This is a genomic window from Aeromonas sp. TW 6 (genome assembly GCF_013168745.1).
In the GTDB taxonomy this organism is placed as follows: domain Bacteria; phylum Pseudomonadota; class Gammaproteobacteria; order Enterobacterales; family Aeromonadaceae; genus Aeromonas; species Aeromonas caviae.
The window spans coordinates 1-54842 of record NZ_JABERS010000015.1 but is presented as its reverse complement, the minus strand read 5'-3'; the positions used below and the strand labels follow the sequence as shown (position 1 = coordinate 54842).

56 protein-coding genes, 2 tRNA genes, 1 other RNA gene, 1 pseudogene and 1 riboswitch are annotated in these 54842 nt (G+C 61.1%); of the genes and pseudogenes, 28 read left to right on the top strand and 32 right to left on the bottom strand.

From position 1 onward, the window contains the following. Positions 1-68: 68 nt before the first annotated feature. From nuoN to mepA, 21 genes are all read right to left on the bottom strand, one after another. Positions 69-1532, bottom strand: a complete 1464-nt coding sequence (gene nuoN, locus HKD46_RS09620; protein WP_103242999.1) for an NADH-quinone oxidoreductase subunit NuoN — start codon at positions 1530-1532, stop codon at positions 69-71. 43 nt (positions 1533-1575) lie between these two features. After that, on the bottom strand, positions 1576-3093 hold the full coding sequence (gene nuoM / locus HKD46_RS09615) for an NADH-quinone oxidoreductase subunit M (protein WP_103244619.1): 1518 nt from the start codon (positions 3091-3093) through the stop codon (positions 1576-1578). 69 nt (positions 3094-3162) lie between these two features. Further along, positions 3163-5010 (bottom strand): NADH-quinone oxidoreductase subunit L, encoded by a 1848-nt coding sequence (nuoL, locus tag HKD46_RS09610; protein ID WP_103243000.1) that lies wholly within the window; start codon positions 5008-5010, stop codon positions 3163-3165. Continuing rightward, entirely contained in the window at positions 5007-5315 is a 309-nt protein-coding gene (gene nuoK, locus HKD46_RS09605) for an NADH-quinone oxidoreductase subunit NuoK (protein ID WP_010675036.1), read from the bottom strand. Before nuoK ends, nuoL begins: the two co-directional genes overlap by 4 nt. A gap of 79 nt (positions 5316-5394) precedes the next feature. Then, a complete protein-coding gene (nuoJ, locus tag HKD46_RS09600) occupies positions 5395-5934 on the bottom strand; it encodes an NADH-quinone oxidoreductase subunit J (RefSeq protein WP_010675035.1) in 540 nt (179 codons plus the stop codon). Between the two features lie 9 nt (positions 5935-5943). Beyond that, positions 5944-6486, bottom strand: coding sequence for an NADH-quinone oxidoreductase subunit NuoI (nuoI, locus tag HKD46_RS09595; protein ID WP_010675034.1), 543 nt, complete (start codon positions 6484-6486; stop codon positions 5944-5946). A 90-nt stretch (positions 6487-6576) separates the two neighbouring features. Continuing rightward, positions 6577-7542 carry an NADH-quinone oxidoreductase subunit NuoH gene (gene nuoH / locus HKD46_RS09590; RefSeq protein ID WP_010675033.1) on the bottom strand — a complete coding sequence of 322 codons (966 nt, stop codon included), beginning with the start codon at positions 7540-7542 and terminating at the stop codon, positions 6577-6579. Beyond that, complete coding sequence (nuoG, locus tag HKD46_RS09585) at positions 7539-10268, bottom strand: NADH-quinone oxidoreductase subunit NuoG (protein ID WP_171865348.1); 2730 nt, start codon at positions 10266-10268, stop codon at positions 7539-7541. Before nuoG ends, nuoH begins: the two co-directional genes overlap by 4 nt. Positions 10269-10325: 57 nt before the next feature. Further along, positions 10326-11711 carry an NADH-quinone oxidoreductase subunit NuoF gene (nuoF, locus tag HKD46_RS09580; RefSeq protein WP_113977587.1) on the bottom strand — a complete coding sequence of 462 codons (1386 nt, stop codon included), beginning with the start codon at positions 11709-11711 and terminating at the stop codon, positions 10326-10328. Further along, positions 11708-12247, bottom strand: a complete 540-nt coding sequence (gene nuoE, locus HKD46_RS09575; RefSeq protein WP_010675030.1) for an NADH-quinone oxidoreductase subunit NuoE — start codon at positions 12245-12247, stop codon at positions 11708-11710. The genes nuoF and nuoE overlap by 4 nt, the downstream gene beginning before the upstream one ends. A 72-nt stretch (positions 12248-12319) precedes the next feature. Continuing rightward, positions 12320-14125 (bottom strand): NADH-quinone oxidoreductase subunit C/D, encoded by a 1806-nt coding sequence (nuoC, locus tag HKD46_RS09570; RefSeq protein WP_128296953.1) that lies wholly within the window; start codon positions 14123-14125, stop codon positions 12320-12322. Positions 14126-14127: 2 nt separating this feature from the next. After that, complete coding sequence (locus tag HKD46_RS09565) at positions 14128-14802, bottom strand: NADH-quinone oxidoreductase subunit B family protein (protein WP_010675028.1); 675 nt, start codon at positions 14800-14802, stop codon at positions 14128-14130. A gap of 29 nt (positions 14803-14831) precedes the next feature. Then, on the bottom strand, positions 14832-15236 hold the full coding sequence (locus HKD46_RS09560; RefSeq protein ID WP_039038710.1) for an NADH-quinone oxidoreductase subunit A: 405 nt from the start codon (positions 15234-15236) through the stop codon (positions 14832-14834). Positions 15237-15492: 256 nt separating this feature from the next. After that, positions 15493-16368 (bottom strand): flagellar motor protein MotB, encoded by an 876-nt coding sequence (locus HKD46_RS09555; protein WP_113978780.1) that lies wholly within the window; start codon positions 16366-16368, stop codon positions 15493-15495. After that, entirely contained in the window at positions 16346-17104 is a 759-nt protein-coding gene (locus HKD46_RS09550; RefSeq protein ID WP_029314677.1) for a flagellar motor protein, read from the bottom strand. Before HKD46_RS09550 ends, HKD46_RS09555 begins: the two co-directional genes overlap by 23 nt. A 663-nt stretch (positions 17105-17767) precedes the next feature. After that, positions 17768-17896: non-coding RNA, RtT sRNA (locus tag HKD46_RS09545), on the bottom strand. A 56-nt stretch (positions 17897-17952) separates the two neighbouring features. Then, positions 17953-18040, bottom strand: a tRNA-Ser gene (locus HKD46_RS09540). A gap of 265 nt (positions 18041-18305) precedes the next feature. Continuing rightward, positions 18306-18923, bottom strand: coding sequence for a TPM domain-containing protein (locus HKD46_RS09535; protein WP_010675024.1), 618 nt, complete (start codon positions 18921-18923; stop codon positions 18306-18308). 22 nt (positions 18924-18945) lie between these two features. Further along, entirely contained in the window at positions 18946-19680 is a 735-nt protein-coding gene (locus tag HKD46_RS09530; RefSeq protein WP_124243908.1) for a YgcG family protein, read from the bottom strand. Then, positions 19677-20282 (bottom strand): LemA family protein, encoded by a 606-nt coding sequence (locus HKD46_RS09525; protein WP_010675022.1) that lies wholly within the window; start codon positions 20280-20282, stop codon positions 19677-19679. Before HKD46_RS09525 ends, HKD46_RS09530 begins: the two co-directional genes overlap by 4 nt. Before the next feature lie 42 nt (positions 20283-20324). Then, entirely contained in the window at positions 20325-21068 is a 744-nt protein-coding gene (gene mepA / locus HKD46_RS09520) for a penicillin-insensitive murein endopeptidase (protein ID WP_161470305.1), read from the bottom strand. Between the two features lie 174 nt (positions 21069-21242). On the opposite strand from mepA, the gene HKD46_RS09515 reads away from it, so the two are divergent. Next, positions 21243-21785, top strand: a complete 543-nt coding sequence (locus HKD46_RS09515) for a hypothetical protein (RefSeq protein WP_161470304.1) — start codon at positions 21243-21245, stop codon at positions 21783-21785. 212 nt (positions 21786-21997) lie between these two features. Beyond that, positions 21998-22276 (top strand): RNA-binding protein, encoded by a 279-nt coding sequence (locus tag HKD46_RS09510; protein WP_029314670.1) that lies wholly within the window; start codon positions 21998-22000, stop codon positions 22274-22276. Between the two features lie 69 nt (positions 22277-22345). On the opposite strand, the gene HKD46_RS09505 is transcribed toward HKD46_RS09510, so the two are convergent. Beyond that, positions 22346-23245 (bottom strand): aldo/keto reductase family oxidoreductase, encoded by a 900-nt coding sequence (locus HKD46_RS09505; protein WP_041215030.1) that lies wholly within the window; start codon positions 23243-23245, stop codon positions 22346-22348. A gap of 166 nt (positions 23246-23411) precedes the next feature. On the opposite strand from HKD46_RS09505, the gene HKD46_RS09500 reads away from it, so the two are divergent. From HKD46_RS09500 to ltaE, 3 genes are all read left to right on the top strand, one after another. Beyond that, positions 23412-23819: a transcriptional regulator gene (locus HKD46_RS09500; protein ID WP_039038703.1), complete on the top strand. Its 408-nt coding sequence runs from the start codon at positions 23412-23414 to the stop codon at positions 23817-23819. 75 nt (positions 23820-23894) lie between these two features. Continuing rightward, positions 23895-24602: a short-chain dehydrogenase gene (locus HKD46_RS09495; protein ID WP_171865347.1), complete on the top strand. Its 708-nt coding sequence runs from the start codon at positions 23895-23897 to the stop codon at positions 24600-24602. A gap of 86 nt (positions 24603-24688) precedes the next feature. After that, positions 24689-25705 (top strand): low-specificity L-threonine aldolase, encoded by a 1017-nt coding sequence (gene ltaE, locus HKD46_RS09490; RefSeq protein ID WP_128314237.1) that lies wholly within the window; start codon positions 24689-24691, stop codon positions 25703-25705. A gap of 63 nt (positions 25706-25768) precedes the next feature. On the opposite strand, the gene HKD46_RS09485 is transcribed toward ltaE, so the two are convergent. From HKD46_RS09485 to HKD46_RS09470, 4 genes are all read right to left on the bottom strand, one after another. Beyond that, the gene (locus tag HKD46_RS09485) at positions 25769-26200 is read right to left on the bottom strand and encodes a PAS domain-containing protein (RefSeq protein ID WP_171865346.1); all 432 of its coding nucleotides are present in this window, start codon (positions 26198-26200) and stop codon (positions 25769-25771) included. A 32-nt stretch (positions 26201-26232) separates the two neighbouring features. Continuing rightward, a complete protein-coding gene (locus tag HKD46_RS09480) occupies positions 26233-27255 on the bottom strand; it encodes a response regulator (protein ID WP_039038699.1) in 1023 nt (340 codons plus the stop codon). 46 nt (positions 27256-27301) lie between these two features. After that, positions 27302-28246 (bottom strand): LysR family transcriptional regulator, encoded by a 945-nt coding sequence (locus tag HKD46_RS09475; RefSeq protein WP_171865345.1) that lies wholly within the window; start codon positions 28244-28246, stop codon positions 27302-27304. A gap of 83 nt (positions 28247-28329) precedes the next feature. Beyond that, entirely contained in the window at positions 28330-28878 is a 549-nt protein-coding gene (locus tag HKD46_RS09470) for a DUF2982 domain-containing protein (RefSeq protein WP_223918117.1), read from the bottom strand. 322 nt (positions 28879-29200) lie between these two features. Here HKD46_RS09470 and HKD46_RS09465 point away from each other — a divergent pair, with 322 nt between their 5' ends. From HKD46_RS09465 to HKD46_RS09445, 5 genes and pseudogenes are all read left to right on the top strand, one after another. Beyond that, positions 29201-31141: a bifunctional diguanylate cyclase/phosphodiesterase gene (locus HKD46_RS09465; protein ID WP_029314665.1), complete on the top strand. Its 1941-nt coding sequence runs from the start codon at positions 29201-29203 to the stop codon at positions 31139-31141. Between the two features lie 154 nt (positions 31142-31295). After that, positions 31296-32845, top strand: a pseudogene (locus HKD46_RS09460) (AbgT family transporter). 67 nt (positions 32846-32912) lie between these two features. After that, positions 32913-33638 carry an oxygen-insensitive NADPH nitroreductase gene (gene nfsA, locus HKD46_RS09455; RefSeq protein WP_134997463.1) on the top strand — a complete coding sequence of 242 codons (726 nt, stop codon included), beginning with the start codon at positions 32913-32915 and terminating at the stop codon, positions 33636-33638. A 153-nt stretch (positions 33639-33791) separates the two neighbouring features. Further along, the gene (locus tag HKD46_RS09450) at positions 33792-34556 is read left to right on the top strand and encodes a hypothetical protein (RefSeq protein WP_010675007.1); all 765 of its coding nucleotides are present in this window, start codon (positions 33792-33794) and stop codon (positions 34554-34556) included. Further along, on the top strand, positions 34550-35104 hold the full coding sequence (locus HKD46_RS09445) for a VOC family protein (protein ID WP_171865344.1): 555 nt from the start codon (positions 34550-34552) through the stop codon (positions 35102-35104). The genes HKD46_RS09450 and HKD46_RS09445 overlap by 7 nt, the downstream gene beginning before the upstream one ends. On the opposite strand, the gene HKD46_RS09440 is transcribed toward HKD46_RS09445, so the two are convergent. Continuing rightward, the gene (locus HKD46_RS09440) at positions 35089-36342 is read right to left on the bottom strand and encodes an MFS transporter (protein ID WP_171865343.1); all 1254 of its coding nucleotides are present in this window, start codon (positions 36340-36342) and stop codon (positions 35089-35091) included. The genes HKD46_RS09445 and HKD46_RS09440 overlap by 16 nt on opposite strands. A gap of 93 nt (positions 36343-36435) precedes the next feature. On the opposite strand from HKD46_RS09440, the gene HKD46_RS09435 reads away from it, so the two are divergent. Then, entirely contained in the window at positions 36436-37338 is a 903-nt protein-coding gene (locus HKD46_RS09435; RefSeq protein WP_171865342.1) for a LysR family transcriptional regulator, read from the top strand. A 66-nt stretch (positions 37339-37404) separates the two neighbouring features. Here the strand turns inward: HKD46_RS09435 and ribA are convergent, their stop codons facing one another. Beyond that, positions 37405-37998, bottom strand: a complete 594-nt coding sequence (gene ribA / locus HKD46_RS09430) for a GTP cyclohydrolase II (RefSeq protein WP_010675003.1) — start codon at positions 37996-37998, stop codon at positions 37405-37407. A 263-nt stretch (positions 37999-38261) separates the two neighbouring features. Here ribA and cmk point away from each other — a divergent pair, with 263 nt between their 5' ends. The 6 genes from cmk to pyrF all read left to right on the top strand — a co-directional run bounded on the left by cmk (position 38262) and on the right by pyrF (position 43532). After that, entirely contained in the window at positions 38262-38954 is a 693-nt protein-coding gene (cmk, locus tag HKD46_RS09425; protein ID WP_171865341.1) for a (d)CMP kinase, read from the top strand. A gap of 93 nt (positions 38955-39047) precedes the next feature. Then, on the top strand, positions 39048-40718 hold the full coding sequence (gene rpsA, locus HKD46_RS09420; RefSeq protein ID WP_010675001.1) for a 30S ribosomal protein S1: 1671 nt from the start codon (positions 39048-39050) through the stop codon (positions 40716-40718). 92 nt (positions 40719-40810) lie between these two features. After that, entirely contained in the window at positions 40811-41095 is a 285-nt protein-coding gene (gene ihfB, locus HKD46_RS09415; RefSeq protein ID WP_005299934.1) for an integration host factor subunit beta, read from the top strand. Between the two features lie 156 nt (positions 41096-41251). Then, complete coding sequence (locus HKD46_RS09410; RefSeq protein ID WP_171865340.1) at positions 41252-41536, top strand: LapA family protein; 285 nt, start codon at positions 41252-41254, stop codon at positions 41534-41536. A gap of 9 nt (positions 41537-41545) precedes the next feature. Beyond that, the gene (gene lapB / locus HKD46_RS09405; RefSeq protein WP_010674999.1) at positions 41546-42712 is read left to right on the top strand and encodes a lipopolysaccharide assembly protein LapB; all 1167 of its coding nucleotides are present in this window, start codon (positions 41546-41548) and stop codon (positions 42710-42712) included. A 121-nt stretch (positions 42713-42833) separates the two neighbouring features. Next, positions 42834-43532: an orotidine-5'-phosphate decarboxylase gene (gene pyrF, locus HKD46_RS09400; RefSeq protein ID WP_069785130.1), complete on the top strand. Its 699-nt coding sequence runs from the start codon at positions 42834-42836 to the stop codon at positions 43530-43532. Between the two features lie 86 nt (positions 43533-43618). Here pyrF and rrtA read toward each other — a convergent pair whose 3' ends face one another. Continuing rightward, complete coding sequence (gene rrtA / locus HKD46_RS09395; protein ID WP_223915160.1) at positions 43619-44197, bottom strand: rhombosortase; 579 nt, start codon at positions 44195-44197, stop codon at positions 43619-43621. Here rrtA and HKD46_RS09390 point away from each other — a divergent pair. From HKD46_RS09390 to HKD46_RS09370, 5 genes are all read left to right on the top strand, one after another. Next, positions 44163-44816: a tRNA-uridine aminocarboxypropyltransferase gene (locus tag HKD46_RS09390; protein WP_171865339.1), complete on the top strand. Its 654-nt coding sequence runs from the start codon at positions 44163-44165 to the stop codon at positions 44814-44816. The two genes, rrtA and HKD46_RS09390, sit on opposite strands and share 35 nt — an antisense overlap. A 22-nt stretch (positions 44817-44838) precedes the next feature. Further along, positions 44839-45546 carry a 7-cyano-7-deazaguanine synthase QueC gene (gene queC / locus HKD46_RS09385; RefSeq protein ID WP_128273342.1) on the top strand — a complete coding sequence of 236 codons (708 nt, stop codon included), beginning with the start codon at positions 44839-44841 and terminating at the stop codon, positions 45544-45546. A 61-nt stretch (positions 45547-45607) separates the two neighbouring features. Beyond that, positions 45608-46279 carry a 7-carboxy-7-deazaguanine synthase QueE gene (gene queE / locus HKD46_RS09380; protein WP_010674994.1) on the top strand — a complete coding sequence of 224 codons (672 nt, stop codon included), beginning with the start codon at positions 45608-45610 and terminating at the stop codon, positions 46277-46279. Between the two features lies 1 nt (position 46280). After that, entirely contained in the window at positions 46281-46511 is a 231-nt protein-coding gene (locus HKD46_RS09375) for a DUF3820 family protein (RefSeq protein WP_039038687.1), read from the top strand. Then, the gene (locus HKD46_RS09370) at positions 46508-47071 is read left to right on the top strand and encodes a cob(I)yrinic acid a,c-diamide adenosyltransferase (RefSeq protein WP_041211547.1); all 564 of its coding nucleotides are present in this window, start codon (positions 46508-46510) and stop codon (positions 47069-47071) included. The genes HKD46_RS09375 and HKD46_RS09370 overlap by 4 nt, the downstream gene beginning before the upstream one ends. Before the next feature lie 77 nt (positions 47072-47148). Here the strand turns inward: HKD46_RS09370 and HKD46_RS09365 are convergent, their stop codons facing one another. Next, positions 47149-47547 (bottom strand): H-NS family nucleoid-associated regulatory protein, encoded by a 399-nt coding sequence (locus HKD46_RS09365; RefSeq protein WP_041215041.1) that lies wholly within the window; start codon positions 47545-47547, stop codon positions 47149-47151. A 317-nt stretch (positions 47548-47864) separates the two neighbouring features. Next, positions 47865-48036: riboswitch (Lysine riboswitch) on the top strand. An 87-nt stretch (positions 48037-48123) separates the two neighbouring features. Between HKD46_RS09365 and HKD46_RS09360 the strand changes: the two genes are divergently transcribed. Together HKD46_RS09360 and HKD46_RS09355 are read left to right on the top strand one after the other, a co-directional pair. Further along, positions 48124-49704, top strand: a complete 1581-nt coding sequence (locus tag HKD46_RS09360) for a Na+/H+ antiporter NhaC family protein (protein WP_041211545.1) — start codon at positions 48124-48126, stop codon at positions 49702-49704. 85 nt (positions 49705-49789) lie between these two features. Further along, positions 49790-50371, top strand: a complete 582-nt coding sequence (locus HKD46_RS09355) for a thymidine kinase (RefSeq protein WP_010674989.1) — start codon at positions 49790-49792, stop codon at positions 50369-50371. 70 nt (positions 50372-50441) lie between these two features. Here HKD46_RS09355 and HKD46_RS09350 read toward each other — a convergent pair whose 3' ends face one another. Continuing rightward, positions 50442-51779, bottom strand: a complete 1338-nt coding sequence (locus HKD46_RS09350; RefSeq protein WP_161470491.1) for a flavohemoglobin expression-modulating QEGLA motif protein — start codon at positions 51777-51779, stop codon at positions 50442-50444. Positions 51780-51934: 155 nt separating this feature from the next. Here HKD46_RS09350 and HKD46_RS09345 point away from each other — a divergent pair, with 155 nt between their 5' ends. Both HKD46_RS09345 and HKD46_RS09340 read left to right on the top strand, forming a co-directional pair. Then, positions 51935-52390 carry a YbjN domain-containing protein gene (locus HKD46_RS09345; RefSeq protein WP_160839247.1) on the top strand — a complete coding sequence of 152 codons (456 nt, stop codon included), beginning with the start codon at positions 51935-51937 and terminating at the stop codon, positions 52388-52390. A gap of 247 nt (positions 52391-52637) precedes the next feature. Next, a tRNA-Ser gene (locus HKD46_RS09340) sits at positions 52638-52725 on the top strand. Between the two features lie 307 nt (positions 52726-53032). On the opposite strand, the gene HKD46_RS21335 is transcribed toward HKD46_RS09340, so the two are convergent. Continuing rightward, positions 53033-53155 carry a hypothetical protein gene (locus HKD46_RS21335; RefSeq protein ID WP_260395686.1) on the bottom strand — a complete coding sequence of 41 codons (123 nt, stop codon included), beginning with the start codon at positions 53153-53155 and terminating at the stop codon, positions 53033-53035. 470 nt (positions 53156-53625) lie between these two features. Between HKD46_RS21335 and HKD46_RS09330 the strand changes: the two genes are divergently transcribed. Continuing rightward, the gene (locus HKD46_RS09330; RefSeq protein WP_221413913.1) at positions 53626-54369 is read left to right on the top strand and encodes a MurR/RpiR family transcriptional regulator; all 744 of its coding nucleotides are present in this window, start codon (positions 53626-53628) and stop codon (positions 54367-54369) included. Positions 54370-54487: 118 nt separating this feature from the next. Beyond that, the gene (locus HKD46_RS09325) at positions 54488-54769 is read left to right on the top strand and encodes a PTS transporter subunit EIIB (RefSeq protein WP_221413912.1); all 282 of its coding nucleotides are present in this window, start codon (positions 54488-54490) and stop codon (positions 54767-54769) included. Positions 54770-54842 lie beyond the last annotated feature (73 nt).

The window sequence follows — 54842 nt, the reverse complement described above, 5'->3', positions numbered from 1 at the left end:
CGGGCCTTGGCGGACATAAAAAACCGGCCACGGAGGCCGGTTTCGCTGTGTGAACTGTGAACTTGAGGCTAGCGCAGCACCACGTGCTGGAAGCCCTGTACCAGACTGATGACGGGCTGGGGGTAGATGCCGAGCAATACCACCAGAATGGCGGAGAGCAGCACCACCAGGCCCCCGGAGGAGAAGGCCCAGTCGGCCCTGGCATCGCGCAGTTGCATGCCGGGTTCACGCAGGTAGAGGGTGACCATGACCCGCAGGTAGTAGTAGAGCCCCAGGGCACTGCCGAGCACGATGGCGCCACTGAGCCACCACAGCTTGGCATCGACGGTGACGCCGATGAGGTAGAACTTGCCGATGAAGCCCAGTGTCATGGGGATACCCGCGAGGGAGAGCATCATCACCGTCATCACCGCCGTCAGATAGGGGCGCTTCCAGAACAGACCGCGATAGCTGTGCAGGGAGTCCGCATCCTTGCCGCGATAGGGGCTGGACATCATGCTGATGACGCCGAAGGCCCCCAGGCTGGTGAACAGGTACATCAGCAGGTAGACACCCGCCGCTTCCACCGGCATCTCGCCGAGGCGGCTTGCCACCACCACCCCCAGCAGATAGCCGAAGTGGGAGATGGAGGAGTAACCCATCATCCGCTTGATGTTGGTCTGGATCAGCGCCAGGAGGTTGCCGACCACGATGGAGACGACCGCCATGGCCGCCAGCAGCCAGTGGATCATGGGATCCGAGGTGGCGGGTACTGCCAGGTAGAAGCGCAGCAGCACGCAGAACACGGCTATCTTGCTGACGGTGGCGAGGAAGGTGGCCACCGGTGCCGGCGCCCCTTCATAGACGTCCGGGGTCCAGAGGTGGAAGGGGGCGAGGGACAGCTTGAACGCAAAGCCGACCAGCATCAGGCCAAAGCCCCCCATCAGCAGCGGATGGTGAGCCGGGCTCTGGGCCAGGGTCACACCGAGATCGCTGAAGCTCAGGCTTCCGGCCTGGGCGTAGAGCAGTGCCATGCCGAACAGCAGGAAGGCGGTGGCACTGGCGGAGAGCACCATGTACTTGATGCTGGCTTCCAGCGAGCGCCGCTCGCGATAGGCATACCCCACCAGACCGAACATGGGCAGGGTCAGCATCTCGATCCCGATGAAGAGCGAGGCGAGGTGACGGGAGGCCGCCAGCACCAGACCACCGGCGGTGGCGATGAGCAGCAGCAGGTAGAACTCTTCCCGGTTGTCCGGATAGCCCTTGAGCCAGGTGCGACCGAAGGTGCAGGTGGCCAGGGCCCCGATGAGCACCAGCCCCATGTAGAAGACCGCGTAAGCGTCCACTTGCAGCAGGGGAGTGACCCCCTGATCCCCTTGGGCCATCACGATGGGCAGGGAGAAGAGCGCGAGGTTGAGGCCGATGATGGTGACCACGAAGGCGGTGTCGTCACAGCGCTTCCAGGCGATGGCCAGCATCAGGGCCACCATGGCCCCCGTGGTCAGCAACAGGGGCAGCAGGGCCAGCAGTTGAGAAACAGTAAACGTCATGACAGTGCTCCCGACATGGACAAGGAAGGCGAAAGAGAAAGCATCATTGCAGCGCCCCCGTGCCCGGCAGCGCGTACCAGTGCAGCACGCTCAGCAGGCTGCTGCTGGCGGTGTCGAGCACCGGCTGGGGATAGAGACCGAGCAGCACCAAGAGGCCGGCGATGGTCAGCATCATGGTCAGTTCCCGGGTATCCAGCCCCTTGAGCATGCTCTCCTCCCGGGGCGTCCCGAAGCAGGCCCGCTGCAGCATGATGAGGGAGTAGACCGAGGCCAGCACCAGCCCGAAGGTGGCGATGACGGTGATGACGGGGGCCACCTGGAAGCTGCCGATGAGGATCAGGAACTCGCCGACGAAGTTGCCGGTCCCCGGCATCCCGAGGGATGCGACGGAGAAGAACAGCATCACGCCGGGCAGGTAGCGCAACCGTCCCCAGAGACCGCCCATCTGGCGCAGATCCCGGGTGTGCAGACGCTCGTAGAGCTGGCCGCACAGAATGAAGAGGCCGGCGGCCGAGAGCCCGTGGGCAATCATCTGTACCACTGCCCCTTGCAGGGCGAGCTCGCTGCCCGAGTAGATGGCGATCATCACGAAGCCCATGTGGGAGATGCTGGTGTAGGCAACCAGCCGCTTGATGTCGGTCTGGGCAAAGGCCAGCAGGGCGCCATAGACGATGCCGATGAGGCCGAGCACCATGGCGTAGGGGGCAAACTCGGCGGACGCCTCGGGGAAGAGCGGCAGAGTGAAGCGCAGCAGGCCGTAGGCCGCGGTTTTGAGCAAGATGCCCGCGAGATCCACGGAGCCTGCGGTGGGCGCCTGGCTGTGGGCATCAGGGAGCCAGCCATGGAGCGGCACCAGGGGCATCTTGACCGCGAAGGCGATGAAGAAGCCCAGCATCAGCAGCCACTGTACCGTGCTGCTCATGGGGGTGTTGAGCAGTTCCTGATAGTTGAAGGTGAAGACACCGGTGGCGGCGTGGTGGGTCAGTACCAGGCCCAGGATGGCCACCAGCATGATGAGGCCGCTCGCCTGGGTGTAGATGAAGAACTTGGTGGCGGCGTTGATGCGCGACTTGCCATCGGTGACCGAGTGGCCCCAGAGCGCGATCAGGAAGTACATCGGCACCAGCATCATCTCCCAGAAGAAGAAGAAGAGGAACAGATCCACCGCCATGAAGACGCCGAGCACGCCACCCAGGATCCACAGCAGGTTGAGGTGGAAGAAGCCGATGCGCTGGACGATCTCCTTCCAGGAACAGAGGATGGCCAGCACGCCGATGAAGCTGGTGAGGATCACCATCAGGAGAGACAGCCCGTCCACGGCAAGGTGCAGGGAGATGCCGAAGCGGGGGATCCAGGGTTGTTGCCACTCGGCTGCCCAGACGGGGAGGCCGGGGCTGGCGAGGGTGAAGTCACCACCGAGCCAGATGGCGCTGGAGAGCACCAGACAGGCGCTCATGGAGGCGAGGGCCACCCAGCGGACAAACTGTCCGCCGAGCCGCTCCATCTGCCAGCAGAGCAAGCCGCCGATGAAGGGAATTAGCAAGATCCAGAGTAAGGTCACGATATCAGCTCTCATCTAGGTTCTAGTCGGGCAGGCGCTGAGCCTGCCACACAATATTGGGCTCATGGATCAGCCGAGCAGCAGCAGGGCCAGGATCAGGGCGGCGCCCATCCCCATGGAGGCTGCGTACCAGCGCAACTTGCCGGAGACGGTCCAGGCCAGCAGCTGATGCCCCCCCTGGGCCAGTACGGCGGGCAGGTTCATCATCCTGTCCAGCGGATCCTTGCCGAGCAGGCGAGTCGCCAGCAGGTAGGGCTTGACCCAAATCAGGTCATAAAGCCAGTCAAAGCCCCAGGCATTGAACCAGAGGGTGGACAGAGCCCGCCCCGGTGCACTCTCGGCGATCCCCTTCGCCAGGCGACGTTCGCCGAGGAAGAGGAAGGCGGCCAGCGCAATGCCTGCCACGGCGATGACGCCTGAGAGGATCTCGAGGCCATGGCGTCCCTCTTCGATGTGATCCCCCGGGCCGGCCGGCAGCACTCCTGCCAGCGGCGGCACGATGAGGGCGCCGACTCCGGTGGAGAGCACCAGCAGCACCAGCAGTGGCAGATGGTGGGCAAGGCCCTGTCCGGCGTGAGTCTGGGTCTGCTCCTTGCCGTGGAAGGCGATGAAGATGAGGCGGAAGGTGTAGAGGGAGGTGAGGAAGGCACCACCCAGACCGGCCCACAGCAGGGCGCTCTGGCCGCTGGCCTGCACCTGCCAGAGGATGGCGTCCTTACTGTAGAAACCGGCGGTCACCAGTGGCAGCGCGGCCAGGGCCGAGCCCCCCACCAGGAAGCAGGCGTAGACCAGCGGCAGCGATTTGCGCAGGCCTCCCATCTTGAAGATGTTCTGCTCGTGGTGGGTCGCGATTATGACGGCCCCGGCGGAGAGGAACAGCAGCGCCTTGAAGAAGGCGTGGGTCATCAGGTGGAAGATGGCCCCTTCCCAGGCACCAACGCCGAGGGCCAGGAACATGTAGCCAATCTGGCTCATGGTGGAGTAGGCCAGGATCCGCTTGATGTCGGTCTGTACCAGGGCGGCGAAGCCCGCCAGTACCAGGGTAATGGCACCAACCAGCGCCACCAGATGGAGGATCTCCGGTGCCAGCAGGAAGAGGCCGTGGGTGCGGGCGATGAGATAGACACCAGCAGTCACCATGGTGGCCGCGTGGATCAGCGCCGAGACCGGGGTCGGGCCCGCCATGGCGTCTGCCAGCCAGGTCTGCAGCGGCAGCTGGGCGGATTTGCCGACCGCGCCGCCGAGCAGCATCAGGCAGGCGAACGACAGGGCAGGGGAGCCTTCTGCGAACATCGCGGGGGCGCGCACCAGCAGCTCGTGAATGTTGAGGGTGCCGAGCTCGCGATAGAGCACGAAGAGCCCGATGGCGAGGAAGACGTCGCCGACCCGGGTCACCACGAACGCCTTGAGGGCGGCGGCGCCGTTGTTGCGATCCTTGTAGTAGAAGCCGATCAGCAGGTAGCTGCACAGCCCCACCCCTTCCCAACCCAGATAGACGAACAGCAGGTCATCGGCCAGCACCAGGAACAGCATGCTGGCGATGAAGAGGTTGGTGTAGGTGAAGAAGCGCGAATACCCCTCTTCCCCGCGCATGTACCAGGAGGCGAACAGGTGGATGAAGAAGCCCACCCCGGTCACGACCCCCAGCATGGTCAGCGACAGCCCATCCAGGGAGAGACGGAAGGCGGGCTGGAACTCGCCCACCGTCATCCACTGCCACAGGGTCTGGGTATAGACGCCGCCTTCCGGCATGGTATTGAGAAAATCGATGCCGACCCACAGGGTAGTGAGGGCCGAGAGACCGATGCTGCCGACACCGATGAGCGCCGAGGTGCGCTCGCCGAGGCGGCCGAGGGAGAAGGCCAGCAGCAGCCATCCCAGCAGCGGGAACAGGAAAGTCAGATATAGGAGGCTCATCCGCGCATCTCGCTCACAGTGTCCACGTTCAGGGTGTGGTAACGACGATAGAGCAGCAGTAACAGGGCGAGGCCGATACTGGCCTCCGCTGCCGCCAGAGAAATCACCAGTATGTACATGATCTGGCCGTCGGCCTGGGCCCAGCGGCTACCCGCCACCACGAATGCCAGGGCGGACGCGTTCATCATGATTTCGATACTCATGAGGATAAACAACAGGTTGCGGCGTATCAGCAGGCCGCACAGGCCGATGGCAAACAAAATGGCCGCCAGCAGGAGGCCGTGCTCCATGGGAATTCCACTCATCGCCATGCTCCTTGTGCTTGCTGGATGGAAAGGGGGCGGGCTGCCGGCAGCGAGCCATGCATCACCACGGGGATGTCGCTCATTGCTGACCTCCTTCCTGTGTGGTGCGAGGCACGGAGAGCACTTCCCCGCTCTTGTCCTCGCGGCCCAGGTGATAGGCGGTGACCAGACCCGCCAGCAGCAGGATGGAGGCGAGCTCCACCGCCAGCACATAGGGGCCGAACAGGGCGATACCGACTTCCTTGGCGCTGACCTCGGTCAGACCCAGTTCACCGCCGGTCACGCCGAGAATGCCGTGGGCCAGAAAGCCCAGCAAAATGAGGGAGAGCAGGGCCGGGCCACCCCAGGTCATGGGGGTGAGCCACTTCTTCTCCTGATCCTGGGCGCTCCCCAGGTTCAGCATCATCACCACGAACACGAACAGCACCATGATGGCGCCGGCGTAGACGATCACCTGCAGGGCCCCCGCAAAGGCGGCGCCCAGGCAGAAGAAGATCATGGCCACGGCGATGAGGGAGATGATGAGATTGAGCAGCGCATGCATGGGGTTGCTGGTGCTGATCACCCGCAGCGTGCTGTAAACGGCGACCAGGGCCGCGGCATAGAATGCCAGTTCCATGATTGACTCCTAGGGCAGCAGGCTCTTGACATCGATGGGCTTGGCTTCGTTCTCGGCATCCCCTTTGGGTTTGCCGTCGATGGCCATCCCGCTCATGCGGTAGAAGTTGTAGTCCGGGTATTTGCCGGGGCCGCTTATCAGCAGATCTTCCTTCTCGTACACCAGATCCTGGCGACGATACTCCCCCATCTCGAAATCCGGCGTCAGCTGGATGGCGGTGGTGGGGCAGGCCTCCTCGCACAGGCCGCAGAAGATGCAGCGGGAGAAGTTGATGCGAAAGAACTCCGGGTACCAGCGGCCATCTTCCCGCTCCGACTTCTGCAAGGAGATGCAACCGACCGGGCAGGCGACAGCACACAGGTTGCACGCCACGCAGCGCTCGTCCCCATCGGGATCCCGGGTCAGTACGATGCGACCGCGAAAACGGGGGGCGGCGTAGACCGGCTGCTCCGGGTAGCTCAGGGTTTCACGGGGGCGCCAGGCATGGGAGAAGACCATCCCAAGACTGCGCAACTGGGTGCCAACACCCTTGATAATGCTCGTAATTTTCATAGGTGCCTCACTGCACATTTATCAGCACTGGCGTCTGGGCGCTTCCTTGCCGCAGACCGCCGAATCATCGCCATGTCCATCTCGTTTTGCTCACGCATTCATCAGCACCACGGCAGCGGTGACCAGCATGTTGAGCAGGGTCAGGGGCAGGCACACTTTCCAGCCAAAGGACATCACCTGGTCGAAGCGCGGGCGGGGCAGGGAGGCCCGCAGCAGGATGAAGAACACCATGAAACAGGCGGTCTTCAGGGCGAACCAGATGAAGGGCGGCAGCCAGGGGCCGTGCCAGCCACCGAAGAAGAGGGTCACGATGAGGGAGGAGATCAGCACGATGCCGATGTACTCCCCCACGAAGAAGAGACCCCACTTCATGCCCGCGTACTCGATGTGATAGCCGTCGGCGAGCTCCTGCTCGGCCTCCGGCTGGTCAAACGGGTGGCGGTGGGTGACGGCGACCCCGGCAAACAGGAAGGTGACGAAGCCCAGGATCTGGGGGATCACGTTCCACATGCCGGCCTGGGCCTCGACGATGTCACGCAGGTTGAAGCTGCCGGTCTGGATGACGATGCCCATGAGCGAGAGGCCAAGGAACACCTCGTAGGAGAGGGTCTGGGCCGAGGCGCGCAGGCTGCCGAGCAGGGAGTACTTGTTGTTGCTCGACCAGCCTGCGAAGAGCACGGCATAGACCGCCAGCCCGGCGATCGCCAGGATATAGAGCAGCCCCACGTTGAGATCCGCCACGCCCCAGGTGGGGGTGATGGGCACCACCGCAAACGCCAGGATGAAGGCGGTGAAGGCGATGATGGGGGCCAGCACGAAGATCCGGCGATCCGCAAAGGGCGGGATCCAGTCCTCCTTGAAGAACATCTTGACCATGTCGGCCGCCAGTTGCAGCAGGCCGAAGGGACCAACCCGGTTGGGGCCGTAACGGTCCTGCCACAGTGCCAGCAGGCGGCGCTCGATGAAGCTCATGAAGGCGCCAGCCCCCACGATCCCCACGAGCACGACCAGGGCCTTGCCGACCTCGATCAGCAGATCCATCAGAGAGTCGCTCATGCGATGACCTCCTGCAGGTTATCGATCAGGGCGTGGTGCAGGGCGGTCGGCAGACCGTTCACCCCGAGTGGCAGCCCTGCCAGGCCCGGAGCCAGCGCATCGCTCAGGCGCAGACGCAGGCGCCAGTGGTTGCCACCCCAGGAGAAGGCCACCAGTGCGTCAGGGGACAGTGCCAGGCGGGCGGCATCCGCCGGGTTCAGTACCAGGGTGGGTTCCCCCATGCGAGCCTGGATGACCGGGCTTCTGGCGGAGAGCTCCTCGCCACCGAACAGCTGGTCATAGCTCACCACCTGCAAGGATGCGGCGGGCTGGAAGGGGGCCGGGATGGTGCCAAACCAGCCCAGGTTGCCTTCGCCCGGCTCCAGCAGGCGGCGACCGGGATCCCCGGCACGCAGGTTGCCGCCCACCTCGTCCTGGAACTTGTTCCAGGCGGAGGGGGAGTTCCAGCCCGGCGCCCAGGCAAACGGTACCTGGGAGAGGGGCTGGCGGGAACCAGCGTAGCCTTCCATGGAGAAGGCGAACGGCGAATCGGGATCCTGGGCGACTCTGGGCTCGCTCACGTTCTGGTTTGCCAGCATGGAGGTGCGACCACTGTAGCGGTGCGGCTCCCGGGCGAGCTTCATGCCGCGAATGCGCAGGCCGGCGTTGGGTGCAGCTTCACCCATGGTGGTGAGCAGCGGGGCGCTGGCGGCGCAATCGCGACTCACATCGTCGAAGGTGTTCCAGCGAACCGAACGCGGTTGCTGGCTCCCTTGCAGGGCATCCAGCCAGCGCCAGCTCTCGCGCACCTGGATATCGGCGTTGTAGAAGGCGGGAGCATAGACCTGGAAGAAGCGCTGGGCGCGGCCTTCCATGTTGACCAGGGTGCCATCGCCTTCGGCAAAACTGGCGGCAGGCAGCACCAGACCCGCCTTCTTCGCGGTGGCCGTCTCCTGATGGTCGATGACCAGCAGGTGTTGCAGGCGATCCAGGGCGGTGTCCACCCGGCTGCGGGGGGCTCGGCGGTAGAGGTCGTTCTCAAGAACGACCAGGGCAAGTCTCTCTTCCCCTTCCATGCGCTCGAGGGCTGCCTCCAGCGGGGCGGCATGCCGGGCCAGCATGGCCAGCCCCAGGCTGTTGGCTTCCTGAGCCACGAGGGCAAGCTCCGCGGCCTGGCCACGGCCCTTGAGGGCACGGGCGATGTTGCTGGCCGCTTCGATCAGCGCCTCGTTGCGGGCTCCATTGCCTGCGATAATGAGGGGCTTTTTGGCGTTGCCAAGCAGGTCGGCCCATTGGGCGGCGAGGGCCTGCTGTTCGGGGGAGAGATCCGTTGGCGCCGGTGCACTGGCGTCCAGCAGGTGGGCGATGGCAAACCCGAGGCGCGCCTGATCCGCGTGGGGGGCGTGCAGGGTGCTGCTCGCCACGTCATCCAGGCGGGTGGCATCCAGACTGGTGATGAGCAAGGGGTAGCGCTGGTTCTGGGCCAGGGTCTGTACGGCAGCGACCTGCCAGAGATCCACCTTCAGCTTGCGGGCAATTTCGCGCCCCTTGCCTTTCACTGCCTGGCGCAGGGCCAGGGCGATGCGGGCGGCGGTCTGGGTGACATCTTCCCCGAGCACCAGCACGGCGTCGGCCTCTTCCATGTCGCGCAGGCTGGGAGTGCGCACGCCGCCGTGCTCCAGAATGTCCAGCATCTTCTGTAGGCATTTCCATTCGCTCTGCTCGACCCCGGAGTAGAAGTTGGCGGCCCCCACCAGTTCGCGCAGGGCGAAATTGCTCTCCAAGGAGGCGCGGGGTGAGCCGATGCCGATGACGCCGCTGGCGGTGCGCAGCGCATCCGCAGCCCGGTTCAGGGCACCATCCACCGTGATGGCCAGCTTGTCACTGCCATCCTGCAGCAGGGGCTGGCGCGGGCGGTCGGTCAGATTGACGTGACCGTAGCCGAAGCGGCCGCGATCGCAGAGGAAATAGTGGTTCAGGGCACCGTGGAAACGGTTCTCGATGCGGCGCAGCTCGCCGTAGCGCTCACCCGGGCTGATGTTGCAGCCGACCGAGCACCCCTGGCAGATGCTGGGGGCGAACTGCATGTCCCACTTGCGGTTGTAACGCTCGGAGTGGGTCTTGTCGGTGAAGACGCCGGTGGGACAGACCTCCACCAGGTTGCCGGAGAATTCGCTCTCCAGAGTGCCATCCTCGACCCGGCCGAAGTAGACGTTGTCATGGGCGCCATAGACCCCGAGATCCTCGCCACCGGCGTAATCCTTGTAATAGCGCACGCAGCGGTAGCAGGCGATGCAGCGGTTCATCTCGTGGTTGATGAAGGGGCCCAGATCCTGATTCTGGTGGGTGCGCTTGGTGAAACGGTAGCGGCGGCTGTTGTGGCCCGTCATCACCGTCATGTCCTGCAGGTGGCAGGCGCCACCCTCTTCACACACCGGGCAGTCGTGGGGATGGTTGGTCATCTGCCACTCCACCACCGTCTTGCGAAACTCCTTCGCCTCTTCATCCTCGATGGAGATATAGGTGCCATCGGTGGAAGGGGTCATGCAGGACATGACCAGGCGGCCGCGCTTGTCGTCGGCATTCTGATACTGTTTGACCGCGCACTGGCGGCAGGCACCGACGCTACCGAGCGCCGGGTGCCAGCAAAAATAGGGGACGTCCAGACCCAGCGACAGACAGGCTTGCAGCAGGTTGTCTGCCCCGTCTACCTCGTACTCTTTACCGTCTACATGAATGGTTGCCATACAACTTCCCTGAAACCTGTTTTATGAAATCGGCTATTGCCCGATGCGTCCTGGCGCTTACCAGCGCTCGCCCAGCAGGTTGGGCTGGATACCCTTGAACAGCTTGTGATTGTCATGGGGGGCCTTGACCCCGGCCTCGAACTCGGACCGGAAATACTTCATCGCACTGCCAAGGGGCTCGACGGCGCCGGGGGCATGGGCACAGAAGGTCTTGCCCGGGCCCAGGAAACTGACGAGCTGTTCCAGGGTCGCGAGATCCTCGGGTTGGCCCTCGCCCCGCTCCAGCGCCCGCAGGATCTTGACGCTCCAGGGCAGGCCGTCGCGGCAGGGGGTGCACCAGCCGCAGGATTCGCGGGCAAAGAACTCCTCCATGTTGCGCAGCAGGGAGACCATGTTGATGCTGTCATCCACCGCCATGGCAAGGCCCGTACCCATGCGGGTGCCCACCTTGCCGATGCCGCCTGCATACATCTGGGCATCCAGGTGCTCGGGCAGCAGGAAGCCGGTGCCGGCGCCGCCCGGTTGCCAGGTTTTCAGGCGATAGCCGGGCTTCATGCCGCCTGCGTACTCCTCGAACAGCTCGCGGGCGGTGATGCCAAAGGGCAGCTCCCACAGGCCGGGATTGTTGACCTTGCCGGAAAAGCCCATCAGCTTGGTGCCGTGATCTTCCGAACCCGGCAGTGCCAGCCCCTGATACCAGGCCACACCGTTGCCGATGATGGCGGGGACGTTGCACAGGGTTTCGACGTTGTTGACGCAGGTGGGCTTGCCCCAGACGCCGGAGACGGCGGGGAAGGGGGGTTTGGCCCGCGGGTTGGCGCGCCGTCCTTCCAGGGAGTTGATGAGGGCCGTCTCTTCGCCGCAGATGTAGCGACCTGCGCCGGTGTGGACGAACAGCTCGAAGTCAAAGCCCGAGCCCAGGATGTTCTTGCCAAGGAACCCCGCGGCCTTGGCCTCTTCCACGGCGCGGCGCAGGTGGATGGCGGCATCCACGTACTCGCCGCGCAGGAAGATGTAGCCGCGATAGGCCTTGAGAGCCCGGGCACTGATGATCATCCCCTCGATCAGCAGGTGAGGCAGCTGCTCCATCAGCATGCGGTCTTTGTAGGTATTGGGTTCCATCTCGTCGGCGTTGCAGAGCAGGTAACGGATGTTCATGCTCTCGTCTTTGGGCATCAGGCCCCACTTCACGCCGGTGGAGAAACCGGCGCCGCCGCGTCCCTTGAGGCCGGCATCCTTGACGGTGCTGACGATGTCATCCGGGCTCATCTGGCCAAGGGCCTTGCGGGCGGCCTCATAGCCCTGTTTTGCCTGATACTCCTCGAGCCAGACCGGCTGGCCGTCGTCCCGCAGGCGCCAGGTGAGAGGGTGGGTCTCGGCGGTGCGGGGGATGCGGTTGGCGGTGCCGAGGGAGGCAAGCGTCTTGCCTGGCTGAATGCTCATGGGTAAGCCTCCAGGGTTTTCAGCAGGCTGACGGCATCGAGTCCGCCATAGGTATCGTCATCGATCATGATGGCCGGCCCCTTGTCGCAGTTGCCGAGGCAGCAGACGGGCAACAGGGTGAAGCGGCCATCCGGGGAGGTCTGACCGGGGGCCAGATTGACGACCTCTTTCAGACCGGCAAGCAACTGCTCGTGGCCGTTGATGTAGCAGACCATGCTGTCGCAGACGCGGATGATGTGACGACCCACCGGCTGGCGGAAGATCTGGCTGTAGAAGGTGGCGACCCCTTCCACGTCGCTGGCGGGGATGCCGAGCTCGGCGCCGATGGCGTGAATGGCGCCGTCAGGCACCCAGCCACGGGCCTGTTGCACTATCTTGAGCGCTTCGATGCTGGCTGCACGGGGATCTTCGTAGTGGTGTTTCTCGTGTTCGATGGCATCGCGCTCAGCCTGGCTCAGGACGAAATCTCCCTGCTGGCTGCTGCATGCCCCTTGCCCTTGTGGGGTCTGGTTATTGTGACACTGACATTGGCTCATGACTTGACCTTTTGTGGCTTGTCCCTTTACTGCGCGTCTTGCCCTTCGCCCCGGCTGCCGGGGCGAGAGGACTCAACGATCCACATCTGACATAACGAAATCGATACTGCCCAGGTAGACGATAAGATCCGACACCATCTGGCCGCGGATCACCGAGGGGATCTGCTGCAGGTGGGCGAAGCTCGGGGTGCGGATCCGGGTCCGGTAGCTCATGGTGGAGCCATCGCTGGTCAGGTAATAGCTGTTGACCCCCTTGGTCGCCTCTATCATCTGGAAGGACTCGGCGGCCGGCATGACAGGCCCCCAGGAGACTTGCAGGAAGTGGGTGATCAGGGTTTCGATGTCCTGCAGGGTGCGCTCTTTGGGCGGTGGCGTGGTGAGCGGGTGATCCGCCTTGAAGGGGCCCTCAGGCATGTTTTTCATGCACTGCTCGATAATGGACAGGCTCTGGCGGATCTCCTCGATGCGCACGGTGGCGCGGTCGTAGGCGTCCCCGTTGCTGCCCACCGGCACCTCGAACTCGAACTGATCGTAACCGGAATAGGGGCGCCATTTGCGCACGTCAAAGTTGAGCCCCGTGGCCCGCAGACCGCCCCCCGTGGTGCCCCAGGCCAGGGCCTGGGCCGTGTTGTAGGCGGCGACGCCGATGGTGCGGCCCCGCAGTATGCTGTTGCGCATGGCCGCCTTTTCATACTCCATCAACCGCTTGGGCAGCCAGCTCAACAGGTTGTCCTGGATGAGGCGGGTCCAGCCGGCAGGCAGATCGTGGGCCACGCCGCCGATGCGGAACCAGGCCGGGTGCATGCGGGCTCCGGTGATGGCCTCGATGATGGTGTAGATCTTCTGGCGGTCCGTGAAGGTGAAGAAGACCGGGGTCATGGCCCCCACGTCCTGAATGTAGGTGCCAAGGAACAGCAGATGGCTCTGGATGCGGAACAGCTCCGCCATCATCACCCGGATCATGTCGACCCGCGCCGGCACCTTGATGCCGGCCAGCTTCTCGACCGCCAGCACATAGGGCAGGTTGTTCATCACGCCGCCCAGGTATTCGACCCGGTCGGTGTAGGGGATGTAGCTGTGCCAGGACTGGCGCTCGCCCATCTTCTCGGCGCCGCGGTGGTGATAGCCGATGTCGGGCACGCAGTCGCGGATCTCTTCCCCGTCGAGTTGCAGCACCAGGCGGAAGGCGCCGTGGGCGGAGGGGTGGTTCGGCCCGAGGTTCAGGAACATGTAGTCCTCGTTCTCGTTGCCGCGGGCCATGCCCCACTCTTCCGGCTTGAACAGCAGGTTGTCCTGCTCCTGATCCTGCTTGACCGCATCGAGCATGAAGGGATCAAACTCGGTGGCGCGCGCCGGGTAGTCCTTGCGCAAGGGGTGCCCTTGCCAGCTCTTGGGCATCATGATGCGGGTCAGATGGGGGTGGCCATCGAAGGTGATTCCCATCAGATCCCACACTTCCCGCTCGTACCAGTTGGCGTTGGGGAAGTGGCGGCTGACGGTGGGCAGATGGAGATCGCTCTCCTTGAGCGCCACCTTCAGCATCACGTCGGCGTTACGGTCGATGGAGATGAGGTGATAGAAGACGGTAAAGTCGCTCTCCGGCAGGCCGTGGCGATGGCTGCGCATCCGTTCGTCGGTGGCACTGAGATCGAACAGCATCACGAAGGGGGAGGGCAGCTTTTGCAAGAAGCCCATCACGTCCAGCAGCAGATCCCGGGAGAGCCAGATGACCGGCACGCCGGTACGGGTGCTCTGCACGGTGAAGCGCTCGGCACCGAAGTGGGCGAACAGCTCGCCGACCACCTGGGCATCGGCGTGATCGGCGGTTTGCCACTGGGCCATGGTGTAATTGCTTGGGATTTCTCGAGTCAGTTTCATGATCAGATCTCATCCGGCGTGCGCAGGTTGGTCACGTTGATCCGCTCGCCGCGCTTGCGTTCCTTCTCGGATTGCATCTGGGGACGGTAGATCCCCTGATCCCCCACCACCCAGGAGAGGGGGCGGCGTTCCTTGCCGATGGACTCCTGCAGCAGCATCAGGGCTTGCAGGAAGGCTTCGGGGCGGGGCGGGCAGCCCGGAATGTAGACATCGACCGGCAGGAACTTGTCCACCCCCTGTACCACGGAGTAGATGTCATACATGCCGCCGGAGTTGGCACAGGCCCCCATGGAGATGACCCACTTGGGCTCGAGTAACTGCTCATAGAGCCGCTGGATGACAGGGGCCATCTTGATGAAGGGGGTGCCGGCAATCACCATGAAGTCGGCCTGACGGGGTGAGGCTCGTATGACCTCAGCGCCGAAGCGAGCCACGTCGTGGGGAGAGGTGAAGGCGGTACACATCTCCACGTAGCAGCAGGAGATGCCGAAGTTGTAGGGCCAGAGGGAGTTCTTGCGGCCCCAGTTGACGGTGTCTTGCAGCACCTCTTCGAGGCGCCCGATCATGATGCCGCGGGTCGCTTGCTGTGCCAGTGGATCATCGACGGTCTGGCGCTGTTCCTGGGGGTAGCGCTCAACGGGCGCATCCGGGTCAATCCGGGTCAGGGTGTACTTCATGGTGCAACCTCAAAGAGATAATCGGTAGTTCAGTCTGGTTTCTTGTCAGTCAGGACACGCTTTTTCGGGGCCCAGTCGAGGGCACCAATGCGCCACAGGTAGAGGAGGCCTACCAGCAGCAGGGTGATGAAGATGGTGGCTTCGATGAAGCCGACCCAGCCGCTCTCCCGAACGGAGACGGACCAGGCAAAGAGATAGAGGGCTTCGACATCGAAGATGACGAAGAACATGGCGACCAAGTAGAACTTGGCGGAGAAGCGCAGGCGGGCGTTGCCGACGGAATCCACCCCGGATTCGAAGGGTTTGTTCTTGGCACGGCCATAGGCGCGTCCCCCCAGCAAGGCCGCCAGGCCTATCATGGTCAAGCAGATACAGATGGCACCAATGACATAGACAGCAAAAGCCCAGTGCTGGACGGCAATATCAGCAAACATATAGGTTTTTCCCTAACCAAATTAATCATGTGACTTAACAATGACGTTACGTAGTATGCCACTTTCGTACTGATTTACATGTCATTTCAAAGGATTAATTATTAATCAACGGGATGAAAATTGTGTTTTGCTAGCGGGGTCAACTTTCTCGTTTGAGAATTGTTTTCAATCGTTTTTATGTAGCAGAAAAAAAACGGATAGTTTGAAAATCCGGTGGATGGCAGGAAACAAAAGACCCCGCATGGCGGGGTCTGTTTCAGGGTTGGAGAACGGGGAGGCTCTGCTCTGCCGCCTTGCCCTGGGAGAGCACGATCTCCACCCGGCGGTTGGCCTGGCGGTGAGCCGGGGTATCGTTCGGATAACGGGGTTGGGTATCCGCCACCCCCTGGGCGATCAGCCGTCGTGAATCCAGCTTGGGGTTGGTCAGCAGGGTGTGGGTGATGGTGGCCGCCCGCAGCACCGACAGCTCCCAGTTGTTGCGATAGAGCTCCACCGGCGCCTGGGAGTTGTCGGTGTGACCGGTGACCACCACCATGCCGGGGATGTCCGCCAGCACGTCCGAGACCTTGTTGACCAGGGGAATGAACTGGGGCTGCAAGAAGGCTGAGTCGGCGGGGAACAAGGTCTTTTCGCCGATGCGGATCACCAGCTGGCTGCCAAGCTGCTCCACCTCGATCTCCTTGGACTCGATTTGGCTCTTGAGCTGCTGATCCAGCTTCTGCTTGGTGACCGTGACCCAATCCTGCTCCTTGGTCTTGTGGGGCCAGGACTCCGTGGCCGCAGGTTTCTCCGAGGAGCCGATGGTCTCGTTGAAAGGGTCGGCCGCCGCTGCGGGCGTCTGGGTATCCAGCACCTGCTCTTTCTGGGAGGTATTGGGGGTGGTCTTGGACTCGGGTTCCAGTATGCCTGTGCCCCCTTGCATCACGGGGGAGCCGGCGGGAAGGGAGACCAGCCCTATCTTGCCAAGAGATTCGATAAAGCCCTGAATGAGCACGCGAGTCTCCGACTGCTTGGCCATGGCGAAGGAGTAGAGCACCACGAACAGGGCGAACAGCAGTGTCATGAAGTCGGCGTAGGAGACCAGCCAGCGTTCGTGGTTCTCCGGCGCCTCAGCCTTTTTCTTTTTCGCCACCGTGGCCTCCGAGGTAAGGCTCAAGGGTCACTTGCAGCCGTTGCTGTGACTCGCCGTCCACGATGCAGAGGATGCCGGTGAGGGTCATCTCCTTGTAGTGGCGGATCTGGTGGGCAAACGACTTGTAGCGGTTGCCGAAGGGCAGGAAGATGAGGTTGGCGGCCGACACCCCGTAGATGGTGGCGATAAAGGCCACCGCGATGGCGCCCCCCAGCTTGTCGGGGGCATCCAGCAGGCCCATGGCGTGAATGAGGCCAAATACGGCCCCGACGATCCCCATGGTCGGGCAGTAGCCCCCCATGGCCTCGTAGAATTTGACGGTCTGTTCGATATCTTCCTGCTCGAACTCGATCTCGTTTTCCAGTACCTCGTGGATCTTGGTCTTCTCGTAGCCATCGACCATCATCTGTACCCCTTTTTGCAGGAAGGGATCCTTGATGTCGTCGATCATGCCCTCCAGTGCCAGCATGCCACTGCGCCGTGCATTGCCCGCCAGGGTTTCAAGCAGCTGGGCCTGCTCCAGCATGTCGAGGCGCAGGGGAGTGATGAGCCACTTGAAGCGCTTGAGGGTTTTACCAACCACGGAGAAGGGAAACTGGGTCAGTGCGGCACCGACGGTACCGCCGATCACGATGAGAAAGGCGGGCAGATCGAGCAGGGCGCTGGGGTGCCCCCCTTCTATCATGTTGCCACCCAGAATGGCTGCCAGGGCCAGCAGCAAGCCAATAAGACTCATTTGTCCATATCCCTATGCGATGTGTGAGGCTAGTGTAGCCATTTAACTATCAGTTTTTCAAAACGATATCCAATCGGTGAGCAATATCCGAGAGGTTGCGCAGACCCGGTATTATCCGGTGGCATCGGCCTGTGCCGTCTGATCTGCAGAGCAGGTTGACGGTGCCTGCATGGCAGGACGAGGCAGGTATCCTGGTGATAACGCAACATATTGCGCTGTTTTTTGATGGCTTATTGGTCATCATTATCGTCAATTTATCTTTGCTTGGCGTAATGCGCTATCAACGAGAGAGGGCTGGCTGCCCTCGGGACATATCCCCTGTCGACAGAGAGCAGCGAGCAGAGAGGCGGAAGGGATGGGATTGGCTGGGCGGCACTTGGCCAGGTATCGCGGCAAGCCGTTTTTTCTGGCCCCGCCGATGACGGGTTTCTCCTGCCAGGGGGTTGGCAGACTCCTTGAAGCAAAAACCGACCCTGGGGTCGATTCTTCAAGCTGTAAGCTGGTTCGGGATTGACTCGCACCATCCCTGGCGCTCGCCCTGCGGGCGGCCTCTGGCCGTCCAGTCGGGCTATCCTGCCCGCCTGTCGACAGGGGGCGAACCGAGCCGCCCATCATCGGAAAAAGTAAAAGGCCCCGTCTTGCGACAGGGCCTTTTACTTTATTTGGCGGTGAGGGAGGGATGATTCACCACTGCGTGGCTCACCCCTTCGGGGCGACCTGCGGCCGTTCATCGCAGCAAGCTGCTCTGCTCGAACCCGACGAGGCTTCTCACCCTCCCTCCATCGGCATCGGATGTTGCCATGTCACCAGATGCAAAAAAACCGACCCTGAGGTCGGTTTTTACAATTTGGCGGTGAGGGAGGGATTCGAACCCTCGATACGTTGCCGTATACACACTTTCCAGGCGTGCTCCTTCAGCCACTCGGACACCTCACCAAATTTTTACTGCTTGAAGTGGCTTTCGGAGCACGCTGCGCGTGCATCTTGCCGACTTCGTCGGTGGGCAGCCTCTCGGATACCTCACCAAATTCTGGTCTGTGATTTAACGTGTTCAGCCAACACGTGCACTCTGCGCCGTTGCGCTGGAACGGGGCGTAATTTAGGGGAAAGGGCTGCCTGGGTCAACCACTTTTCCCCTTATTTTTCATAATCTTTATCGAGTGCCTATCCCTTGAACAGAATGCCGGTTTTTTAATCCCGTTCAAGGCTTGTCGAGAATGATCAGGCTGTCAGGCAGCTCGTTCTGATCCCGGGTGGCGGGGAAGGCGTCGGTCAGAATGGCGCTGGTGCGCTCCACGCACTCCAGGAACCCCTGCTCGACCTCCTTGTTGCGTACCCGAACCACGAAGTCGTCGATGATCTGCTGCCACTGGGTGTTGTCGATGTGCTGGGCGATCCCGTCGTCTACCAGGATCTCCACATAGTGCTCCGCCACCGAGACGAAGATGAGCACCCCGAGCCGGTCCCGGGTGCGGTGAAGTCCCTGCTCGACAAACTGCAGGCGGGCCATCAGGGCGGCCCGGTGACGGCGTACCTTGTTGGGAATGAGCCGCATCTTGATGGGTGTCCAGTGGAACAGCAGGCTCAGCAGCAACCAGACCGACCACTGCACCAGCAGGATCTCGTACCAGCCAAGCCAGAAGCCGAGCTGGAAGACCAGCAGGGGGGTGAGCATGGCCAGCAGGGCGGCCCACAGGGTCGGGATATAGCGATAGCCATCGCTGGCCGGGGCCAGCACGGTGACCAGTTCGGCATCCGTGGCCTGCTCGGCCTGTCGAACCCTGGCCTGCAAGGTGTGGAAAAACTGTTTCGAAATCATCTTGTTGTCTCTTTTTCCCTGATTACCAACCGCCAGATGCACCGCCGCCGCCAAAGCTGCCGCCGCCACCACTGAAACCGCCACCACCACCGCCAGTGCGGCCGCCAAAGGAGCCGGCACCGAATCCACCGGCCATGTAGGCGGCCCGGCGACGTCCTCCCGGCCCACCGCCGCCGCCGCGCAGGTTGTGCAGCACGATCATCGCAATCACCACCAGGATGAAGAGCCAGGGACCTCCCTGCTTGTCGGCGTTGCTGGTGTTGTCCACGGGCTGATACTCCCCGGCCAGGGCCTGCATGATGCCCTGGCTGCCGGCGAGGATGCCGGCCACCATGTCACCGCGCTTGAAGGCGGGCAGGATCCGGGTCTGGATGATGTTGGCGGCGATGGCGTCGGGCAGGGCACCTTCTAGGCCATAACCCACCTCGATGCGCACCTTGCGCTCGTCCTGGGCGATGATCAGCAGAACGCCGTTGTTCTTGCCTTTTTGGCCGATGCCCCAGTGGCGACCGAGCTGGTAGCCGTACTCTTCGATGGTATCCCCCGCCAGCGTGTCGATGGAGACCACCACCAGCTGGACGCCGCTGCGCTTCTCGAAGACGGCCAGTTGCTGTGCGAGCTGGTGGGCCTGCTTGCGTGACATCAGATTGGCCTCGTCCACCACCCGCCCGGTCAGGGCCGGGAAATCGGGGGCGGCATGCAGTGCCGTGGCACAGAGCAGCAGACAGAGCGCCAGCCAGCGTCTCATCACGTTCATTGGAAGCTGACCTTGGGCGCCTCATCGGCACCGGGTTTGGCGCTGAAGGTGGGTTTGGCTTCCAGATCGGAGTAAAGCAGCTTGGACCAGATGACCCCGGGGAAGGTACGGATCTCGGTATTGAACTGGCGTACTGCCTCGATGTAATCCCGTCTGGCCACCGCGATGCGATTCTCGGTGCCTTCCAGCTGGGCCTGCAGGGTCAGGAACTGCTGATCGGCCTTCAGATCCGGGTAGCGCTCGACCACTACCATCAGCCGGGAGAGGGCGCTGGAGAGCTGCTCCTGCGCCGCCTCGAACGCCTTGAGCTGGGAGGGGTCACTCACCTGCACGCTGCCGACTCGGGCACGGGCATCGGTGACAGCCTTGAGGGTCTCCTGCTCGTGGCTGGCGTACCCCTTGACGGTGGCCACCAGGTTGGGAATGAGATCGGCCCTGCGCTGGTACTGGTTCTCGACCTGTCCCCAGCTCGCCTTGACCTGCTCATCCAGGGTCGGAATGGTGTTCATGCCGCAGCCGGTCAAACCCAGCAGCAGGGTCAGGGTCAGCAGGGCACGGGTACCACGCTGCCAGAGTGAAGTGGCCATCTTGTTGTTCTCCATTGATATTTCTCTCGGAAATAGGTTCACCATAACAGCTTGTGGTCAGCCCTCACAACGCCTGGGTAAGAGGGGGGCGCGGTAGCTCATCGACACCTTGGGCAGCTGGGGTTTGTCCTTGAGCCAGGAGGCCAGCTCCTCCCCACAGCCATTGCCGGGGGGAATGGGAGCCTGGGGCTGGCAGTCCGGACTGTTTGCCGGGCAGCGCAGGCGCACGTGAAAGTGGCTGAAGTGGCCGACCCAGGGGCGCAGCTTGCCGACCCAGGCTTCACCGGGTGCCTGTTTGCACACCTCGGCTTTGATGACGGGGTTGACGAAGATACGCGCCACCTCGGGGCGATCAGCCGCAAGGCGCAGCAGATTGAGTTGCCTGGGGCCGAATCGGCCGGGCAGCATCCGGTAGCTGGGTTCGTCGATCAGCGCCCACTCCTTGGGGGCATCCTGCTCCCAGCGGCTGATGGGCCTGTCAGCCATCCTGAACCAGATGTCGGCATCCAGGCCGGTTTGGTGGCTGCGATGACCTGAGGTAAAGGGCCCCCCGTGCATCATGGCGAGGTCGGCGATATAGAGATCCGGCATGCCGGCCAGTCTGGTCTGGTTGGCCAGATGCTGCAGGTAATGGATGAGGTCGGGGTGACCGTAATAGCGCAGCCGTTTGGTGCGGATCACCTGATAACCTGGGCCTTCGAGGGGCAGGGCGACGGCATTTTTCAGGCAGCCGGCGGAGTAGCCGCCGATGGCCTCGGCATAGAGTATGCTCGCGGACAAGAGCAGGGCGGTGGCGAACATGGGACTCCCGGGATGGCGCCCAGTGCGGGCTCAGACAGCCCCAAGCATACCAAGAGTGGCGGCTGGCCGTCATCCGTGTCGCGGTGGCGGTTGCATCGCGGCGCGTCGCTCGCGCACAATGCGCGGCAACGCAGCGACGGCAAGGCCGTTCGCATCACAGAAGGAGAAGAGAAGATGAGAGTCAGTGAGCTGGCAGCGCAAGAGAACGTGCGCTGGCTGATGCCCCCGGCCCGGCGGTTTTACGGGGTGATGATCTGCCTGTTGCTGGCGAGTCTCGCCACTGTGGTGGCCGCCCTCTGGCTGGGATATCCCGACATGGGCCTGCTGCCCTGGGTCGGGGTGGTCTTTGGCGGTATCGTGCTGGTGATGATGGTGTTGCCGCGCAACTGGCAGCGCTGGCGTCTGGCGGAGCTTGCCTGGGATGAACGCCATCTCTATCTGCTCAATGGTGGCGAAGACCGGGCCTTGGCGCTGCCCAGAGCTGTGCTGGTGGGCTTGGAGCGGGATCGCAAGGTGGGACACGATGGCCAGTGGCTCGATTTCAGCCTGGATCTCGGGCTGGATGAGGTGACCCTGGCGACGGCCACCAGCCTGCTCGGGTTGTCCCGGGAAGGGACTCACGAAGTGGCCCCCGGGGTCTATCGATTCGGGTTCAAACGTGCCTGGCATGGGCGTCGTGCCCTCGGCACATTGCTGGCCGAACTGCACCCGCTCTGACTATTTTCTCGACAATTCATCCCAATGCTCAGATACTGCCTCTGATTCGATTTGATCTTTCCTGCTCCGATAGCCCAAGAGATCAAGGACTTGGGATACGAAGCTGGAAGTGCCATGGCATGATGCCGTGGCTGGTCCGGCAGGGGGGTTGTGCCCTTACTCCCAGGTCGGTGGATGCATAGATAAGGCACCTTGAATCGAGAGTGGATGGCATGAAGATTTACGTAGGTAATCTGTCGTACCGGATGACGGCCGACGAACTGACAACCGTGTTCAGCCAATTTGGGCAGGTAGACAAGGTCGATATCATCATCGACCGCGATACCGGTCAGTCCAAGGGGTTTGGTTTCATTGAAATGCCGGTCAATGGTGAGGCCGAGAAGGCCATCGCCGAGTTGCACGGCACCGAGGTCGGCGGCCGCACCATCACGGTCAATCAGGCCAAACCGAAGACGGATGCACCCCGTGGTCGCCCCCAGCGCCATCGTTGAATCGTCTCGATAACGGAAAACGGCATGGAATCCTCCATGCCGTTTTTGTTTTCAGGGACTGGTGCAGACTCAGGGAACGTCATAACCCAGAGCGGCCTTGCGGATGCGGAACCACTGCTGGCGAGTGAGCTCAATGGACTCGGCTGCCACGGCGGCGGCGATCCGCTCCCGTTTGCCGGAGCCGATGAGGGGCAGCGGCTGACTCGGCAGCATCATCACCCAGGCGTAGACCACCTGCTCCAGACAGTCGCCGCCCACCTCCTGGCGGATCTGCTCGAGTTCCGACCGCAGCGGGGCATAGTCGGGGGCATGGAACAGCCGCCCGCCGCCAAGGCAGGACCAGGCCATGGGCTTGATGCGCAGTTGCTGGCATTGATCCAGGGCACCATCCAGCGTCCCCTCCTGATGGAGCGGGGAGATCTCCAGCTGGTTGGTGACCAGGGGGAAGGGCAGGCGGGATTGCAGCAGGGCGAACTGGTGGGGCGTGAAGTTGGAGACCCCGGCGTGCTTGATCTTACCTGCCTGCTTGAGGGTGATGAAGGCGTCGGCCACCTCGTCGGCGTTCATCAGGGGGTCGGGGCGATGGATCAGCAACAGATCCAGATGATCGGTGCCGAGCTTTTGCAAGGAGGCTTCGGCACTGGCGACGATGTGTCCCTTGCCGGTGTTGTAGTGATTCAGGGCGTGGGCCGGATTGGCGGTGAGGGCGATGCCGCACTTGCTGACGATCTCCATCCGATCGCGCAGGGAGGGTTCCAGGCGCAGGGCATGGCCGAAGGCCTCCTCGCACTGGTAGCCACCGTAGATGTCGGCGTGATCGATGGTGGTGACCCCGAGATCAAGGTGATATTTCATCAGGTCCAGCAGGGCGGCGGGGGAAAGCTGCCACTCCATCAGGCGCCAGTAGCCCATGATGAGGCGGGAGAAGGTGGGGCCTTGCTCGTGCAGGGCTAGACGGGATACGGACATGGTGACTCCTCTGGAGATAACAATGCGAAAAGAAAGGGGCAATATCATGTGCCAGCATCTTGGTCTCTTCCGGCGGACAAGGCAATAATGCCCCCTTCGCGAATTCGAACTATGGTTCTGACTCCGACGGGTCAAGATCCCGGTGTCAGTGAGAGGAGAAGGGGTGATGGAAGGATTTGCCGCCAGGCTGCAAAGCCTGATCGGGGAGGGGAGTGTGAGCGCTTTTGCCCGCAAGGTGGGGTTGAGTGAAGCCCTGATCCGCAAGTATCTGAAAGGGGCCGAACCCGGCCTTGGCAAGGCGAACCAGATTGCCATGGGGGCCAACTGCTCGCTGGAGTGGCTCGCCACCGGTTGCGGGTATCTCTATCGTCAGGCCGAGGTGGTGGACAGGGACGCGCTGGCGGCGGCGGGGGCGCTGGTGCAGGAGACCCGTCCGGGAAAGCCCATGCCGGACGAGGAGCAACTGGTGACCCTGCTCGCCTATTACCAGTTCCTGCGCAGCCACAAGCAGGCGGACGGTTTTCTGGATCTGGCCCGGGCGCGGGAGTTTGGGCGCCATCTGGCCGAGGCCTGAGCCTGACGGGGGCTCCCGGCAGTCCGCCATTCTTCTGATACCCTCTAAGCAGTGATCAAATCCAAGGACACGCAGATGAGCTATCTGATCCTGGGCAGTGGCGGGTTGGGCAGTGCGCTGGCACGGGAGCTGGCCAGACGGGGCGAAGAGTGGTTGCTGGCGGGCAGGCAACTGCCCAGGGGGCTGGATCCCGCCTGCTACTTTCCGCTGCAGGAGGTGGACTCGCTCTCCTTTGAGGCCCTCTTTACCCTCTATGACAGCACCACCCTACCGACGGTGGTGATCAACACCATAGGCCTGCTCCATGATCTTGCCCACATGCCGGAGCGGCGGGTGGAGGAGGTGACCCCCCAATGGCTCGAAGAGAGTCTGCTGGCCAATGCCTGGCCCCACCTAGCCCTTGGTGCCAACCTCAGCCGGCGCATGATGTCCCAGAGCACGCTCTGGCTCTGCACTCTCTCGGATCGGGCGGGAAGCCTGGAGGAGGGGGGCCAGGAGGCCATGTGCCACTACAGCTACCGCATGAGCAAGGCCGCCCTCAACATGGGATCCCGGATCCTGGCGGGTGAGTGGGCAGGACGTTTTCCCGGCGCCGGTGTCATCACCGTGCATCCCGGCCTCATGAATACCCCCATGCAGCAACCTTTTCTTCAGGAGACGGATCCCGCTTTGCTGCAGGACCCCGCCGAGGTCGCCGTCCGCCTGCTGGATCTGATGGCCACACTGACGCCGGCGCACTCGGGCCGTTTCGTGGATCTGCAGGGTCAGTCGCTGCCCTGGTGAGCCGCCGGGCTCACATTCCCGCTTGCCGTTTCTTGCCAGCCGGGTGTCGGCTGGTTAATGTCATCGTCCTGCATCAGGAGGATGACATGCGCTATATCGATTTACGAAGTGATACCGTGACCCAACCCACGGAAGCCATGCGCCAGAGCATGCTGCATGCCGAGGTGGGAGACGATGTCTATGGGGAAGATCCCAGCATCAATGCGCTGGAGCGCCGCGGCGCCGAACTGCTTGGCAAGGAGGCGGCCCTGTTCGTGCCCTCCGGCACCATGTCCAACCTGCTGGCCATGATGAGTCACTGTCAGCGTGGGGAAGGGGCCGTGCTGGGGGCGGCCTCCCACATCTATCGCTACGAGGCCCAGGGCTCTGCCGTGCTGGGCTCGGTGGCCCTGCAATCCGTCCCCATGCAGGCGGACGGCACCCTGGCCATCGAGGATGTGCGGGGGGCCATCGCTCCCGATGATCCCCATTTCGTCCAGACGCGCCTCGTCTGCCTGGAAAATACCCATAACGGCAAGGTGCTGCCATTGACCTACCTGCGCGCCATGCGCGAATTCGTCGACGAGAAGGGGCTGAAGCTGCACCTGGACGGGGCTCGCCTCTTCAATGCGGTGGTGGCAAGCGGGGAGCCGGTGGCCGCCATCGCGGCGCATTTTGACAGCATCTCTGTCTGCCTCTCCAAGGGACTGGGGGCACCGGTGGGTTCCCTGCTGGTGGGATCGGCTGCGTTCATCGCCCACGCCAGACGGCTGCGCAAGATGCTGGGGGGCGGCATGCGCCAGGGAGGGATCCTGGCCCAGGCCGCCCTGTTCGCGCTGGATCAGCACGTTGCCCGGCTGGCGGATGATCATCGCCGCGCCAGGCGTCTGGCAGAGGGGCTGGCCGCCTTGCCAGGCATCACACTCAACATGGGGGAGGTGCAGACCAACATGGTATTCCTGCGCCTGACCCAGGGGGATCCCGCCACCTTGCTGGGTTTCATGAAGGAGCGCGGTATTCTCTTCTCCGGCTACGGGGAGCTCAGGCTGGTGACCCACCTGCAGATCACCGACGATGACATCGACGAGGTGATCGACGCCTTCACCGAGTACCTGAGTGGCTGACGCCATTCCCCATCGCAACAACAAGGGCGCCATCGGGCGCCCTTGTTGTCATGGCAGGGTCGGTCATCCCTGGCGCTGGCCGGTGATCAGCATGGCCTCGTCGGTGGCGTCATAGATCATGATGGCCAGGTGGGTGACCTCTCCGGCGAAGTCGGCCAGCGGCACCAGGGTCAGGTTCTGGTACATGTAGGGGGCCGATCCCGTGATGGGGCGGTAGTTGGAGAAGCGCAACAGGTAGGGGCGCTGTTCCCAGGTGCTGAAGGCACGGTTGTTGAGCTTGAACACCATGTTGGCCTTGCGCTCGAACCAGACCTTGTCCACATCGGGGAAGAGCGAGAACAGCCCTTGATCGCGCACTTCGCCTGCCAGCCGGCCGCTGTGACTCTCCATGAAGCCGTTCCACACCTGGATCCGGTACTCCCTGTCGAGCACGACCAGCCCCACGTCCAGATTCTGGACGATGTTCATCAGCCAATGAAATTCCCGAATGTCCATGGTCACTCCTGGTGGTTGCTGCCGCGGGGCGGTCAGAGCATGTGCATGATCTTGTTGTTCATGGTGGCGATGGAATCTTCGGTAAACAGCAGCAAGAGATCGCACTGCACCGCATAGCCCTGCACCCGATAGTTGATCTCGATGGCCAGAGTGCGGCGCCAGCGGCTCTGGTTGGTCCGAATGAGATCCTGAATGGGCCTGTGCTGGCCCAGCACCACGGGGTGACCCTGGCTAAAAGGGGTGTCGAGCTGGTTGGCGTAGCCGCGCAGGAAGGCGCCGATCAGCACGTTGGCGGTGTCCATCAGCAGTTCCAGCTCGGCGCCGTGATCCAGCTCCCCCTGATGGTTCATCAGGCGGGCCAGGTCCTGGAAGCTGGCATCGTGGAACAGCAGCAGGGCCTCCCCGGCGATCCCGGCCCCGATGAAGCCCTGACAGACCGCGGAGAGCGTCTCCGACTCGGCGGCGGCCGAGAGCGCCATGTGCAGCTCGGAGACCTCCAGCACGTTGACGTTGGGGATGGGGAGCAGCACGAAGGCGCCGAGCAGGCGAGCCAGCAGATCCGCCCCCTGGCCCATGGCGACGTTGGCCAGCTCCTGATAGACATCCCGCAGCTCGGGGGTGAACTGGATGCTGCTCTGGGCAGCCTGGTGGCTGGCGACGGGCTGGGGCTGGATGGCCGTCACCTGGGTGGTCGATTGCCACAGACCGTGGCGCTTGAGCAGGGCAAGGAGGGTGTCCGGGGAGGCCGGCTTCTTGATGAAATCGAGGGCGCCAAGGGCCATGACACGCTCATGGGCTTCCGGCTGGATGTCGCCGGAGACCACGATCACCTTGCTGCGCACCCCCTCTCGCTTGAGGGTCTCGAGAACCCCATATCCGTCCATCTCCGGCATGGTGAGATCGAGAAAGATCAGGTCCCCGTGCCCCATCAGGATCTGCTCGACCCCTTCCAGTCCGTCCGCGGCCTGGTGCAAGGTGACATCCCAATCGGCGGGCAGGGCGCGCACCAGCTGTTTGCGCGCGAACCCGGAGTCATCACATATCAATACATTCATAGTGTTAGCCGACCTGTGCAACGAGGATTGCGCTAAGTGTGGGTCATCAGCCGTCAGATGCAACGGGCAGCGGTTGCGCCGGTGAAAATTGATCGTTCTGCTGACGGGTGCGATAGCGCTCGGAGTGCTTCTCGACGAAATCGGCGAACATCTTAACACGCAACGGGGTGAACCGGGGCTGGCAATGGAGCATGTAGAAGGGACGTTTTCCCGACTGCCAGTCAGGCAGGACGGGGACGAGCTGACCATCTTGCAGGAAGGGGTGCACATAGTGCTGCGGGGCGTTGACGATGCCGAGGTGGCGCTGGGCTGCCCGCACGGCGGCCTGGGTCTGGTCGATGCAAAGGCGGGGTGTGCGCTTGATGCAGACCGTCTGTTCGTCCCGCCCGTTCAGTTGCCAGTGCTGGTGAGGCCAGCAGTAGATGAGATCGTGTTCTTCCAGCTGGGTCGGGTGGGAGGGCACACCCATCTTCTCCAGATAGAGGGGGGAGGCGAACAGACCGTACTGGATGTGACCCAGACAGAGGGCGTTGGGCAGGGTCTGGGGAAGCTCGCCGTTGAAAAAGACCAGGTCCCTGTCCTGATCCGCCTGGAGGGCATGATCGTTGGACTGGCGGATGTCGAACTGTACCCCGGGATAGCGCAGGCCGAAGTCCACCAGCATGTCGACCAGGATGGTGTTGGAGAGGGCGATGGGGGCCGCGAGGCGGATGAGGCCGCTGATGTCCGTCTCCTCACCCCGAATTTCGCCGGTGGCCTGCTCTATTTCCGCAAGGGGGGTACAGAGGCGCTCGTAATAGCGCAGCCCTTCGTCGGTGAGACGCAGCTTGCGGGTGGATCTGTGCAGCAGGCTGCATCCGAGCTGCTCTTCCAGTTGGGAGATACGTCGACTGATGGTGCCGGTCGGCATGCCCAGCGCAGCGGCGGCGTGGGAGAAACCGCCCTCTTGCACCACCTTGACGAACAGATAGAACTCTTCGATGTACTTCATAAGCGGTTTTAGGGGGTGTTCTGGCTGTAACAAGCCAGTGACCTTATGAAGAGTCACCGGGCTTGGCAAGCGCAATCCGGCGTTTAATTGATCTGGATTAGATTCGACTCGCGCTGGTATTGCTGGAGCAGATGGACGAAATCTTCCGGGGATCTGTCGAGGCTGTTGTCCGGCACCAGCAGATCGTACCCCAACAGATCACGCAGCCGTGCCATGCGGTTGCCGAGCATGGCGATCACCCCCTCATAGCGCTGGCCGGAGGGTGAGCAGAAGCGGCTCTCCTCCAGCAGTCCCTCTCCCAGGAGCCCACTGCCGCACCCTCCGGTCGGGCAGTCGGAGCGCTCGCTTCGCATGGCCTGCATCAGCACGGCGCGCTGCTCGGTCAGCAGACGGACGGCGAGCCGGGGTGTGATCAGCGTCAAAAAAGCGTCGTAATCCTTTATTTTCAAGCCGATGTAGGGCAGCTCCACCAGATCCCACCCCAAATGGATACGTGGTTGGTCAATTCGCTGAATATTTCTCCATTTCAGGATCCAGCCGCCGTACTTGTGATGGTATTGCAGGCAGTCCTGACACAAAGAGAGACTAAAATGAGGCTCACCCAGTTTCCAAACCCCGACAAGAATTGTCATCAGACCCGCCAGGAGGAGGGAAATGGCGGGGATTAGTAGTTGTTCACGAAGAAAAAAAAGTATAAAAATCATAGCAATGGTTATCACCATGCCCAACAATACCAGTGTGAGTCCATTTCTTCGTACCATGGGGATCACATGTAGCGTTTTCATATGATTTCGGCCTTTTTTCATCCGTTTGTTATCCGATTATGGGCCGGAACGGATTTTGTACCAGCGTGAATACTCCTGTCAGGGGGCGCAAGCGGCTGGTTCGACCATGAGCTTTCAGCATGAATCATCACTCAACATGAATACGCTAGACGAACGCCTGCTCACCGTGATGGATGTCCTCCACACGCCGGTCTGGGTCTATGACATCCAGCGTCATCATATTTACTGGGCCAACGATGCTGCCCTCGGGCTCTGGGAGGCGAGCTCCCTGGCCGAGCTGAAGTCCCGGGATTTCTCCGCCGACATGGCCGCCGCCATCGATCTGCTGCTGCAGCGCTATCTCGGCGATTTCCAGCAGGAGCGCAGTTACAACGAGTGGTGGACCCTCTCGCCCAAGGGGGTCAAGAAGCAGGTCTATCTGCGTCTTTCCGGGATCCAGCTTGCCGGAAGGCAGATGATGATGGCGGAAGCGGTCATCGATGCCGACACCCTCTATCAGGAGTCCTCCCTCGCCACCGGCGACACCCTGGCCTGTCTCTTTGACAACGAGGGGCGCCTCGAGAGCGGCAACCATCACTTCGACATGTGCTTTGGCACCGGCATTCTGACGCTGCCCCAGATCTTCTCCGGTGCGGACGAGGCCTTCTATCGTCGCCTCTCCCGTCTGGACGAAGTAGTGGCCGAAGGGGAGTGCCGCACCCAGAAGGGGATGCGCTGGTTCCAGTACCAGTTTCGCCATATCCAGCAGGGGGCACGGATCCTGCTGACCATGCGGGACATCACGGATCGCAAGCTCGAAGAGCTGGAGCATCGCCACCTGGCCTGGCACGACTCCCTCACCGGGCTGCTCAACCGCTACGGCCTGATGAAATCCCTGGAAGCCTATTGCGGCCTCGGGGGGCGCTTTGCCCTGGTGTTCATGGATCTGGACAACTTCAAGCTGGTCAATGACAACTACGGCCACAAGGCAGGGGATCGCCTGCTGGAGCGGGTCGCCGGACGGCTCAAGCAGATCTGCCCGCGGGACGTGGAGCTGGCGCGCCTTGGCGGGGACGAGTTCACCGCCCTGGTGCCCCTCAACCAGGCGAGCGATCGGGCCCAGGAGGTGGCGGATCTCATGCTCTCCCAGATGAGCAAGCCACTGCAGCTGAGCGGTGTCCCCGAGGTCACCATCGGCGGCAGCATCGGCATCGCCATCTACCCGGACGACGCGGATGACGGCGACAACCTCATCACCCGTGCCGACATGGCCATGTACCAGGCCAAGCAGATGGGGCGGCTTCGCTGGCAGCGCTTCACCCCCAGCATGCAGCAAAGCCTGCACCGCAAGCTGACCCTGAAGCAGTTCCTGGCCAAGGCCGTCGGGCGGGGGGAGCTCAGCCTGCGCTATCAGCCCCAGGTGGATGTGGCGCAAGGTCGGGTCATCGGTTTCGAGGCCCTGGTACGCTGGTACAATCCCGTGCTTGGCCATGTGTCGCCGGCGGAGTTCATTCCGCTGGCCGAAGAGATGGGGCTCATCCGGGAAATCGGAAGCTGGGTGCTTTCCACCGCATTGGCCCAGATGGGGGAGTGGCAGCGACAGGACGGGGTGAGGGTGCCGGTGTCGGTCAATCTCTCGGGCTTCCAGCTCTCTGCCAGTTTGCCGGAGCTGGTGGCCCAACTGCTCGAGGTATTCTCGGTGGAGGCGGCGCTGCTGACCCTGGAGCTGACCGAGACGGTGCTGATGCTCGACATGAAGGGGTGCATCGAGATCCTCGACGCCCTGAGCGAGCAGGGGATCAAGATCGCCATCGACGACTTCGGGACGGGCTACTCCTCCCTGGCCTACCTCAACCGGTTGCCGATCGACACCATCAAGCTGGACCGCTCCTTCGTGGTGGGGCTCAACCTGCCGGTGATCCGGGCGACGGTGGCCATGGCCACCAGTCTGGGGCTCGGGATCCTGGCGGAAGGGGTGGAGGAGGAGCACGAGCTCGCGGCCCTGCAGACCCAGGGTTGCCACGTCTTCCAGGGATTTCTGTTCAGCCGTCCCATGACCCCGGAAGAGGTGGCGGCAGCGGGGTTCGCAGTACAGTGCCGGCTGGGCCGCTATCCCCTCGCAAACCATTGAGCAAGTTGTCGATAAATGTGCGGCATCTCCCATTTATGAAGTGTGAGATGCCAAATTAAACATAATTAATCGAATTTTTGTCTCATATCATGGGATCCATTAGACGTTATCGCTAGTATGCGCGCTCATTCCTTGGTAATGGAGTATCACCATAATGAGTCAAGCTGCAGTGAACGAGCGTCCGGCCCCTCCCAACGGCTGGTTGAACCGCTTTCTGAACGGGGTGGAGAAGGCGGGCAACAAGCTGCCGGATCCCGCCATGCTCTTCCTCTATGCCTTGCTGATCGTCTGGGTCGGCTCCTGGATAGGCTCCCAGTTCTCCTTCGATCTGGTCAATCCCCGCACCGGAGAGGCCGTGGTCATCAACAACCTCTTGACCGGGGCAGGGCTGGCGGACTTTCTCGCCAGCATGGTCACCACGTTCACCGGGTTTGCTCCCCTTGGCATCGTGCTGGTGGCCATGCTGGGGGTCGGGGTGGCTGAACAGTCCGGTTTCATCAACACCGGGCTCAAGAAGCTGCTCAAGGTGACGCCGGCGCGCTTTCTGACCCCCATGCTGATCCTAGTGGCCATCGTCAGCCATACCGCCGCCGATGCGGGCTATGTGCTGGTGATCCCCATTGGCGGCATCATCTTCCATGCAGCGGGTCGCCACCCGCTGGCGGGGATTGCCGCAGCCTTTGCCGGGGTTTCCGGCGGGTTTGCCGCCAACTTCCTGCCCTCCGGCGGGGATGCGCTGCTTCAGGGTTTCACCCAGTCTGCAGCCCAGTTGTTCGACCCTGACTACATGGTCAACACCCTGTGCAATATCATCTTCACCGGCGCTTCTTCCTTGCTGATCATCTGCGTGGGCTGGTTTGTCACCGAGAAGATTGTCGAGCCGCGCCTCAAGCAGGTGCCTCTCAACGAGGATCTGGAGAGCGCCGACGAGATGGGTCGTTACAGCGCTCAGGAGAGCCGGGCCTTCAACTGGGCCTGGCGGCCGTGGTGCTGCTGGGGCTGGCGCTGGCCCCCGGCGACTCGCCGATGCGGGCACCGGACGGTTCCCTCACCACCTTCGCCGCACCGGTGATGAAGTCCATCGTGCCCCTCATTTTCCTGCTCTTCATCCTGCCCGGGATCGTCTACGGCTTTGTCGCCGGCAGCTTCAAGAGCGGCAAGGATGTGATCGACGCCATGTCGGCCACCATGAACAAGATGGGCTCCTACATGGTGATGGCCTTCTTCTGCGCCCTCTTCATCAAGGCGTTCGGGGATTCCAACCTCGGTACCCTGCTGGCGCTCTCTGGTGCCGAGGTGCTTCACGCCCTGGCGTTGCCGGGAGAGGTGACCATCGTCGGCATCATACTGCTGACGGCCACCGTCAACCTGGTGGTGGGCTCGGCCTCCGCCAAGTGGGCCCTCATCAGCCCCATCCTGGTGCCCATGCTGATGGCGGTGGGGATCTCGCCCGAGCTGACTCAGGCCGCGTATCGGGTGGGGGATTCCGCCTCCAATATCATCACCCCGCTGATGGTCTTCTTCCCCCTGGTGGTGGTCTATTGCCAGCAGTATGTGAAGAGCACAGGCATCGGCACCCTGGTCTCCATGATGCTGCCTTACTCCCTGGCCTTCCTGGTGAGCTGGACGGGCTTCCTGCTGATCTACTGGGCGCTGGGGTTCCCGCTTGGGTTGCAGGCCCCCTATGTCTATCCTGCCCCTTGAGGGTGACGGGGGGCCTTGGGCCCCCCGCTTTTTTTGGGTAGAGTGTGACCTTCATTCCGGAGGTACCATGAACCCGACCATCGATCTCATTCTTTCCCATCGCTCCATTCGCCAGTTCACCTCAGAGCCCGTCAGCGCAGAGCAGTTGGATCAGATCCTGAGCGCCGCCCAGAGCGCCGCGAGCTCCAGCTTCCTCCAGGCCAACAGCATCATCCGGGTCACCGACAAGGGGTTGCGGGCCACCCTGGCGGAGCTGGCCGGCCATCAGGCCTATGTGGTCGAAGCGGCGGAGTTTCTGGTGTTTTGCGCCGACTACCATCGTCACAGCCAGATAGTGCCGGAGGCCCGCACCGGCTTTGTGGAGCAGCTCATGATCGGGGCCATCGACGGCGCCCTGATGGCGCAAAATGCCTTGCTGGCGGCCCAGTCACTTGGGCTGGGCGGGGTCTATATCGGCGGCATTCGCAACAATCCGGCCGAGGTGAGCGAGGTGCTGGGTCTGCCTGAGCGGGTGATCCCGCTCTTTGGCCTCTGCCTGGGTCATCCCGCCCAGCAGCCTGAACAGAAGCCCCGTTTGCCCCGGGCGCTGGTGGTGCACGAAAACCGCTATCCTGTCACCCTGGACCGCGCCCTGCTGGCCCGGTACGACGGGCAGATCCATGACTACTACCAGGCCCGCAGCAGCAACAACAAGGATCAGACCTGGAGCGGGCAGATCAGGGGGATCCTGGGCAAGGAGGCGAGGCCCTTCATGCTGGGATTCCTGCAGTCGAAGGGTTTTTGCCTCAAGTAATGGGGGCGGCGGGCGATATGGAGCATGACGCACCGGATGCGGTCACCGCCTGCGAGCGTTCTTGTGAGGCAATACGGGATCTGGGCGCTACCCTATGAGGCTAAGCTGTTGTAGGATCTCGCAATTGGATTGGGACTGGAGTGTGAACACCCTATGATTTTAACCCTGATATTGCTGTCAATCGGCGCACTCCTGTTTTTGGTCATCGCCTATAACGTGGTGCAGCAATACAAGCAGAAGGCCGAATCGGACAAGCGCCAGGCCATTGCCCGTCACAAGGCGGTGGCAGACGAGACCGAAGAGGTGTTGCTGAACGTCAACCTGGTGCCCTTTTCCAAAAACATGGTGCTGCTGTTGCAACACCGGATCCTGGATGCCTACCGCGCCATCGCGCTGGTGATGCCCAATGCGCAGGTCAAGCAGCGCATCGCCGACGTCCAACTCCAGATCAAAAACGTGCAGGAGAACTACAGCAGCCAGGACGAGGGGCATTTCAAGACGCCGGAGTCCGACCGCCAGGCCATCCAGATGCTGCAACTGGCCAAGAAGATGCGGGCCGTGCTGCGGGTCGAGCACAACAAGGGCAAGATAGATCCCCAGGGCTTTGCCCAGGAGGATCGCCGCCTCGAGCTGATGCAGCTCAAGATCAACATCGCCAACCTGCTCAAGCGGGCCATGGATGCCCAGATCCAGGGGCAGTACGGCACCTGCCGCCAGCTCTACACCAAGGGACTGGGGGCGCTGGCCAATGTCACCGACAAGGATCCCTACCTGCTGGCGCGGGAAGAGGACATGCGTCAGGGGATGCGCCAGCTGGAAGAACACCTGCAGCAGCACAGCGAGAAGGAGCTGCAAAACATCAAGGACAAAGAGACGGACGAACTGGACGTCCTGTTCCAACCCAAGAAGAAATGGTGATCATGTCACATCCCCTGGATTCCACACTGGGGCCCATGGCCCCATTTGTTTGCCAACTGCTCACGGAAATGCATGCCGTCATGGGAGTCAAGGACTCCCCCGTGGTGGATCACCTCTGCTACCGCGCCGCCACCCTGCCGGAATATCTGGAGTTGAAAGCGGTGCTGGCCGCCCACGGAGTCTTGCTGGTGGAGGGGATGATAGGCGGTCGTCCCATCGCCACCTATCGCTTGCACCAGCCCGTCTGCTGGGAGCAGGTGACCGTCCCCTGCATCGAACTGGCCGCCCCCAAGGCGGGTCGAAGCCATCAGGCCGGGCTCGAACATATCGAGCTGGTGGTGCCCTCGCTCACGACCTTGGTGACGAGGCATCCGGATGTCCCCTTCAAGACCGGCAACATCGATGACGGACGCAATCCGGATATAGGATTGATGCTGCCCTCTGGGCAGATCAAGTTTCATCTGCGCCCGCTTGACGAGGTGATCGACGAAGAGCTCTGCACCGGCGCCGTGGTGCCGGTACCGGCGGACTATTATGACGGTCTGTGAGGGAAGGGCCCGTTGACGGGAGCCTGATCCTGTGGCGTCAACGCACAAGCGGGCGCCACACGTCCTTTCAAGTGACCGAGCCAGAGGCTCAACCCCGCGGTGATCATCAACACCAGCTCGATGCCGAGCACCAGACCCCAGAGCCCCCCTTGCTCCCAGAAGGGATGCAGATAAAGCCCGCCCAGACTGGCCCCCAGGTAATACCCCACCAGATAGAGCGACGAGGCGAGCGCCCGGTTGTGCTCCACGTGCTGGCCGACCCAGGCGCTGGCACAGGCGTGGGCCAGGAAGAAGCCGAAGCTCGAGACAAGCAATCCCCCGATGATGGCGACAAGGCTCCCCTGCAACAGGGCCAGGCTGCCGAGTGCCATCAAGGTTATTCCCGCCAGCAGCAGACGTTGTGCTCCCCAGCGATGGGCCCCGCGGCCGCTCAGTGAAGAGGCGACGGTGCCGGTGAGGTAGGTCAGAAACAGCATGCCGAGCCACTGGGTCGGCAGGGAGAAGGGGGCCTTGGCCAGCAGGAAGGTGAGATAGCTGTACTGGTTCAGGAAGACCATGAAGTTGAGGCCGCCGATGAGATAGGCCCCCACCAGCAAGGGGTTGCCAAGGTGGCTCTGGATGGCGCGGCGCAGTTGCCCAGGCGCTGCCTCCACGGCCACGAAGCAGCGCTGGGCGGGCAGCAGCCAGATGACCAGTGGCAGCAGGGCGAGGCTGATGATCCCGATACCGAGGAAGGTGTGCTGCCAGTCACCAAACCAGCCAGCCAGCAGACCGCCGACCACCCGGCCCGCGATGCCCCCCAGGGAGTTGGCCGCGATATAGACGCCGACGGCTACGATGAGGGCACGTTTGCTGAACTCTTCCCCCATGTAGGCAATGGCGGCGGCGGGCAGCCCTGCCAGCAGGACGCCTTGCAGGATGCGCAGGCTCACCAGCACATCAAAGTGGGTGACCCAGGGGATGCACAGGGAGAGCAGGATGGCGGCCGCCAGGGTCCACAGCATGACCCGCCGCCGTCCGAACCGATCAGCCAGACGGGCACAGACGAGCAGGGAGCCTGCAAGCCCTGCGGTACAGCCTGCCAGCGTCCAGCTGGCGGACAGGGCGCTGACCGAGAAAACCTCTGCCAGGAGCGGCAGCAGGGGATGGGTCTGGTAGAGATTGAGGAATACCAGGAAGGAACCCAGGCTGAGGGCCAGGGTGGCGCGTATCCATTCGCGACTGCCTACTTCGATCATATGGAGTTGTCCCGACGACTTTTGTGCAGGGTAGTGCGACGAAACGTATAAATATAATATATTTAAGTTATCACCCTGATAAATGAAATTGATATGGATCTGAAACAGCTCGGATACCTGCTGGCGGTGCGCGATGCCGGCTCCTTCACCAGGGCGGCCCAGGGGCTGAACGTGGCCCAGCCTGCCGTCAGCATGGCCATCGCCAAGCTGGAGCAGCAGCTCGATCTGCGGCTGTTTGACCGGCAGGACCGCAGCGTGCGCCTCACCCCGGAGGGAGAGGTCCTCTGTCGCCACGCCGAACGGCTGCTGCGCCAGATGCACCAGGCCGAGGCCGAGATGGCCGAGCTCAAGGGGCTGGAGCGGGGGGAGGTGCGCATCGGCATCCCCTACATGATGGGATCCTATTACTTCCCGCCAATCCTGATGGCGTTCAAGCATCGCTACCCCGGCTTGAAGATCCGGGTGGAGGAGGCGGGCACCCGGGAGCTGCTCAGCCGCATGGTGGATGGCAGTCTGGATCTCGCCATCCTCATCACCAGCGATCTGCCACCGGCCCTCGAGGGGGCGCAACTGCTGCAGGAAGAGATGCTGATGGTGGTGGGGGAGGAGCACCCGCTGCGCGGCGCTGAGTCGGTCTCGCTGCCACAGTTCTTCGGCCAGGAGCTCGCCATGTTCCGGCGAGGCTTCTACCACAGGGAACACATGGAGGTGTTGGCGCAGGGGCTGGGGGTAGAGCCTGACATCGCGTTCGAAAGCAATCTCATCCCGCTGCTCAAGGCGGTGGTGCGTCAGGGATTCGCCGTGACCACCTTCCTGCGCATGGCGCTGGAAGAGGAGCCGGCCCTCACCGGCATCCCTTTTTCACCCCCTATCTTCCTGGATCTCTGCGTCGCCTGGCGACGGGGGGATCCGCTCTCCATGGCGAACCGGGCGTTGCGGGATTTTTTGCTGGCACAAGGGGATGTTTCTCACCATTGCGCTACAGATACTCAATGATTGAGTGGTATCACCAATAAAAACGCCTTCAATCTGGAGGCGTATGCTGACAAGGTGGATGCAACCTTACTTCTTGAACAGGTGATCCAGCTTGTTTGCCTTGGTGGAGAGATAAAACTCGTTGTGGGGATTGCGACCTTCCTGAAGGGGCACGCGCTCCGCCACCGGGATGCCAAAGGATTCCATCGCCTTCAACTTGCGCGGGTTGTTGGTCATCAGGCGCAGGGACTTGACCTCGAGCGCCTTGAGCATGTCGGCACAGATGGTGTAGTCGCGCATGTCGGCGGCAAAGCCAAGCGCCACGTTGGCTTCCACGGTATCGGCCCCCTGATCCTGCAGATGATAGGCCCGGATCTTGTTGAGCAAGCCTATGCCTCGCCCTTCCTGACGGACATACAGCAGGACGCCGCGGCCCGCCTTGGCGATGTTTTCCAGCGCGGCCTGCAATTGGAAGCCGCAGTCACAACGCAGACTGAACAGGGCATCCCCGGTCAGACACTCGGAATGAATGCGTCCCAGCACGGGTTCGCCGTCTGCGATATCGCCCATCACCAGCGCGGCATGATCCTTGCCCGTGCCGGTTTCCTGAAAGCCAACCAGCGTGAAAGTGCCCCAGGGGGTCGGCAACTTGGATTTGGCCACGAGGGTAACGCTGCTCATATGGTTGCTCCTGACTACAGCTGCTTAAAAAAGGGCGGCCAGTTTAGCGCGCATTGTCCGGAACAACCATAAGAACAAAACCTTGCGTGAGAAGTGGGTTAACCCGATTGGTCAGAATAGGTGCAATCGCGACGACTTTTGCGCAATTGTGTGCCCTGACAACTGCCAGCGACGGCGCATTCGGGTATAATCGGCGCCCATTACCCCATCCCGACAGGGATGTGTGCAACCAGTCAAGATGCCGAGTGCGCAGGAGAAACGTTATGGCTCAGATGGCCCCCGTGATGACTATTGATGGCCCAAGTGGAGCAGGAAAAGGCACCTTGTGCCAGTTGCTGGCTGAAAAACTGGGCTGGCACCTGCTCGATTCCGGTGCCATCTACCGGGTGCTCTCCCTGGCAGCCCTGCATCACGATGTGGAGCTCGATTCCGAAGCCGCATTGGTTCCCCTGGCCGCCAATCTGGATGTGCAATTCCAGGTAGAAGGGGAGCTGGTCAAGGTGATCCTCGAAGGGGAGGATGTTTCCCGCACCATTCGTACTGAAGAAGTGGGCAACGCAGCCAGCAAAATCGCGGCGTTTCCCCGGGTACGTGAAGCCCTGCTGCGCCGTCAGAGAGCATTTCGCCAAGCCCCCGGTCTCATCGCCGACGGTCGCGACATGGGTACAGTGGTTTTCCCCGAGGCGAATGTGAAGATTTTCCTCGACGCCAGCGCCGAGGAGCGGGCCCAGCGCCGCTATAAGCAGTTGCAAGATAAGGGCTTTGATGTTAACTTTGAGCGTCTTTTAACCGAGATTCGGGAACGTGACGATCGCGACAGAAATCGCGCCGTCGCTCCCCTGAAACCCGCGGAAGATGCTCTTGTTGTAGACTCAACGTCCATGACCATAGATGAAGTGCTGGCAACGGTGCTTGCCTATGCAGAGCAACAACTTGGTGATATCAGCGCAAACTGATGTCAGTCGTCTGCACCAAGGATGGCGCAGATAATTTAAAACAACCCCGCTTGTGCCGGATTGCAAGTGGATGTTTCATTTGTGACATAAACAATGATCGAATCTTTTGCTCAACTCTTTGAAGAGTCCCTGAACGCCGTTGAAACCCGTCAAGGTTCCATCGTCAAGGGCACTGTCGTTGCTATCGAGAACGGTTTCGTACTGGTTGATGCCGGTCTGAAATCCGAGTCTGCTATCCCGGCTGAAGAATTCAAGAACGCCATGGGCGAGCTGGAAATCAACGTAGGTGACTCCGTTGACGTGGCTCTGGACTCTATCGAAGATGGTTTCGGCGAAACCAAGCTGTCCCGCGAAAAAGCCAAGCGCCACGAAGCCTGGCTGCAGCTTGAAAAAGCTTACGAAGAGCAAGCTACCGTTATCGGTATCATCAACGGCAAGGTCAAGGGTGGTTTCACCGTTGAGCTGAACGGCATCCGTGCCTTCCTGCCGGGTTCTCTGGTTGACGTGCGTCCGATCCGTGACACCGCTCACCTGGAAAACAAAGAACTCGAGTTCAAAGTCATCAAGCTGGACCAGAAGCGCAACAACGTTGTTGTTTCCCGTCGTGCCGTGATCGAGACCGAGAACACCTCCGAGCGTGAAAGCCTGCTGGCCAACCTGCAAGAAGGTCAAGAAGTTAAGGGTATCGTCAAGAACCTGACCGACTACGGTGCATTCGTAGATCTGGGCGGTGTTGACGGCCTGCTGCACATCACCGACATGGCGTGGAAGCGCGTTAAGCATCCTTCCGAAATCGTCAACGTTGGCGACGAGATCGCTGTCAAGGTTCTGAAGTTCGACCGCGAGCGTACCCGTGTATCCCTGGGCCTGAAGCAGCTGGGCGAAGATCCCTGGGTTGCTATCGCCAAGCGTTACCCGGAGACCACCCGTCTGTCTGGCCGCGTGACCAACCTGACCGACTACGGCTGCTTCGTTGAAATCGAAGAAGGCGTGGAAGGCCTGGTACACGTATCCGAGATGGATTGGACCAACAAGAACATCCACCCGTCCAAGGTTGTCAACGTTGGCGACGTGGTTGACGTGATGGTTCTGGACATCGACGAAGAGCGTCGTCGTATCTCCCTGGGTCTGAAGCAGTGCAAATCCAACCCGTGGCAGCTGTTTGCCGAAACTCACGCCAAGGGCGACCGTGTTTCCGGCAAGATCAAGTCCATCACTGACTTCGGTATCTTCATCGGTCTGGATGGCGGCATCGACGGCCTGGTTCACCTGTCTGACATCTCCTGGAACAACCAGGGCGAAGAAGCCGTGCGTGAATTCAAGAAGGGCGACGAAATCGAAGCCGTTGTTCTGCAAGTGGACCCGGAGCGTGAGCGCATCTCCCTGGGCGTCAAGCAGATCGAAGAAGACCCGTTCAATAAGTATCTGTCTGACAACAAGAAAGGTGCTATTGTGAAGGGCAAGGTTACCGAGGTTGATGCCAAGGGTGCCGTGATCGAACTGGCTGACGGCGTAGAAGGCTACCTGCGTGCCTCCGACGCTGCTCGTGACCGCGTAGAAGACGCCACTCTGGTGCTGTCTGTTGGTGACGAAGTTGAAGCCAAATTCATGGGCGTTGATCGCAAGAACCGCACCGTGAGCCTGTCTGTCCGTGCCAAGGACGAGGCTGATGAGCGTGTTGCCATCGACAGCCTGAACCAACAAGAAGAAGTTGTGTTCAGCAATGCCATGATGGAAGCGTTCAAAGCCGCCAAGGGTGAGTAATCCTTGATGCAAGAAAAGGGCGGCATTGCGCCGCCCTTTTTTATCTTGGCAAAATGATAATTGCATGTGATCGGGGAAGGAGATTTAACCTTATGACCAAATCAGATCTCATCGAACAACTGGCAGCCAGCCGCATGCATATGCCGGCCAAGGATGTCGAAGCCGCAATCAAGGAGATCCTTGAGCAGATGGCATCGACCTTGCAAAACGGCGACCGGATTGAAATCCGAGGATTTGGCAGTTTCTCGCTGCACTATCGTGCGCCCCGCGTGGGTCGCAACCCCAAGACCGGGGACAAGGTTGAACTGACCGGGAAATATGTCCCGCACTTCAAACCTGGCAAAGAGTTGCGCGAACGCGTCAACATCATCGAATAATGCAGAAAACGGCATACCTGAGTATGCCTTTTTCATTTTTATGGCCTGGAGTCTGCCCGTTGTCGGGTTTCTCACACTCTTTTCCCATTCGCGCTAGAGTCTGCCTGTGATTTTAAGGATAATCAGTCACTCATTCGCTACAGACAGGGAGCTCCCATGAAGCGTATCTTGGCCCTCATTCCACTGGTGCTGGTGTTTGTCCTGACCCTTGCCATAGGTTCTCAAAATGGTCAGCTGGTGCAGTTCAACTACCTGATCGCCCAGGGGGAGTTCTCGCTCTCCATGTTGCTGGGGTTCTTCTTCGCCGGCGGTTTTCTGCTGGGCTGGCTGGTGTTTGGCCTGCTGTTCCTGCGTCTCAAACTGCAAAATCGCACCCTGAACCGAACCATGCGTCGTCAATCTCGCGAGTTGGATCTTGCCCGGTCGACAACCAAGGAATAATGTCCCTCGATGCTTGAACTGCTTTTCCTGCTGTTGCCCATCGCCGCTGGTTATGGCTGGTACATGGGCCGCAGGAGTGTTCGCCAGGACACCCAGCAACAGAGTAACCAGTTTTCCCGCCAGTACGTGGCGGGCCTCAACTATTTGCTCTCTGACGAGTCGGACAAGGCGGTGGATCTCTTTATCCAGCTGCTGGAAGTCGACAGCGAAACCATCGAAACCCACCTCTCCCTCGGCAACCTGTTCCGTCAACGGGGCGAAGTCGATCGCGCCATCAAGATCCACCAGAACCTGGTCGCCCGTCAGCTGACCCGTGAGCAGCGTCAGCTTGCCTTGCAGGAGCTGGCCCGTGACTTTCTGGCTGCCGGCTTGCTCGATCGGGCCGAAGCACTCTGGAAAGAGCTGTGTGATGACAGCGATTTCGAAGAGACGGCTCTGGCACAGCTCCTGATCATTCATCAGCAGTTGCGTGACTGGGACAATGCCATCGCCGTGGCGGTGCGTCTGCAGAAATTCCAGGGCAAGAAGCTGGCCGAGCCCATTTCCCACTTCTATTGCGAACAGGCGGAGAGTGCCTTGCGCGATGGCGACAAGCCTGCGGGCATCGCCAAGCTCAAGCGTGCGCTCGGTGCCCACCCGGCCTGTGCCCGCGCCAGCTTGCGGCTGGCCGATCTGGCGATGGAGGAGGGCAGGTTCGAGGATGCGGCCAAGGAGCTCCTGCGGGTGTTCGAGCAGGACATCGACTTTGCCTCCGAAGCCATGCCAAAACTGCTCGAATGCTATCGCCAGCTTGGTCGCAGCCAGGAGCTGATCCCGCTGCTTGAAAAAGCGGTAGAGGATCATGCGGGGGTCAGCGTGACCCTGGCGCTGGCCAATCTGGTGGAGGCCCGCGATGGGTTGAGTCAGGCCCGTGCGCTGGTGCTGCGCCAACTGCGTCGCCACCCCTCCATGAAGGGTTTTTATCAGCTGGTCGGTTTCCAGTTGGCCAGTGCCGAGGAGGGGCCTGCCAAGGAGAGCCTGGAGCTGCTGCAGCAACTGGTCGGTGAGCAGATCAAGATCAAGTCGACCCACAAGTGCCGTCAGTGCGGCTTTGCCACCCATTCGCTGTTCTGGCAATGCCCTTCCTGCCGGCAGTGGGGCACCATCAAGCCGATCCGAGGGCTGGATGGAGAGTAAACGCCAGCGACGCCAGCACGCCCGGGCGAGCACGGATACCCAAGAATTTCAGATGCCAGCGTGCAACCGGGCCCCGGCTCTGCTGTGCCTGGCTGTGGCATAACAATCCATAGGAAGTGACATGCAAGACCCCAAAGTACTGGTCGCGCTGGATTATCAGCACGAAGCCGACGCCTTTGCCTTCATTGAGCAGATCTCACCGGCCCAGTGCCGCCTCAAGGTAGGCAAGGAGATGTTTACCCTGTTTGGTCCCCAGTTCGTTCGCCAACTGGTGGCCAAGGGGTTCGACGTCTTCCTGGATCTGAAATTTCACGACATTCCCAACACCGTCGCCAAGGCGGTGGCGGCCAGTGCGGAGCTGGGCGTCTGGATGGTGAATGTCCATGCCAGCGGTGGCGAACGCATGATGCGTGCCGCCAGAGAGGCGTTGCTGCCATACGGCGACAAGGCGCCCCTGCTCATCGGGGTAACCGTGCTGACCAGCATGGAGCAGTCCGACATGGCGCCCCTGGGTCTGGATGTGACGCCGGCAGAACAGGTGATCCGCCTGGCCACCCTTGCCAAGACGGCCGGGCTGGATGGTGTGGTCTGCTCCGCGGAAGAGGCGAGTGTGCTGAAGGGGCTGCTGGGAGCCGAATTCAAGCTGGTGACGCCGGGCATTCGTCCGAGCGGATCGGCTGCCGGCGATCAGCGCCGCGTCATGACGCCGCTGGCAGCGGTGGAGGCGGGTGCGGATTATCTGGTGATCGGGCGTCCCATCACCCAGTCCTCGGATCCCGCCGCCGTGCTTGGGGCGATCAATGCCGAGCTTTGCCGGTAACGGCGTAATGGGCGAATGAGCGCAGGCCGGATCCCAGATCCGGCCTGCTGCATTTTGGCCGTGGGCTGGCCTTGCCTATGGGGAGCTCAGGAGTGAACGGCCTGGGCGTCCAGACGAATGGGGAAGAGGCCGAGGAGCAGGCCGGCGAGTGCACCGATGAAGTGTGACTCGATGTGTACCCTGGCACCGATCAAGGCGGAGACAGGGCTCTCGCCGGCACTGTAAAAGTCCACACCGAGCTTGATGGCGACGCCCGCCAGCATCAGCCAGCCGGAGTGACGGCGAAAGCGGATGTCCTGCATGGCACCCCATACGAACAAGCCGTGCAGCAGGCCGGAGAGTCCCATGTACCACTGGGTTTGCGGGCAGCCCCACCAGATGCCGAGTCCGACCGCCGTCCCCAGCAGCAGCAGCAGCACGGGCAGGCGCCATCCCGTCAGGTACTCCTGAAACAGGCTGTAGAGCACGGCCAGACCGCTCAGGTTGAGCAGCAGATGCCATCCATTGGTGTGTGCCAGATTGCCTGTTATGATGCGCCACCCTTCGCCCTGGGCGATCAGGTCGCGATCGAAGGCGAGCTGATGATTTGGCACGGTGAAAAAGAGCAAGGCAGTGACGAGCGAAAGCGCGATGACCCAGAGCAGACCCGATTTTCCTGACAACATGAAGCAGCCCAACGACAAAGAGAGCCGATACTGTACACGCTGTACCCGGGCCCTCAAAGCGTGCCTGTGCGATTATATTCAGCGTGTGCCGAACCTGGCTGCGCTCCATATCCTGCAACACCCTGCCGAAGTAGGTCACCCCAAGGGGACGGCTGCGTTGCTGGCGGCGTCCCTGACCGATGTACGCATTCATGTGGGGGAGGACTTTTCCGACGACGAAGGGCTCAATGCCCTGCTTGCCGACCCCGCTGTCCAGTGCTACGTGCTGTGGCCCGATGAGGAGGCCCTGACCCTGATAGAGGCAAGGGAGCATCTCCTGAGGAGTGGGCGCACCGTGCGAGCCCACTTCATCCTCCTCGATGGCACCTGGCGCAAAGCCTATCGCATGTTGCACAGCTCGCCTGCACTGCTCGGGTTGCCGCGGATCACCCTCGGCGCCATTGCCGGGCAATATTCCATTCGCAAGAAGCCCTTTGAAGAGGCACTGTCCACCCTGGAGGCGGGCTACCATCTGTTGTCCCGGTGGGAAGGAGATCCTGAGCGCTTCGCCCCGCTGATGACCCTGTTTACCCATTTGAACCGGCAGTGGCATGACTTTGCACAAGGCCGCCGCCGTTGAATTGCCCAGAGGAGTGAAAAACATGAAAAAAGCCGTCGTGGTCTTCAGTGGCGGGCAGGACAGCACCACCTGTCTGGTGCAGGCACAGGCCCGCTATGACGAAGTGCATGCCATCACCTTCGATTACGGCCAGCGCCACCGGGCGGAGATTGACACCGCCCGCCATCTGGCGACGGCGCTCGGGATCGCCGCCCACAAGGTAATGGATGTGACCATGCTCGGGGAGCTGGCCATCTCTGCGCTGACCCGGGACGACATACCGGTGAGCTTCGAGCTTCAGGAGAACGGCCTGCCCAACACCTTCGTACCGGGACGCAACATCCTGTTCCTGACCCTGGCGGCCATCTATGCCTATCAGGTGGGCGCCGAAGCGGTGATCACCGGGGTGTGCGAGACCGACTTTTCCGGCTATCCCGATTGCCGCGACGACTTCGTCAAGGCGCTCAATCAGGCGGTCTCCCTGGGGCTGGATCGCCCCATCCGCTTCGAAACCCCCCTGATGTGGCTCGACAAGGCCGAAACCTGGGCGCTGGCGGATCATTACGGTCACCTCGATACCGTGCGTCACCAGACGCTCACTTGCTACAACGGAATCCAGGGAGATGGTTGCGGGGCCTGTCCGGCCTGCGAGCTGCGTCGCCGTGGCCTGGATCACTATCTGGCTGACAAGAGCGGCATCCGTGCCAGACTTTACGAGAAGAGCGGACTGGGCGAGAAAAGCGGATCCTGAGCCTGTGCCTAGCCCGGGTTTGGGGTATAATCCGCCCCTTTTGCAGCAAGTCGTGACCAAGATGCACTACCCAATCAACGAGATCTTCCAGACCATCCAGGGGGAGGGGGTATTTACCGGCCTGCCCGCCATCTTCGTTCGCCTTCAGGGCTGCCCGGTGGGCTGCCCCTGGTGCGATACCCGCCACACCTGGGTGGTGGACCCCGAGCGTGAGGTGGCCCCTGGCGAGGTGCTCGATCGTTCCAATGAGTCCGACGGCTGGAGCAAGATGAGCACGGAAGATATTCTGGCCAGCTTTACCCGGCTCGGTTACCGGGCCCGTCACGTGGTGTTGACCGGTGGTGAGCCCTGCCTCTACGACTTGCGCGAGCTCTCTTCGGCCCTGGTGGCATCGGGTTATCAGGTGCAGATCGAAACCAGCGGGACCAGCGAGGTGCTGACCCATGAGCAGACCTGGGTGACTGTTTCCCCCAAGATCGGCATGAAGGGTGGGTTGCCGGTGCTGGTCTCTGCCCTCGAGCGGGCCAACGAGATCAAGCACCCGGTGGCCACCGAGCACCATATCGAGGAGCTGGATGCCCTGCTGGCCACCGCCCGGCTGCGCCCCGATGTGATGATTGCGCTGCAACCCATCAGCCAGAAAGCCAGGGCCACGGAGCTGGCCATGGCAACCTGCATCGCCCGTAACTGGCGACTCTCCATCCAGACCCATAAATACCTGAATATCGATTGATATGGATGGACTCAGCGATGAGCGCATCTTGCTGACGCTGGCCAGCAAGATGCCTTACGGAAAATACAAGGGGCGGCGCATCATCGATATTCCCGAGCCCTATCTGGTATGGATGGCGCGAAGCGGTTTTCCGGCCGGTACCCTGGGCCAGTCTCTGGCACTGGCCTACGAGATAAAGCTCAATGGACTCGAGTCCATGATTATTCCCATTATTAACAGGATGTCAGAATGAGAATATATACAAGGCAAGGGGACAAGGGGCTCACGCGACTGGCCGATGGCACTTCCCTGGCCAAAGACGATAAACGTGTCGAGACCTATGGCGCCATCGACGAGCTGAATTCCCAAATAGGCTTGTTGATGGCTGAAATACCCGCCGGGGAGACGACTCTCCTGGCCGATCTCATATTGTTGCAGCAGGAGCTGTTTGATCTGGGCGGGGAGCTGGCATTTTCCAGTGAATCGCAAACGGATACGCTGTGGCAGGTGAACGAGGCTTGGACGAACAGGCTCGAGCAACAGATCGATGCCTACAGTGCCGGGTTGCCGGTGCTGCGCAATTTTATTTTGCCGAGCGGTTCGCGGGCGGCGGCCCAGGCACATGTGGTGCGTACCCTGACCCGTCGCTGCGAGCGCCTGCTGCTTGGGTTGAGCCGCGTAGAGCGGGTGAATCCGGCCGTTTTGCCCTACCTCAACCGGCTGAGCGACTGGTTTTTCACCATCGCCCGATACCTGCTGGTATCGTCGGGTACCCCGGAGATCCTCTGGGTCAAGGCGGCTGACAGAGGCTGACAATCGCTCGAAGCGGCAATAAAAAACCTCGCCTTGCGAGGTTTTTTATTGCTGTGGAAAGGGGCCTGATATTGCTGTCAGATGGCAAAGGCTTCCACGGATTTGCCCTCGGCAACGGCCTTGGCAATGACCGAGGGCATGCGGCCCTGACCGGTCCAGGTTTTTTCCACGCCATTGTCCAGATAACGATATTTGGCGGGGCGGGGCGCACGTTTGCTGACCTTGGTATTCTCGGGCACCACGGTGTTGACCAATTCGGCAGGATCGATCCCTGCGGCCTTCAGCATTTCGGCATATTCGGCAATTTTCTTTTGATGCTCTTCACGGGCCTGGCGTTCGGCGGATTCATCTTGCCGACGTTCATCGACGATGGCGGAGAGCTTTTCCAAGCCTTCTTCCAGTTGTTCCAGCGTCAAATCGCGGCAAGCTGCACGCAGGCTACGGATATTCAACAGCACTTTCAGAAATTCGTTCATATTGGCTACCACGCGAGCAAAATATTAAGGGAAGAACTGGTTTTTCGATAATTTATAGGGGTATTTGGCACCAAGTCAAGCCTGCCAAAATAATTAATTAGGCTGATAAATTAAGTCTCGAAATAGATATGAAGGATATTTTTATCCGTTTGACGGGACAACATCTTCGAATGGGCTCGTGTCAGATGAAAATATCGCCATCGGAGTTTTTGGTGAACCATTTGACTACCTTTGCAGGTATGGGGGCCACAGAAACCTTGAAATTTAATCAAAAAACTTGCTATCACCCGGTGGCTCGATAAAATGTGCCGTGAATACCTTTAAGTAGAGGCGCGCTGCCTATGAGTAACCGAGCGGAGGGTGATGCCTGCGATGCTCGATGAAAGGAGTCGGCGCCGAAGTGACCAGGCCATCATACCGGGTTGCTGGTTCTGCATCTAATAGGTGCAGGACTGCCATAGTCATCCACTATGGAGCGCTACCTGAAGGGGCTGAGGAGTATACCCTCCCCATGGGTTTTGTTTCTTTGATCCTCTCGGTAGATCTCCACCTGTTGTCTTTAGGTGCAAAGAGATCATGGACATCGTTCATTACGCCGACTCCGGTTGGTCCGTCGTTCCCCCCCTGCTGGCCGTTGCGCTGGCGATCATCACTCGCCGCGTCCTGGTGTCGCTGGGGGTGGGCATAGTCGCAGGCAGCTTGCTGCTCAACCAGTTTTCTCCCCTTGCGTCCCTTCATTACATGCTCGATACCGTGCTCAGGATCTTCTGGGTCGACGGTGCGCTCAATCGTGACAACGTCAACATGATCCTCTTCATGTTGCTGCTGGGCGGCCTCATCAGCCTGATGAGCGTCTCCGGTGCGACCCGGGCGTTTGCCGAGTGGGCGGAGCGCCGCGCCAAGACCCGCAAGGGTGCCAAGTCCCTGACCGGTCTGATGGTGTTTGCCTTCTTCATCGACGACTTCTTCCACAGCCTGTCGGTGGGGGCCATCTGCCGTCCGGTGACCGATCGCTTCCAGATCTCCCGCGCCAAGCTGGCCTATCTGCTGGACTCCACCGCCGCGCCGGTCTGCGTGCTGATGCCGATCTCCTCCTGGGGGGCCTACATCATCGCCCTCGTCGGCGGCATCATGGCGGCTCATGGTCTGACCGACCAGAGCCCCATCTCCGCCTTCGTCGAAATGATCCCCATGAACCTCTATGCGGTGTTCACCCTGATCATGGTGCTGGTGGTGATCGCCTTCCAGCTCGACATCGGCCCCATGCGCCAGCATGAGCAGTGGGCACTGGAGGGCAAGCTGTGGGACGAGTCCAAGGGGCGCCCCATCGGGCTCGACATGGAGAGCCCGGAGGAGAGCAATGGCGGCATGATTGACATGGTGCTGCCCATCCTGACCCTCACCCTGGCCACCGTCTATTTCATGATTGACTCCGGGGCTGCGGTGCTGGCCGACAAGGGGCTGCCGTTCAGCGTGCTCGGCTCCTTCGAAAATACCAATGTCGGCTCCTCCCTGGTCTATGGTGCTCTGTGCAGCCTGGTGGTCTCCATCGGTCTGGCCATGCGCCTCAAGCTCGGGGCAAGCAACTGGATGAAGGCGGCTCCGCAGGGGATCATGGCCATGCTGCCCGCCATCAACATCCTGCTGTTCGCCTGGACCATCGGCGCCGTGGTGCGCGATGTGGAAACCGGTAAATACCTGGCCTCCCTGGCCAATGGCAATCTACCGGTGGAAGTGCTGCCCGCCGTGGTCTTCGTGCTCTCCTGCGCCATGGCGTTTGCCACCGGCACCAGCTGGGGCACCTTCGGCATCATGCTGCCGCTCGCCGGCGACATGGCGGCCGCCAGCGACATCAGTCTGATGCTGCCCATGCTGGCCGCCGTACTGGCAGGGTCCGTGTTCGGGGATCACAGCTCCCCCATCTCCAGCACCAGCATCCTGTCTGCCACCGGGGCCGGTTGCCATCACATCGATCACGTGATGACCCAACTGCCCTATGCCCTGGCCATCGCCTTTGGCGCTGCGCTCGGCTACCTGGTGATGGGGCTGATGCACTCCGCGCTGGCCGGTTTCACCGTGAGCGGGCTCTGGTTCCTGATCTTCTCCGGTTACCATTTGCGCAAAGCCCGGGCGTATAGCGCCGTGGCAGTCGCATAAGAGAACAAGGGGCCTGCGGGCCCCTTGGTTTTGGCAGGGGCTTTGGTTAGCATGCGCCCCATCACTCCCGTTTCGGAACCCCATCATGGCTTCACTGCACTACAAATTTGCCACCATGAACTCAGGCAAATCGACCCAGCTCATCCAGGCCCACTTCAACTATCTGGAGCGTGGCATGTATCCGCTGGCCATGACGCCCGCCATCGACGATCGCTTCGGTGCCGGCGTCATCAGTGCCAGGGTCGGTCTTGAGCTGAAAGTGGAGGTGTTCAGCGACAGCTGCGATCTGTTCGAGATGGTCAAGGCGCGCCACGCAAAGCGGCACATCGATGTCTTCATCGTTGACGAGGCGCAGTTCCTGACCCGTGAGCAGGTTTACCAGCTCGCCCGCATCGTCGACGAGCAGGATATTCCGGTGATTGCCTATGGCCTCAAGACCGATTTTCGCGGCGAACTGTTTCCCGGCTCCTACCACCTGCTCTGTCTGGCGGACAAGTTCGAGGAGCTCAAAAGCATCTGCTGGTGCGGCAACAAGGCCCACATGAACTCGCGGGTCAACGAGGCGGGGCAGGTGATGCGCGACGGTGAGCAGGTGGAGATCGGCGGCAACGATCGCTATGTGTCGCTCTGCCGCAAGCACTATCTGGAAGGACGGGCCTTCAAGTAACCCATGGCTGGCTCGTGCAGCCTGGACACCAAAGAGGGCGCCTATCTGGCGCCCTCTTTGTCTATGGGGGTCAGTCGATCTCGATGTCGACAGGGGCGATGATGGGGTCTGCCGCCGGCAGGCGGTGGAAGAGCTGGCGAAAATGCTGCTGTACCCGGCCTATGTCCACCAGGGACATGCCGGAGGCGAAGCCGAACCAGACGTAGAGCCCGGTGAGGTCGCGAAACATGGGAGGGAGGTAGCGGGGGGCGTCGATGAGCCCCTCCAGATAGTGCTGATAGAGCACGGGGATGTCGTCCAGGGTCACCTTGCCGACGAACAGCATGGGCAGGATCTCCGGCACCCCCTCCAGCACGGCGCTGCGAATGAAGTTCACCGTCTCCACATAGCCCTTCACATAGGAGAGATCCTTGGTAAAGCAGGCGCCCCCCTCGACCATGCCTCCGCGAAACACCCGCTGGGTGATCCTGTAGGCGTCGTGCTCGCTGGCGCCCTTGGCCACGAAGTGGCGGAACACCTCAATGAAATCGGCGCCACGCTCCGCCATGTCGATGGCCATGACCCGATCCGAGATGCGCTTGGCCCTGTCCGGGAAGGAGCTGAACGTGAGGGTCTCGATGAGTACTGCCAATCCCTCCTGACAGGCGGTGATGCGGGGCGAGCCGGCGCCGAGCCAGGTGGCGTAAGATTGCTGGCGGCCGTTGAGGGTGGTGCCGACGTGAACCCAGCCTTCGTGTACCTCCAGCACCTGCAGATCGAGCTCCGAGAAACGGGCGTGGGAGTTGAGCTTGATGTAATCCCCCCCGGCGGCGGCATCGGAGACGATGCCATCGCTGAGCTTGACCTGGACTGTGCCGTCGCTGAAGTAGCTCGACAGCTTGCCCTGCAACCTCGCCACCGCGGCTTCCCCCTCGAACTCCTTGGGGTAGGGGCGCACCAGGTGGCGGGCGCCGGGCAGGGAGAAGATGTCGCACAATCTGGCCCCCAGCTCCTTCAGGGTCTTGCGATCCCCGCGCAGGTGATCGCTTGCCGAGCCGTAGAGGCGCTGGCTGTAGCGCTGGAAGTCAGGCTGCCCGCGCTGGCGCAGCATCTCGATGACCACCATGTACTGATCCACAGTCTCTTGCAGGATCCGGCCGAGATCGTCCTGAGGGCCGAGGCGCCGGCGGATCCTGTCCCTCAACTCCTTGAGCTCAAGGTACTTGTTGCGGGGATCGAACCCCAGGGGGAGGGATTCATAGAAGTGCCTGTCGATGGCGGGCAGTGCCTTGCCGCCACTTGCCAGAAAGTCGCTTTGCAGGTGACGGGGCCATTTGATGGCATCCAGGATGCGGATGGGTTTTTGCAGGGCGAGCAGTTCATCCGAGAGGGATTTGAGGTGCAGGCGATACTTTTCTTGGATGGTCATCGGGCTCTTTGGAGGCGAGTGCGCTACGAGAATGGCTGAGTATAGGCACAGGGCCTGTCAAAAAGAAGCGAGACGACGGGGATCCGGCCTGTGTGCTTTTGGTTGTCTGAAAATTGGTTTAGACTGCGCCCCTTGATCTCTACCGTGTCGTGAAAATGATGAATATCCCCAGCTCTGAAATGATAATGCGTTGGTTGCAACAGGCCCGGATCGAGCACTATGTGTGCGATCAGTGTCATGGCATCCACATGGTCTCCCTGCAGTCCGTCGAGGGCATCCAGGAGAGCCGGATCTTCGTGGAAGAGGAAGGGCTGTTGTTCTCATCCGAGCTGGAGGTGCGCCCCTCATCGCTGCTGCCCCTGGTGGCCGAACTGGGTCGTCTCAACATGCAATATCCGTCCCTCAAGGTGTTCCTCGACATCATCGATGACAACCTGCCACGCCTCGTTGTGGGTCACACCGTCTTTACCAAGGCGGGTCTCACCGTCGAACAGTTCCTGCTGTTCGTTGAAAGCACCACGGCAGCCACCCATGAAGTGGTTTCCGAATGTGAACGCCTTGGCTTCCTCAATCTGCCGGAAATCCAGGTCGCACCGGAATCCGTTCACTGACCTCAGCACCTGAACTGTGCGTTTAATGTGCGAACGGTTCGCTGCGGCTAAAAAGCCGTTGACGGCGGCGGGGCTTTCCCCTAAATTACGCCCCGTTCCAGCGCAACGGCGCAGCGAACACCGTGTTGGCTGAACACGTTAAACCACAGACAAAATTTGGTGCGGTATCCGAGAGGCTGCCCACCGACGAAGTCGGCAAGATGCACGCGCAGCGCGCTCCGAAAGCCACTTCAAGCAGTAAAAATTTGGTGAGGTGTCCGAGTGGCTGAAGGAGCACGCCTGGAAAGTGTGTATACGGCAACGTATCGAGGGTTCGAATCCCTCCCTCACCGCCAAATAAAACAAAAGGCCCCGTCGCAAGACGGGGCCTTTTGTTTTTCCGGTAACCGGCAATCTGGTCTCCACCCGGTATCGACAGGCGGGTGGACTAGCCCGCTTGGACAGCCGAAGGCTGCCCGCAGGGCGAGCGCCAGGAATGGCGCGAGTCAATCCCGACCCAGCACCAAATTAGAAAAACCGACCTCAGGGTCGGTTTTTTGCTTTCTGAGCCAGCCATACACCCCCCTTATTCCCGTCACGGCGTTATCTCTTCAGCTTGGAGATATAGGGGACATTTCTGTACTTGTACTTCCGGGGCAGCCCTTAGTCGACAGGCAGCTCATCCGTTGCCATCTCATAGGCATCCAATTGCTCGGCAGGGATCGCCACGCGGCCCGGTTTCACAAACAGGGTCGCGATGGAAGGTGCGTTCAGCAATGACGACAAGATGGAATCCCTGGCGTCTACCCCTTCCTGCAATACAGTGAGCTGGACTACCGACAGTACGCCGTCCTCATGAGTCATTTCGAGGCGTACGGCTGCACCGTGATCGCGGCACCATGTGCTCAGGCGCCTTGGGGGGAAGCGTACAAATACGCTCACCCTCTGCTGGCATCGCGGGACTTACTGATCCCATGGAGGGGTTGCTCACCGATAACCTGATATTGCGTTCCACTAATAGACACAATGACATCCGCTAAAAATTTAGGCTCCATGCAGAGCCTAAATATTCCTTCTCTCGTCTAAGCCATGTGCAGATACGCGAAAATCTTGCCGGCGTGATTGTGATAGTAATCACAGTTCGAGCGTTTGGATTTATCCTTCCTCGACCAGGTCACTCCTTTTGTTACACTGCGTGACATCATCCTGAATAAGGACGCGGCTGCGCTCGGTGAATTACCATGTTTAATAATTAGTTGGTCTCAACATTAAATACCTTCGAGTTCAAGGTATATAACTATGTAATAAAGAACCATCAGACGGTTATCTATATGACGGTCAGGGAATTGGCCGAAGCCTGTGATGTGTCGACCGCCACCATATTGCGATTTTGCAAGAAGATGAATTGCAGCGGTTATGCGGAATTCAAAGCCTATCTAAAAATGAATGCCGAGAAGCGCGGCGAAATATCGCTGCCACACGGTGCCAACGAGTTCCTCTCTTTTTTCAAGAGCATCAACAATGACGAATTCGACGCCTTGATCGCGAGCGCCGCCGAGCAGATCGCGGGGGCCGAGCGGGTGATCTTCGTGGGGGCGGGCAGCTCGGGCACGCTGGGGTGCTACGGGGTGCGCTTCTTCTCCAACATCGGCAAGTTCAGCAACCACATCGATGATCCCTACTACCCGGTCAACACCGACATGTACAAACAGGCGGTGGCGATCGTGCTCTCGGTCTCCGGGGAGACCACCGAGATAATCAAGTTGGCGAAGCAGTTCCTGTTTCATCACTGCAAGCTCATCACTATTACTAGCGATAATAAATCCACCCTGGCCCAGATGGCGGATTTCAATATTTCATATCATGCGGCCAGGCTGGTAGTCGACAATGAATATGATATTACCACCCAGGTGCCGGTGATTTATATCATCGAATCCATCGGTCGCCAGTTGGCAAACAAGATAAGTGCCGAGGTGTCACAGGGTGTGTCTTTTATGTAACAAGTAACAAAGCGGGTATTTTGTTATATCGTGACAAGGATGAATGCTTTCCCTACCATCGATTCACAACATTTGAATTGTTTCGATATTAATTAATACATGGCAGGGAAGGATCATTATGGCAATTAACTATGCGGACTCGGCGAAACAGATCGTCGAGTTGATTGGTGGTGACAGCAACGTCATCAGCGTCACCCACTGTGCCACCCGGCTGCGGTTTGTCCTAAAAGAGATGGGGCGGGTCGACAAGGAGGTGTTGAAACGGGTGCAAGGGGTCATCACCGTTATCGAGTCCAGCGGTCAGCTGCAGGTGGTGATCGGCAACCACGTCGGGGATGCCTATCGGGTATCTATTCACCAGGACGGGGTTGACGGCATCAGTTCTGCCGGGATGGGATAATCTGTCTTCTCGATGCACGCCCTGACCACGGCCCTCAACCACTCCTGTGGGCAGCGGCCCAATCGCTTGCCGG

What these genes read in the sequence shown, in the direction of transcription:
- nuoN (WP_103242999.1), bottom strand. Translation starts at nt 1,532, where the DNA reads ATGACGTTTACTGTTTCTCAACTGCTGGCCCTGCTGCCCCTGTTGCTG.
- nuoL (WP_103243000.1), bottom strand. Translation starts at nt 5,010, where the DNA reads ATGAGCCTCCTATATCTGACTTTCCTGTTCCCGCTGCTGGGATGGCTG.
- nuoK (WP_010675036.1), bottom strand. Translation starts at nt 5,315, where the DNA reads ATGAGTGGAATTCCCATGGAGCACGGCCTCCTGCTGGCGGCCATTTTG.
- nuoJ (WP_010675035.1), bottom strand. Translation starts at nt 5,934, where the DNA reads ATGGAACTGGCATTCTATGCCGCGGCCCTGGTCGCCGTTTACAGCACG.
- nuoI (WP_010675034.1), bottom strand. Translation starts at nt 6,486, where the DNA reads ATGAAAATTACGAGCATTATCAAGGGTGTTGGCACCCAGTTGCGCAGT.
- nuoH (WP_010675033.1), bottom strand. Translation starts at nt 7,542, where the DNA reads ATGAGCGACTCTCTGATGGATCTGCTGATCGAGGTCGGCAAGGCCCTG.
- nuoG (WP_171865348.1), bottom strand. Translation starts at nt 10,268, where the DNA reads ATGGCAACCATTCATGTAGACGGTAAAGAGTACGAGGTAGACGGGGCA.
- nuoF (WP_113977587.1), bottom strand. Translation starts at nt 11,711, where the DNA reads ATGAGCATTCAGCCAGGCAAGACGCTTGCCTCCCTCGGCACCGCCAAC.
- nuoE (WP_010675030.1), bottom strand. Translation starts at nt 12,247, where the DNA reads ATGAGCCAATGTCAGTGTCACAATAACCAGACCCCACAAGGGCAAGGG.
- nuoC (WP_128296953.1), bottom strand. Translation starts at nt 14,125, where the DNA reads ATGAAACTGACTCGAGAAATCCCAAGCAATTACACCATGGCCCAGTGG.
- HKD46_RS09565 (WP_010675028.1), bottom strand. Translation starts at nt 14,802, where the DNA reads ATGAAGTACACCCTGACCCGGATTGACCCGGATGCGCCCGTTGAGCGC.
- HKD46_RS09560 (WP_039038710.1), bottom strand. Translation starts at nt 15,236, where the DNA reads ATGTTTGCTGATATTGCCGTCCAGCACTGGGCTTTTGCTGTCTATGTC.
- HKD46_RS09550 (WP_029314677.1), bottom strand. Translation starts at nt 17,104, where the DNA reads ATGAGTCTTATTGGCTTGCTGCTGGCCCTGGCAGCCATTCTGGGTGGC.
- HKD46_RS09535 (WP_010675024.1), bottom strand. Translation starts at nt 18,923, where the DNA reads ATGATTTCGAAACAGTTTTTCCACACCTTGCAGGCCAGGGTTCGACAG.
- HKD46_RS09530 (WP_124243908.1), bottom strand. Translation starts at nt 19,680, where the DNA reads ATGAACGTGATGAGACGCTGGCTGGCGCTCTGTCTGCTGCTCTGTGCC.
- HKD46_RS09525 (WP_010675022.1), bottom strand. Translation starts at nt 20,282, where the DNA reads ATGGAGAACAACAAGATGGCCACTTCACTCTGGCAGCGTGGTACCCGT.
- mepA (WP_161470305.1), bottom strand. Translation starts at nt 21,068, where the DNA reads ATGTTCGCCACCGCCCTGCTCTTGTCCGCGAGCATACTCTATGCCGAG.
- HKD46_RS09515 (WP_161470304.1), top strand. Translation starts at nt 21,243, where the DNA reads ATGAGAGTCAGTGAGCTGGCAGCGCAAGAGAACGTGCGCTGGCTGATG.
- HKD46_RS09510 (WP_029314670.1), top strand. Translation starts at nt 21,998, where the DNA reads ATGAAGATTTACGTAGGTAATCTGTCGTACCGGATGACGGCCGACGAA.
- HKD46_RS09505 (WP_041215030.1), bottom strand. Translation starts at nt 23,245, where the DNA reads ATGTCCGTATCCCGTCTAGCCCTGCACGAGCAAGGCCCCACCTTCTCC.
- HKD46_RS09500 (WP_039038703.1), top strand. Translation starts at nt 23,412, where the DNA reads ATGGAAGGATTTGCCGCCAGGCTGCAAAGCCTGATCGGGGAGGGGAGT.
- HKD46_RS09495 (WP_171865347.1), top strand. Translation starts at nt 23,895, where the DNA reads ATGAGCTATCTGATCCTGGGCAGTGGCGGGTTGGGCAGTGCGCTGGCA.
- ltaE (WP_128314237.1), top strand. Translation starts at nt 24,689, where the DNA reads ATGCGCTATATCGATTTACGAAGTGATACCGTGACCCAACCCACGGAA.
- HKD46_RS09485 (WP_171865346.1), bottom strand. Translation starts at nt 26,200, where the DNA reads ATGGACATTCGGGAATTTCATTGGCTGATGAACATCGTCCAGAATCTG.
- HKD46_RS09480 (WP_039038699.1), bottom strand. Translation starts at nt 27,255, where the DNA reads ATGAATGTATTGATATGTGATGACTCCGGGTTCGCGCGCAAACAGCTG.
- HKD46_RS09475 (WP_171865345.1), bottom strand. Translation starts at nt 28,246, where the DNA reads ATGAAGTACATCGAAGAGTTCTATCTGTTCGTCAAGGTGGTGCAAGAG.
- HKD46_RS09470 (WP_223918117.1), bottom strand. Translation starts at nt 28,878, where the DNA reads ATGACAATTCTTGTCGGGGTTTGGAAACTGGGTGAGCCTCATTTTAGT.
- HKD46_RS09465 (WP_029314665.1), top strand. Translation starts at nt 29,201, where the DNA reads ATGGATGTCCTCCACACGCCGGTCTGGGTCTATGACATCCAGCGTCAT.
- nfsA (WP_134997463.1), top strand. Translation starts at nt 32,913, where the DNA reads ATGAACCCGACCATCGATCTCATTCTTTCCCATCGCTCCATTCGCCAG.
- HKD46_RS09450 (WP_010675007.1), top strand. Translation starts at nt 33,792, where the DNA reads ATGATTTTAACCCTGATATTGCTGTCAATCGGCGCACTCCTGTTTTTG.
- HKD46_RS09445 (WP_171865344.1), top strand. Translation starts at nt 34,550, where the DNA reads ATGGTGATCATGTCACATCCCCTGGATTCCACACTGGGGCCCATGGCC.
- HKD46_RS09440 (WP_171865343.1), bottom strand. Translation starts at nt 36,342, where the DNA reads ATGATCGAAGTAGGCAGTCGCGAATGGATACGCGCCACCCTGGCCCTC.
- HKD46_RS09435 (WP_171865342.1), top strand. Translation starts at nt 36,436, where the DNA reads ATGGATCTGAAACAGCTCGGATACCTGCTGGCGGTGCGCGATGCCGGC.
- ribA (WP_010675003.1), bottom strand. Translation starts at nt 37,998, where the DNA reads ATGAGCAGCGTTACCCTCGTGGCCAAATCCAAGTTGCCGACCCCCTGG.
- cmk (WP_171865341.1), top strand. Translation starts at nt 38,262, where the DNA reads ATGGCTCAGATGGCCCCCGTGATGACTATTGATGGCCCAAGTGGAGCA.
- rpsA (WP_010675001.1), top strand. Translation starts at nt 39,048, where the DNA reads ATGATCGAATCTTTTGCTCAACTCTTTGAAGAGTCCCTGAACGCCGTT.
- ihfB (WP_005299934.1), top strand. Translation starts at nt 40,811, where the DNA reads ATGACCAAATCAGATCTCATCGAACAACTGGCAGCCAGCCGCATGCAT.
- HKD46_RS09410 (WP_171865340.1), top strand. Translation starts at nt 41,252, where the DNA reads ATGAAGCGTATCTTGGCCCTCATTCCACTGGTGCTGGTGTTTGTCCTG.
- lapB (WP_010674999.1), top strand. Translation starts at nt 41,546, where the DNA reads ATGCTTGAACTGCTTTTCCTGCTGTTGCCCATCGCCGCTGGTTATGGC.
- pyrF (WP_069785130.1), top strand. Translation starts at nt 42,834, where the DNA reads ATGCAAGACCCCAAAGTACTGGTCGCGCTGGATTATCAGCACGAAGCC.
- HKD46_RS09390 (WP_171865339.1), top strand. Translation starts at nt 44,163, where the DNA reads ATGACCCAGAGCAGACCCGATTTTCCTGACAACATGAAGCAGCCCAAC.
- rrtA (WP_223915160.1), bottom strand. Translation starts at nt 44,197, where the DNA reads ATGTTGTCAGGAAAATCGGGTCTGCTCTGGGTCATCGCGCTTTCGCTC.
- queC (WP_128273342.1), top strand. Translation starts at nt 44,839, where the DNA reads ATGAAAAAAGCCGTCGTGGTCTTCAGTGGCGGGCAGGACAGCACCACC.
- queE (WP_010674994.1), top strand. Translation starts at nt 45,608, where the DNA reads ATGCACTACCCAATCAACGAGATCTTCCAGACCATCCAGGGGGAGGGG.
- HKD46_RS09375 (WP_039038687.1), top strand. Translation starts at nt 46,281, where the DNA reads ATGGATGGACTCAGCGATGAGCGCATCTTGCTGACGCTGGCCAGCAAG.
- HKD46_RS09370 (WP_041211547.1), top strand. Translation starts at nt 46,508, where the DNA reads ATGAGAATATATACAAGGCAAGGGGACAAGGGGCTCACGCGACTGGCC.
- HKD46_RS09365 (WP_041215041.1), bottom strand. Translation starts at nt 47,547, where the DNA reads ATGAACGAATTTCTGAAAGTGCTGTTGAATATCCGTAGCCTGCGTGCA.
- HKD46_RS09360 (WP_041211545.1), top strand. Translation starts at nt 48,124, where the DNA reads ATGGACATCGTTCATTACGCCGACTCCGGTTGGTCCGTCGTTCCCCCC.
- HKD46_RS09355 (WP_010674989.1), top strand. Translation starts at nt 49,790, where the DNA reads ATGGCTTCACTGCACTACAAATTTGCCACCATGAACTCAGGCAAATCG.
- HKD46_RS09350 (WP_161470491.1), bottom strand. Translation starts at nt 51,779, where the DNA reads ATGACCATCCAAGAAAAGTATCGCCTGCACCTCAAATCCCTCTCGGAT.
- HKD46_RS09345 (WP_160839247.1), top strand. Translation starts at nt 51,935, where the DNA reads ATGATGAATATCCCCAGCTCTGAAATGATAATGCGTTGGTTGCAACAG.
- HKD46_RS09325 (WP_221413912.1), top strand. Translation starts at nt 54,488, where the DNA reads ATGGCAATTAACTATGCGGACTCGGCGAAACAGATCGTCGAGTTGATT.